The organism is Brevibacillus sp. AG (assembly GCF_028369215.1).
Taxonomy (GTDB): Bacteria; Bacillota; Bacilli; order Brevibacillales; family Brevibacillaceae; genus Brevibacillus; species Brevibacillus porteri.
This window is the reverse complement of sequence record NZ_JAQMYO010000014.1, coordinates 1-57,671: the sequence shown is the minus strand read 5'-3', so window position 1 is coordinate 57,671 and position 57,671 is coordinate 1. Positions and strand designations below refer to the sequence as shown.

General features: G+C 47.5%; 52 protein-coding genes and 2 riboswitches. Of the genes, 37 read left to right on the top strand and 15 right to left on the bottom strand.

All coding sequences use genetic code 11. From position 1 onward, the window contains the following. The first annotated feature begins 45 nt into the window (after positions 1-45). From POF51_RS27530 to POF51_RS27490, 9 genes are all read left to right on the top strand, one after another. Entirely contained in the window at positions 46-960 is a 915-nt protein-coding gene (locus POF51_RS27530) for a LysR family transcriptional regulator (RefSeq protein WP_026042949.1), read from the top strand. 97 nt (positions 961-1,057) lie between these two features. Then, on the top strand, positions 1,058-2,146 hold the full coding sequence (locus POF51_RS27525; RefSeq protein ID WP_244521830.1) for a DUF418 domain-containing protein: 1,089 nt from the start codon (positions 1,058-1,060) through the stop codon (positions 2,144-2,146). Between the two features lie 99 nt (positions 2,147-2,245). Beyond that, on the top strand, positions 2,246-3,349 hold the full coding sequence (locus POF51_RS27520) for a citrate synthase/methylcitrate synthase (RefSeq protein WP_069852010.1): 1,104 nt from the start codon (positions 2,246-2,248) through the stop codon (positions 3,347-3,349). Between the two features lie 652 nt (positions 3,350-4,001). Further along, positions 4,002-5,030 (top strand): NADH:flavin oxidoreductase/NADH oxidase, encoded by a 1,029-nt coding sequence (locus POF51_RS27515; RefSeq protein ID WP_069852012.1) that lies wholly within the window; start codon positions 4,002-4,004, stop codon positions 5,028-5,030. 147 nt (positions 5,031-5,177) lie between these two features. Next, on the top strand, positions 5,178-5,768 hold the full coding sequence (locus tag POF51_RS27510; RefSeq protein ID WP_271756504.1) for a TetR/AcrR family transcriptional regulator: 591 nt from the start codon (positions 5,178-5,180) through the stop codon (positions 5,766-5,768). Positions 5,769-5,842: 74 nt separating this feature from the next. Then, a complete protein-coding gene (locus POF51_RS27505; RefSeq protein ID WP_069852016.1) occupies positions 5,843-7,222 on the top strand; it encodes an MFS transporter in 1,380 nt (459 codons plus the stop codon). Between the two features lie 70 nt (positions 7,223-7,292). Further along, positions 7,293-8,678, top strand: a complete 1,386-nt coding sequence (gene pdxR, locus POF51_RS27500; RefSeq protein ID WP_069852018.1) for a MocR-like pyridoxine biosynthesis transcription factor PdxR — start codon at positions 7,293-7,295, stop codon at positions 8,676-8,678. Between the two features lie 103 nt (positions 8,679-8,781). Further along, the gene (locus tag POF51_RS27495; RefSeq protein ID WP_069852020.1) at positions 8,782-9,540 is read left to right on the top strand and encodes an HAD-IIB family hydrolase; all 759 of its coding nucleotides are present in this window, start codon (positions 8,782-8,784) and stop codon (positions 9,538-9,540) included. Between the two features lie 414 nt (positions 9,541-9,954). After that, entirely contained in the window at positions 9,955-10,647 is a 693-nt protein-coding gene (locus POF51_RS27490) for a M24 family metallopeptidase (RefSeq protein WP_069852167.1), read from the top strand. Positions 10,648-10,715: 68 nt separating this feature from the next. On the opposite strand, the gene POF51_RS27485 is transcribed toward POF51_RS27490, so the two are convergent. From POF51_RS27485 to POF51_RS27440, 10 genes are all read right to left on the bottom strand, one after another. After that, positions 10,716-11,531, bottom strand: coding sequence for an ABC transporter permease (locus POF51_RS27485; RefSeq protein WP_069852022.1), 816 nt, complete (start codon positions 11,529-11,531; stop codon positions 10,716-10,718). Next, positions 11,528-12,514, bottom strand: a complete 987-nt coding sequence (locus POF51_RS27480) for an ABC transporter ATP-binding protein (RefSeq protein ID WP_069852024.1) — start codon at positions 12,512-12,514, stop codon at positions 11,528-11,530. The genes POF51_RS27485 and POF51_RS27480 overlap by 4 nt, the downstream gene beginning before the upstream one ends. A 17-nt stretch (positions 12,515-12,531) precedes the next feature. Beyond that, positions 12,532-13,341 carry an ABC transporter permease gene (locus tag POF51_RS27475; RefSeq protein ID WP_017247239.1) on the bottom strand — a complete coding sequence of 270 codons (810 nt, stop codon included), beginning with the start codon at positions 13,339-13,341 and terminating at the stop codon, positions 12,532-12,534. A gap of 1 nt (position 13,342) precedes the next feature. Continuing rightward, the gene (locus tag POF51_RS27470) at positions 13,343-14,440 is read right to left on the bottom strand and encodes an ArsR/SmtB family transcription factor (protein ID WP_069852026.1); all 1,098 of its coding nucleotides are present in this window, start codon (positions 14,438-14,440) and stop codon (positions 13,343-13,345) included. 152 nt (positions 14,441-14,592) lie between these two features. Then, positions 14,593-15,921 (bottom strand): DUF4129 domain-containing protein, encoded by a 1,329-nt coding sequence (locus POF51_RS27465; RefSeq protein WP_271756500.1) that lies wholly within the window; start codon positions 15,919-15,921, stop codon positions 14,593-14,595. Further along, positions 15,918-17,108: a DUF58 domain-containing protein gene (locus POF51_RS27460; RefSeq protein WP_069852030.1), complete on the bottom strand. Its 1,191-nt coding sequence runs from the start codon at positions 17,106-17,108 to the stop codon at positions 15,918-15,920. The genes POF51_RS27465 and POF51_RS27460 overlap by 4 nt, the downstream gene beginning before the upstream one ends. A gap of 4 nt (positions 17,109-17,112) precedes the next feature. Next, positions 17,113-18,051, bottom strand: coding sequence for an AAA family ATPase (locus POF51_RS27455; protein WP_271756499.1), 939 nt, complete (start codon positions 18,049-18,051; stop codon positions 17,113-17,115). 48 nt (positions 18,052-18,099) lie between these two features. Then, positions 18,100-19,326: an MFS transporter gene (locus POF51_RS27450; protein ID WP_069852034.1), complete on the bottom strand. Its 1,227-nt coding sequence runs from the start codon at positions 19,324-19,326 to the stop codon at positions 18,100-18,102. Continuing rightward, positions 19,323-20,372, bottom strand: a complete 1,050-nt coding sequence (locus POF51_RS27445; protein WP_069852036.1) for an ArsR/SmtB family transcription factor — start codon at positions 20,370-20,372, stop codon at positions 19,323-19,325. The genes POF51_RS27450 and POF51_RS27445 overlap by 4 nt, the downstream gene beginning before the upstream one ends. A 155-nt stretch (positions 20,373-20,527) precedes the next feature. Next, on the bottom strand, positions 20,528-21,832 hold the full coding sequence (locus POF51_RS27440; RefSeq protein ID WP_069852038.1) for a homocysteine synthase: 1,305 nt from the start codon (positions 21,830-21,832) through the stop codon (positions 20,528-20,530). A gap of 89 nt (positions 21,833-21,921) precedes the next feature. Then, positions 21,922-22,028, bottom strand: a riboswitch (SAM riboswitch). 312 nt (positions 22,029-22,340) lie between these two features. Here POF51_RS27440 and POF51_RS27435 point away from each other — a divergent pair. Both POF51_RS27435 and POF51_RS27430 read left to right on the top strand, forming a co-directional pair. Further along, positions 22,341-22,652, top strand: a complete 312-nt coding sequence (locus POF51_RS27435) for a rhodanese-like domain-containing protein (RefSeq protein ID WP_069852040.1) — start codon at positions 22,341-22,343, stop codon at positions 22,650-22,652. Positions 22,653-22,733: 81 nt separating this feature from the next. Continuing rightward, the gene (locus tag POF51_RS27430) at positions 22,734-23,360 is read left to right on the top strand and encodes an SCO family protein (protein ID WP_244521832.1); all 627 of its coding nucleotides are present in this window, start codon (positions 22,734-22,736) and stop codon (positions 23,358-23,360) included. On the opposite strand, the gene POF51_RS27425 is transcribed toward POF51_RS27430, so the two are convergent. Then, positions 23,357-23,695 carry a YqzG/YhdC family protein gene (locus POF51_RS27425; protein ID WP_069852044.1) on the bottom strand — a complete coding sequence of 113 codons (339 nt, stop codon included), beginning with the start codon at positions 23,693-23,695 and terminating at the stop codon, positions 23,357-23,359. The two genes, POF51_RS27430 and POF51_RS27425, sit on opposite strands and share 4 nt — an antisense overlap. Before the next feature lie 103 nt (positions 23,696-23,798). On the opposite strand from POF51_RS27425, the gene POF51_RS27420 reads away from it, so the two are divergent. From POF51_RS27420 to POF51_RS27405, 4 genes are all read left to right on the top strand, one after another. Continuing rightward, a complete protein-coding gene (locus POF51_RS27420) occupies positions 23,799-24,569 on the top strand; it encodes a hypothetical protein (RefSeq protein ID WP_069852046.1) in 771 nt (256 codons plus the stop codon). A 98-nt stretch (positions 24,570-24,667) separates the two neighbouring features. After that, positions 24,668-26,338 (top strand): ribonuclease J1, encoded by a 1,671-nt coding sequence (gene rnjA / locus POF51_RS27415; RefSeq protein WP_069852048.1) that lies wholly within the window; start codon positions 24,668-24,670, stop codon positions 26,336-26,338. 80 nt (positions 26,339-26,418) lie between these two features. Beyond that, on the top strand, positions 26,419-26,847 hold the full coding sequence (locus POF51_RS27410; RefSeq protein WP_007721164.1) for a BrxA/BrxB family bacilliredoxin: 429 nt from the start codon (positions 26,419-26,421) through the stop codon (positions 26,845-26,847). A gap of 120 nt (positions 26,848-26,967) precedes the next feature. Further along, the gene (locus tag POF51_RS27405; protein WP_069852050.1) at positions 26,968-27,669 is read left to right on the top strand and encodes an SDR family oxidoreductase; all 702 of its coding nucleotides are present in this window, start codon (positions 26,968-26,970) and stop codon (positions 27,667-27,669) included. An 89-nt stretch (positions 27,670-27,758) separates the two neighbouring features. On the opposite strand, the gene POF51_RS27400 is transcribed toward POF51_RS27405, so the two are convergent. Further along, positions 27,759-29,009, bottom strand: a complete 1,251-nt coding sequence (locus POF51_RS27400; protein ID WP_069852169.1) for an MFS transporter — start codon at positions 29,007-29,009, stop codon at positions 27,759-27,761. A gap of 309 nt (positions 29,010-29,318) precedes the next feature. Here POF51_RS27400 and POF51_RS27395 point away from each other — a divergent pair, with 309 nt between their 5' ends. After that, positions 29,319-29,873 (top strand): RNA polymerase sigma factor, encoded by a 555-nt coding sequence (locus POF51_RS27395; protein WP_069852052.1) that lies wholly within the window; start codon positions 29,319-29,321, stop codon positions 29,871-29,873. Continuing rightward, the gene (locus tag POF51_RS27390; protein WP_271756498.1) at positions 29,870-31,576 is read left to right on the top strand and encodes a DUF4179 domain-containing protein; all 1,707 of its coding nucleotides are present in this window, start codon (positions 29,870-29,872) and stop codon (positions 31,574-31,576) included. Before POF51_RS27395 ends, POF51_RS27390 begins: the two co-directional genes overlap by 4 nt. Before the next feature lie 59 nt (positions 31,577-31,635). On the opposite strand, the gene POF51_RS27385 is transcribed toward POF51_RS27390, so the two are convergent. Then, positions 31,636-32,868 (bottom strand): MFS transporter, encoded by a 1,233-nt coding sequence (locus POF51_RS27385; RefSeq protein ID WP_271756497.1) that lies wholly within the window; start codon positions 32,866-32,868, stop codon positions 31,636-31,638. Between the two features lie 186 nt (positions 32,869-33,054). Here POF51_RS27385 and POF51_RS27380 point away from each other — a divergent pair, with 186 nt between their 5' ends. From POF51_RS27380 to POF51_RS27345, 8 genes are all read left to right on the top strand, one after another. Further along, a complete protein-coding gene (locus POF51_RS27380; protein ID WP_069852058.1) occupies positions 33,055-34,041 on the top strand; it encodes an LCP family protein in 987 nt (328 codons plus the stop codon). Positions 34,042-34,111: 70 nt separating this feature from the next. After that, on the top strand, positions 34,112-35,563 hold the full coding sequence (locus POF51_RS27375; protein WP_271756496.1) for a spore germination protein: 1,452 nt from the start codon (positions 34,112-34,114) through the stop codon (positions 35,561-35,563). An 11-nt stretch (positions 35,564-35,574) separates the two neighbouring features. Further along, positions 35,575-36,504, top strand: a complete 930-nt coding sequence (locus POF51_RS27370) for a GerAB/ArcD/ProY family transporter (RefSeq protein WP_271756495.1) — start codon at positions 35,575-35,577, stop codon at positions 36,502-36,504. A 193-nt stretch (positions 36,505-36,697) separates the two neighbouring features. Next, positions 36,698-37,858 (top strand): Ger(x)C family spore germination protein, encoded by a 1,161-nt coding sequence (locus POF51_RS27365; RefSeq protein ID WP_069852066.1) that lies wholly within the window; start codon positions 36,698-36,700, stop codon positions 37,856-37,858. A gap of 106 nt (positions 37,859-37,964) precedes the next feature. Beyond that, positions 37,965-38,081: riboswitch (SAM riboswitch) on the top strand. Positions 38,082-38,188: 107 nt separating this feature from the next. Next, on the top strand, positions 38,189-39,202 hold the full coding sequence (locus POF51_RS27360) for a methionine ABC transporter ATP-binding protein (RefSeq protein WP_069852068.1): 1,014 nt from the start codon (positions 38,189-38,191) through the stop codon (positions 39,200-39,202). After that, the gene (locus tag POF51_RS27355) at positions 39,203-39,868 is read left to right on the top strand and encodes a methionine ABC transporter permease (RefSeq protein ID WP_007721152.1); all 666 of its coding nucleotides are present in this window, start codon (positions 39,203-39,205) and stop codon (positions 39,866-39,868) included. A 59-nt stretch (positions 39,869-39,927) separates the two neighbouring features. Further along, on the top strand, positions 39,928-40,767 hold the full coding sequence (locus POF51_RS27350) for a MetQ/NlpA family ABC transporter substrate-binding protein (protein ID WP_106834823.1): 840 nt from the start codon (positions 39,928-39,930) through the stop codon (positions 40,765-40,767). Positions 40,768-40,955: 188 nt separating this feature from the next. Continuing rightward, the gene (locus POF51_RS27345) at positions 40,956-42,605 is read left to right on the top strand and encodes a peptide ABC transporter substrate-binding protein (RefSeq protein WP_069852072.1); all 1,650 of its coding nucleotides are present in this window, start codon (positions 40,956-40,958) and stop codon (positions 42,603-42,605) included. 57 nt (positions 42,606-42,662) lie between these two features. On the opposite strand, the gene POF51_RS27340 is transcribed toward POF51_RS27345, so the two are convergent. Next, positions 42,663-43,112 carry an SRPBCC family protein gene (locus tag POF51_RS27340; protein WP_069852074.1) on the bottom strand — a complete coding sequence of 150 codons (450 nt, stop codon included), beginning with the start codon at positions 43,110-43,112 and terminating at the stop codon, positions 42,663-42,665. A gap of 114 nt (positions 43,113-43,226) precedes the next feature. On the opposite strand from POF51_RS27340, the gene POF51_RS27335 reads away from it, so the two are divergent. The 8 genes from POF51_RS27335 (at position 43,227) to POF51_RS27300 (ending at position 53,009) form a co-directional block, all read left to right on the top strand. After that, positions 43,227-44,036 carry an AraC family transcriptional regulator gene (locus tag POF51_RS27335; protein ID WP_069852076.1) on the top strand — a complete coding sequence of 270 codons (810 nt, stop codon included), beginning with the start codon at positions 43,227-43,229 and terminating at the stop codon, positions 44,034-44,036. A 242-nt stretch (positions 44,037-44,278) separates the two neighbouring features. Continuing rightward, on the top strand, positions 44,279-45,904 hold the full coding sequence (locus POF51_RS27330) for a peptide ABC transporter substrate-binding protein (RefSeq protein WP_017247268.1): 1,626 nt from the start codon (positions 44,279-44,281) through the stop codon (positions 45,902-45,904). A gap of 424 nt (positions 45,905-46,328) precedes the next feature. Next, a complete protein-coding gene (locus POF51_RS27325; protein ID WP_069852078.1) occupies positions 46,329-47,981 on the top strand; it encodes a peptide ABC transporter substrate-binding protein in 1,653 nt (550 codons plus the stop codon). Positions 47,982-48,117: 136 nt separating this feature from the next. Continuing rightward, a complete protein-coding gene (locus POF51_RS27320; protein ID WP_069852080.1) occupies positions 48,118-49,713 on the top strand; it encodes a peptide ABC transporter substrate-binding protein in 1,596 nt (531 codons plus the stop codon). 129 nt (positions 49,714-49,842) lie between these two features. Further along, positions 49,843-50,100 carry a hypothetical protein gene (locus POF51_RS27315; protein WP_007721136.1) on the top strand — a complete coding sequence of 86 codons (258 nt, stop codon included), beginning with the start codon at positions 49,843-49,845 and terminating at the stop codon, positions 50,098-50,100. Positions 50,101-50,141: 41 nt separating this feature from the next. Next, complete coding sequence (locus POF51_RS27310) at positions 50,142-50,618, top strand: hypothetical protein (protein ID WP_069852082.1); 477 nt, start codon at positions 50,142-50,144, stop codon at positions 50,616-50,618. A 172-nt stretch (positions 50,619-50,790) separates the two neighbouring features. Further along, positions 50,791-52,446 (top strand): N-acetylmuramoyl-L-alanine amidase family protein, encoded by a 1,656-nt coding sequence (locus tag POF51_RS27305; protein ID WP_069852084.1) that lies wholly within the window; start codon positions 50,791-50,793, stop codon positions 52,444-52,446. A gap of 14 nt (positions 52,447-52,460) precedes the next feature. After that, positions 52,461-53,009 (top strand): GerMN domain-containing protein, encoded by a 549-nt coding sequence (locus tag POF51_RS27300; RefSeq protein ID WP_069852086.1) that lies wholly within the window; start codon positions 52,461-52,463, stop codon positions 53,007-53,009. A 596-nt stretch (positions 53,010-53,605) separates the two neighbouring features. Here POF51_RS27300 and POF51_RS27295 read toward each other — a convergent pair. After that, a complete protein-coding gene (locus POF51_RS27295; protein WP_017247274.1) occupies positions 53,606-53,806 on the bottom strand; it encodes a DUF378 domain-containing protein in 201 nt (66 codons plus the stop codon). 185 nt (positions 53,807-53,991) lie between these two features. Here POF51_RS27295 and POF51_RS27290 point away from each other — a divergent pair, with 185 nt between their 5' ends. The 4 genes from POF51_RS27290 (at position 53,992) to pstB (ending at position 57,642) form a co-directional block, all read left to right on the top strand. After that, positions 53,992-54,921 (top strand): phosphate ABC transporter substrate-binding protein, encoded by a 930-nt coding sequence (locus POF51_RS27290; protein ID WP_069852088.1) that lies wholly within the window; start codon positions 53,992-53,994, stop codon positions 54,919-54,921. An 89-nt stretch (positions 54,922-55,010) separates the two neighbouring features. Beyond that, a complete protein-coding gene (gene pstC, locus POF51_RS27285; RefSeq protein WP_017247276.1) occupies positions 55,011-55,958 on the top strand; it encodes a phosphate ABC transporter permease subunit PstC in 948 nt (315 codons plus the stop codon). Beyond that, positions 55,959-56,849 (top strand): phosphate ABC transporter permease PstA, encoded by an 891-nt coding sequence (gene pstA / locus POF51_RS27280; RefSeq protein ID WP_017247277.1) that lies wholly within the window; start codon positions 55,959-55,961, stop codon positions 56,847-56,849. Between the two features lie 19 nt (positions 56,850-56,868). After that, on the top strand, positions 56,869-57,642 hold the full coding sequence (pstB, locus tag POF51_RS27275; RefSeq protein ID WP_271756494.1) for a phosphate ABC transporter ATP-binding protein PstB: 774 nt from the start codon (positions 56,869-56,871) through the stop codon (positions 57,640-57,642). The last annotated feature ends 29 nt before the right edge of the window (positions 57,643-57,671 follow it).

Genomic DNA, 57,671 nt, shown 5'->3' with positions numbered 1-57,671 from the left:
TATGCATATAGAACAAAGAAAAAGCGACAGCAGGGGGGAGATCACGTGGATTTTCGCGTGCTGCAAACGTTTATGGTGGCGGCCACGACAGAAAATTTTCACCAGACAGCAGAAGCGTTGTTCATTGCGCAGCCTACTGTCAGCCAGCATATACGACAATTGGAAAAGGAATTGGGGATCAAGCTGTTTGAACGGGTTGGCAAACGCGTTCGGTTAACGGCTGCGGGCAAACGCTACCTGCCACATGCAAAAGGACTCCTTCAACAGTGGCATAACAGTATGGAAGATTTGCAGGCTTGGAGACAGGGCTATCGGGAAAAGCTGCAACTGGCTGTTTCACCGATTATTGCCCGTGCTCGTTTTTCCCATTTGCTGCACCGTTACACCAAGCTCTATCCCGATGTAGATATCTCGATTAAAATTGTCGACTCTGTGGAAATTGGCCCGCTGGTTCAAAATGGACAGGCTGATCTGGGCTTAACCCGGATGGTGCCGGGAGAATTCCAGTTGTCTACTTATCTTTTGTACGAAGATCCTGTCGTTTTTGCAGTCCCTCACAGTGGCGGAGATATGGAGGCGCCCTTGCCTGATTGGGAGCAAGAGGTGCAAGCGAACCGTCTGCTGACCCACAATCACCCGGGTTATTGGGATGAGGTGCTGTTGCTTTTGCGTCAGAGGGGGCTTTCTTTGCGTACGATGGCTGTTTCGCAGGTAGACATTACAAAGCGATTCATCGAGGATGGATTGGGCGTTTCCTTTTTGCCTCGGACGGCTGTCGATCGGGATTTGTTTGAAAACCGTTTTATTGAACTGCCTACACCTGGCCTTGTTTTGCCGAAGGTTGCTTCCTATTTGCTGGTACCCAAAGCAGGGATTAGCGAGCCAGCGCAGCATTTTATAGATATCTTGCAGTCTTTGTATCCACCGATGCCACTTGTTCAGTCGGGGGGACGGACATAATAGATAACAAGCCTGTAAGGTAGATGTAAGGTGAATCGATAGTTTTGACCAGTATATGTAACCTATACTGAACCCTGCTAGATGACAGCAGGGGGGAATGACGAATATGCAGGCTGAACCAATCGCACAGAAGGATCGGATTTATTCTATTGATATTGTAAGGGGATTGGCTTTGTTCGGGATTTTGCTGGTGAACTTGCCGGGCTTTATCATGTATTCGGAAGACGTTCGTATGCCAATAGAGGCAGGGATCGATGCATGGATTCGCTTAAGCTATGATTTATTCATTCAGACGAAATTTTTCGGGATCTTTTCGTTTCTATTTGGCTTAGGTTTTTACATTTTTATGTCACGGGCTGAACAGCGTGGACAAAAAGTATTTCGTCTCTTCAGCAGACGGTTGTTCGCGATGTTTTTCATTGGTGTGATTCACGTCATTTTGTGGTTTGGCGATATTTTGACGGTGTACGCACTCCTCGGCTTTTTACTGATGCCTTTTTATCGAAGAAAGTCTTCTACGATTCTAGCATGGGCAGCCAGTTTGGGAGGAGTGTACATGCTCACTCAAGGTGTGGCTCTCGTACAGACGCTCAATGGTCAAGAAGTCTATCCGTTTATCGCATCATTACAGTCGACAATGATACCGATTTTCGTGATGTTCCTGTTTGGTTTGTATGCGGGAAAACGCGGTTTGATTGCTCAAATTCGCGAGCATAAGCCGTTGTTGAAACGAATCGCTGCTACTACTCTTGGAATCAGTCTTCCGATCGCAGCAGGGATTGTTTGGGCTAGCGGTGTCGGCTTTGGTCCAAAGCTTGAACAGGCGAATAAAATATTGGTTGATCTGAGTACGTTGCCTATGGCGATGTGCTTGATAGCCAGCTTGTTTCTGTTGTTGGATCGTGAGCCGGTACGGAAGGTTCTCCAGCCATTTGCCTACACGGGACAAATGGGGTTAACGACTTATTTAGGTCAGACCGTCATCATGACCATTCTGATTCCTTTGTTCGGTATTACGGCAATGCCACTTTCTTCTTGGTTTTTGCTTGCGCTGCCGATCTATGCGTTTCAATTACTCGTAAGCTGGCTGTGGCTGAAGCGTTTTAACCGAGGGCCGATGGAAAAGCTATGGCGCTTCCTGACGTACGGACGTAAAAAGAAGTCGATTCCAGCTCCTGCTAACTGATTGTAAAACGTGATCAATACTACGGTTTTCTTCTATTTCCCTTCACGATTATGAATCGATTATACTGAAGAGAAAAGAGACGAAAATGGAGTGGTGATGATGACAAAACAACATCCTTTGGCTATCGGCTTGGATGGTATCGCCGTAGCAGAAACAGACCTTAGTTTGGTGGATGGGATTAATGGACTGCTGGTGTACCGCGGTCATTGGGCGCGTGATTTGGCTATCCACCACACATTTGAGGAAGTGGCACACCTGCTCTGGTTCGGACATTTGCCTAGCGAGCAGGAGTTGACTAATTTAAAAGATAAGCTCAAAGCAAACCGTGAGCTGCCGGAGCACGTAAAGGGAATCCTGAAGCTGATCCCGGCAGATGTAGATATGATGAGTGTACTGCGTACAGGTGTTTCGGCGCTGGGCAGTTCCTCGCACGGCTTCCCGCCGAGTATTGATGAAGTGATTTCGCTGGCTGCCAAGATGCCGACAATCGTTGCGTATCGCTTCGCTTGTCTGGAGGGCCGCGAGCCGTTGGCACCGAATCCGGAGCTGGATCATACAGCGAACTACTTGTATATGCTCAAGGGGGAAAAGCCAAAAGCGGCACACGTACGTGCCCTGGATGCGTACCTGATTTTGACGCAGGAGCATGGCATGAATGCATCCACATTCTCCGGTCGTGTCGTCAGCTCGACCGAATCCGATCTGATTTCTTCCATTACGGCAGCAATCGGAACCCTGAAAGGTCCTTTGCACGGCGGAGCGCCATCTGAGGTGACGGAGATGATCGAGGCTATCGGCACGAAGGAAAATGCAGAGCCGTGGCTGCGCAACAAGCTGGAGAGCGGCGGACGCTTGATGGGCTTCGGACACCGCGTCTATAAAACGGTTGATCCGCGAGCAACGGCTCTGCGCGTTGTTGCATCCGAGCTGTCGTCCAACGATCCGTGGTTCGATCTGGCGACACATGTAGAAAAAGTAGGCTTGCAGCTGCTGGAAGAGTACAAACCAGGCCGCAAGCTGAATACAAACGTAGAGTTTTTTGCCGCAGCTGTGATGCGTGCGGTGGGTTTGGACGACAATTTGTTTACACCAACATTTGCCGTGAGCCGTGTAGTTGGTTGGAGTGCGCATATTCTGGAGCAGGCAGGCAAAAACCGCATTATTCGCCCGCAATCCAATTACATTGGCACGATGCCAGAATAATTGAGAGGTTTATCATGAAAGCTATCCGTTATGCGGGTAGCTTTTTTTCGTGTTTATAAATGTGGCTGCGGTGGGGAGAAGAATATTTCCAGTCTAGGCTCCAGGCTCCGTCCTGCTGGGGGCTGAGACTGTCCGCTCCGAAGCGATTAGCGGGGAAACGCAAAAGTGGTAGCCGCTTCGTCGTAAGGGCACGTTGCGTTTCTGTTGCCCGCTAATCCCTTCTCCGCTCGGTAGGACTCCACAAGTCGCTACGTCTGGAAATATTCTTCTCTGTCGTTACTGATGAAATTCTTCATTCATTTAAGGATTTTTAACACGATGAACACTGACAGCTTGTAGAGGAAACAGGAGAAAAAAGCGAAGATCTTTGGTACACCGACCGAGACGGAATGCAAAAAGCGAAACACGCTCTTAAGCGTCCACCTCTGAAAAACATCCTGAAAGAACTACTTTGGACGAGGTTTCGCTTTTTGCATGGAGGCGGGCAGTGAATCCCTCAGCGGGTGGGACAAGAAGCTGAGCGTTTTCTCCTGTTTCCTCCCCACCACAACAGCAGGACAAAGCATTATATCGTCTTCACAAAGTGCAACTTGGGATTGCAGATGATGCTTACTTTTGGCATGATAATAAAAAAAAGTAAGGAGTGGAGCAAATGGCGTTGTTGTCTACCCCGTTTCAGTTTAAAGGACTTAGCTTGAAAAATCGGATTGTCATGCCACCGATGTGCCAATACTCTGTGGATGCACACGATGGAACACCAACGGACTGGCATTTTGTTCATTACGTTTCTCGTGCAGTAGGCGGAACAGGCCTGATTATCGTGGAAATGACCGATGTCGAGCCTGATGGCAGAATTTCCAACGGCGATTTGGGCTTGTGGTCCGACGAGCAGATTCCGGCATATGCGCGGATCGTCTCCGAGGTTCATAAGTATGGGGCCAAAATTGGCATTCAGATTGCTCATGCGGGCCGCAAAGCGGAAGACGCAGAAGTGCCTGTATCGGCGTCTGCGATTGCTTTCCCAGGGGCACGCTACAAAACGCCACGGGCGTTGACGACAGAAGAAGTCAAGCAAATGGTCGTCAAGTTCCAGGACTCAGCCAGACGTGCGGTGGAAGCCGGGTTTGACACCATTGAAATCCACGGTGCGCACGGATACTTGATTCACCAGTTCCACTCCCCTTTGACAAATCAGCGAGACGATGAGTACGGGCGGGATAAAGCGCTGTTTGGCGTGGAAATTATTCAGGCAATCAAAGAGGTCATGCCAGCTGACATGCCGCTGATCATGCGCGTCTCTGCCGTAGAGTACGTGGATGGTGGATATGAGCTGGATTACAGTACAGAGCTGTGCCGTCGTTACAAGGAAGCAGGCGTGGATATTTTCCATCTATCCAGTGGCGGGGAAGGACCAATTGGTTCAGCAGGTCGTCCAGGTGTTCATCCTGGTTATCAAGTACCATTGGCACGCGCAATTAAGCAGGCACTGGATGTACCAGTCATTGCTGTCGGCAACCTCGATGATCCAAAAGTGGCGGAAGCATCAATTGGCAATGGCGATACGGATTTGGTAGCAGTCGGTCGTGGTATGCTGCGTGATCCTTATTGGGCACTGCATGCGATTCATGAGCTGTCGGCGGATGAATTGCAGCCACCGAAGCAATATTCAAGAGCGTTTTAATCGAGTAAAAGAGCGAGGGGCTTTCCTTTCGACTGCATGAGTCGGAGGAGAGCCCTTTTTCACGGTGAGTCCTTGACACTTTTTGACAGTCCGTTTATTATAAATGTCAGTCAGTACTGACAATCACTTCCGGGAATGAGGATCGCAATGAGCAGCAGCAAAAGTCTTACAAGCAGCGAAAAACTGATGATAGCCGCAATCGATCTCATCGCGGAAAGAGGATACAACGGCGTAACCACGCAAGAAATTGCCACTACGGCAGGATTGAGCGAGAAGACGTTGTTTCGTCACTTCGGCAGCAAGCGGAATTTGATTGAGTGCGCCTTTGACCGTTTTCATTACACGGAAGGACTGACAAAGCTTTTCGCGGAGAAGCTTATGTGGGATTTGCGCGAGGATTTGCTTTTAATCAGCCGAACGTATCACGAAATGATGAACCGCAATCGAAAAATGATTTTGATTAGCATTAAGGATGAGGCCCATTTGCCCGGATTCCGCGAGCGGACCCAAAAGCACCCGAGACAGTTGATGGTACTGTTTACAGATTACTTCAAAGAGATGGGGAAAAAGGGCAAGATGATCCAAACGAATCCGGAGGCACAGGCGACTGCCTTTATGGTCATGAACTTCGGGGCGTTTTTGAACGATCTGGATGGCACTAGCAATTTTTCAGGGGTATCTCTGGAGGCATTTATCGAAGAGAGTGTAGAGGTTTTCGCTAGGGGTTTGACTCCCTAGTTTTTTTACCACCCAAATGTCAGTCAGTACTGACAGTCAAAATGCGAATAACAAAGTGAAGGAGAAGATGCGGCATGGAAGCGACAAAAACGCAGCAAAACAGGGAAATATTAATCCGGATTTTGATGTTTACCTTAGTCATTTCCTCCATGAGTGCTTTGGTGTTTAACATTGCACTCCCCGAAATTAGCAAGGAGTTTGGTTTGAGCATCGCGCAGGTGAGCTGGCTATCGACCGCATATGGATTGTTATACGCGATCGGAACCGTGACGTATGGCAAGCTGGCGGATCGATACAAGCTCAAGAATTTGTTGACGTTTGGACTCTTGGTGTTCACGGCGGGTTCGTTTTTCGGTTTGGTCTCCGATTCCTTTGCGATGGCTCTTTTCGGTAGATGCTTGCAGGCAGTAGGGGCGGCTGTCATTCCGGCTACTGCGATGCTCATTCCTTTGCGATACTTCCCGCCTGAGCGCAGGGGTTCTGTTTTAGGAAGAACGGCAGTAGGATTGGCTCTTGGCGGTGCACTCGGTCCTGTGGTCGCGGCGTTAATCGTCAGCTTTGCCCATTGGCGCTGGCTGTTTTCCATACCGCTCCTGATCTTGCTTACACTGCCGTTCTACCGCAAATATTTGGAGGATGAGGAGACAGCGGCTGGTGGGAAGTTTGATTGGGTGGGCGGCTCCTTACTTGCGATCAGCGTGACGTCATTGCTTTTGGGAGTAACGAATGGATCTTGGTGGTCTGCATTGGGCAGCTTGGTTACTTTGCTCCTGTTCGTTGTACGAATTCGTTCGGTGGCTGATCCATTTGTCCAGCCGAAGGTTTTTGCCAACAAGCAATATACAATCGGGATTCTGATGGCATTTCTCATAAATGGAATGGGGATATCGCTTTATTATCTCAGTCCGCTGCTCTTGGCTCAGGTGCAACAGCTATCGACGAGCTGGATCGGCTTTGTGATGGTTCCGGCGGCTATCGCTTCGGCATTGCTTGGACGCGTGGGAGGAAGGCTCGCGGACAGGCGGGGGAATGTTGTTCTGTATTTCGTTGCATCTAGCTTACTGATTGGCTGCTTTGGATTGCTGTCTACTTTCACGAACACCTCGGTTATCGGCATTGCGCTCTTCTTGATCCTAGGCAATGTGGGGCAGTCTTTTATGCAAATCTCGATGGCGAACTCGATCTCGAGGACGTTGACGAAGGAGCAGGCGGGAGTAGGTATGGGAATCTTTTCGATGCTGAGCTTCATTTCCATGGGGATCGCGTCTGCGGTATACAGCAAGGTTATCGATCTTGGCGCGACTACCAATTGGAACCCGGTAAATCCGTATACGAGCGGCTTCATTTACAGCAATATATATTTGATGATGGCCCTGATGCACGTGTGTCTTATGGTCTTCTACTACTTTCAGTTCGGTAGGGCCAAGAGACAGAGCCTTCTGGCGGATAGCTGACCTTTTGTTCATTCAGGCTTCATACAATATGTGGTAGACTAAAACAAAAAAGGAAGGGGGTTCCTGTTCGTTGCGAGAGCTTTCTTCCATTCGTTTTACAGAGGGAGAACCACTGTTCATCCAAATCTATCACTTTATCAAAGACGAAATATTGCGTAACCAAATCACACATGAAGAGTTTCTCCCCTCAATCAGAAGCTGTGCCCAATCACTTGCTGTCAGCAAAAACACGGTGGAAGTTGCCTATCAGCTACTAGTATCGGAAGGGTACATCAGCAGCATTCAGAAAAAAGGGTATCAGGTGACGTACAAAGCAGGACCTCCTTCTGGGCAGTACGCAGCGGAACGAGAAGACTCTCGTATACCGTCGATTCACTATGACTTTCGCTATGGCAACATCGAGCTCGGAGCGTTCCCTTTTCATCCATGGAATAAGCTGCGCAACAAGCTCATCTCCTATCATCAGCGCACGTATATGGTGGAGGGGCTGGCTCAAGGCGAATACGTATTGCGAAAGGAACTCTCGAAATTGCTGTATGAAACGAGAGGAGTCCTCGCCACGCCGGAGCAGATCATTATTGGAGCCACCCCACAACAGTTGGTATCGATTGTCGTCCAGCTTCTGGACAGAGAGAAGCATGTGATTGGCGTAGAAAATCCGGGCTATGATGGTGCGAGAAATACGTTTCTCAACGGTGGCTACCGTGTACATGGCATTTCCTTGGAGGCAGACGGTGTATCCATCGAAGAGCTGAAGAGAAGCGGGGCAAGCATCATGTACGTGAGTCCTTCTCAGCAATTCATTAACAAAATGACGATGCCTTTGGAGAAAAGAAACCAATTGACCCTGTGGGCGCAATCCTTATCGCATTCTTATCTGGTAGAGGATGACTACGAATGGGAGTTCAAATATCAAGAGAGCTACATCCCTTCGATCCAGAGCCTGTCTCCCCAAAAGGTTGTTTACATTGGGCGGCTCTCCAAAGCATTGCTGCCGCTCGTAAACGTCAGCTACGTCGTCCTTCCTTACGAGCTGTTATCGCGTTTTCACCAGCGCGTGCCTGAATACGATCAGCCTGTTTCCCGCTTGGACCAGTTGACGCTAGCGACGTATTTGTCCGATGGCTATTGGCATAGACACTTGCAGCACATGCGAAAAAACTACGTGGAAAAGCGAGAGGTATTTCTTCAGGCGGTCGCTCGTTACATGGATGGACGTGTGAAAATAGAAGGGAAGGATACGGGGCTGCATGTATTTTTGACTGTAAAAAGTCAGCGTACGGAAGCAGAACTCATGGAGCGTGCCTATCAAAAAGGCGTAAAAGTCTACGGAACTGCCCGATACTGGCTGCATGATACAAGGGAGCATCCGACGGTATTGCTAGGATACGGAGCATTGACCCCCGACGATATTCAGGAGGGCATTCGCTTGTTGGCTAGCGCCTGGTTTGAGTAACAGATCAGTTTTCTGTCCCACTCATCTTGAACGATCTGTCCCTTTGGCCCCAGACGGCTATCCATTACGATGGACAGGACAGCGATTAGAAAGGGTGGGAAAAATGAAGTTCATTTTTGATCTGGACGGGACGATCTGCTTCAAGGGTCAACCGATCTCAACAAACATTTTGGATAGCCTGCTTGCACTCGAACAAGCGGGACATACGGTGGGTTTCGCCTCCGCAAGACCGTGTCGTGACATGCTGCCTGTCCTCGATGAGCGGTTTGCCAACCATCTCCTCATTGGCGCGAATGGAGCGATGACGCATCACCAAGGGAGCTTGCAGGGCTGCGTGCCGATCCCGGATCGTTTGGCACATGAAATTATCAGCATTCTCGATGATTATCGGGCGCAGTATTTCATCGATGACTCGTGGAATTACGCACATAATTGTGTGTCGACCCATCCTTTTTTGAGCTATATCGATCCCAATCGGACAGCCAGCCGCGTGGACGTAGATCAATTGAATGCCGTGCTGAAAATCCTGATTTTATCGTGTGACCGTTATGAAGAATTGATGGCGAGAATCAAGGAACTCGACGTTACGCTGCATTTTCATTCGGCAGAAGGCATTCTCGACCTTACTTACCGGGGAGTGAATAAATGGGCGGCCCTGAATCGGTTCGATGTGGCAGGGGAGCCGTTCATCTGCTTTGGCAATGACATGAATGATTTGCCGCTGTTTGAAAAAGCGCATCATTCCGTATTGATTGGCGAATATGAGCCGCTGCTTTCACTGGCAAAAGAAAAAATCACCATGGATGATCATGTGGAGCAATCTATTATCGCAAAATTGCGAGAGCTGGGCGCGAACAACTGAATGATGAAAAACGTCCGAATGGTGGAGATCCGGACGCTTGTTTCCATCAACGATTATTGGATCATCTCAGCACAACACCAACCGCATACACTTTGCAGCCGATCAGGATCTTCCCAGCAACAGGCTCTGCATCTCATGCTTCTTTCTCTGGGAGGATTTTGTCTAGAATAAGGATCACGATCAGGATGACGAGGAGTAGAATACTGCACCAAACGACCATTTACTTTCTTGAATCCTTTGTTGCGGGATTTATTCCTTCTCAATGATGATCACTCCTTTTGATGGGATACGATAGGGTATGCTCAAAAATTTCTATGGAATAGACATGCATCACCGATTACAAAAAATGGATCAATCACTTGTACTTATAAATTCATCTGCGGGTTGCTACATTTTCTAGGAGGCTATGACATGATGCACCCATCATTGGAAAAGAGACATCAGGCACTGCGAGAAGCAGAGACCAAAGCGGAGTTTTTATTTGCCACAATCGAAGAGAAGGGCATTATTCGCAGCGGCGTGACGGAAAAGGATATCAACAAGGAGATTTACGAGCTGGCCTTTCAATTGTTCGGGATCAAAAAATACTGGCATAAGCGAATTGTGCGAGCGGGAAGAAACACGCTGTTTCCGTACCGAGAAAATCCACCGAACTTGACTGTCGCACCCGAAGATATTGTCTTTCTCGATTTCGGGCCCATTTTTGAGGACTGGGAGGCTGATCTCGGGCGGACGTATGTGCTTGGAAATGATCCGGTAAAACAAAAGCTGCGCGACGATATTGAAAAAGCGTGGGACGAGGGCAAGGCTTACTTTTTGTCCAAGCCGGATATTACGAGCAGCGAGCTGTTTGCCTACATGTGCGAGCGCGCCAAAGCATACGGCTGGGAGTACGGTGGTCCGCACGCAGGGCATCTCATCGGCGAATTCCCGCATGAAATAATACAGGGGGAGGATATCGTCAACTATATTCACCCTGACAATCACAAGCCAATGAGAGAGCCGGATCATAACGGACGCCCGCGCGATTGGATCCTGGAGGTTCATTTTATTGATCGGGAACGAGAAATTGGGGGATTTGTAGAGAAGCTGTTGACGGTGGAGTAAGAGGGAAATAAGAAGACGCCTTTTCCAATTAGGAAAGGGCGTTCTTTATTTACCTATTCTTTGCCTTACTAATACATCACCATGTTCCCAGTCTTTTTCATATGCTTCTCCGCTTGCTTCAACAACACGACGGTCGCTGTCACGAGCACCAGCAAGACGGTGGCTAGCAGTCCCATACTCGGCAGCATTGTTTGCAGCGATGCTCCCTCCATCAGCAGCTCACGAATCAACTGAAGCGCGTAGGTCAGGGGAAAGCAAAAGGAAATGACCTTGGCCCAAACCGGAAAGGCCATCGGGGGTAGACGGACACCGGAAAAGATCAGCATCGGCTCATCCAGCACGGTGTACAAAAAGCTCGAATCGCGTGAAAACAGAAAGAGTACACAGAGAAAGCCGCCCCAGACGATGGCCGATACCAGCAAAATGAGGAAGGCGAGTGGAGGTGCCCACCAGCCGCTCAGCTGAATGCCATCGACAAAAAACAAGGCTAACAGGACAAAGCAAAAGAACAGCCAGACTCCTTCGATCAGCGAGGAAAGCGAACGCCCGTATAGAAAAGCGAGCCGGTTGACCGGGCTGATGAAGATCATTTCCATGGTTCCTGCTTGTCGTTCAAAGCTCATTTGCCATGACGACTGTACCAGGCACCAATAAAAGATATAGCCTAAATAGCCAGTCAACAGGAACAACGGCAACTGCTCGTAGCTGATGAACCGGGCTAGAGGGGAATCAGCTCCCATCCGAAACGGGGCAAACGAATAATACGCGGTTACAAAATTGATGACGGGCCAGACCAAGAGTGAGAAGTAGATCATTTTGCTGTGAAACGAATGGCGATGCTCCTTGATGATTTCGGCCAAAAGCTGACTGCCTAGCTGTTTCATGCCCCCCTCCGATCTGCCATGTGCAGGATGACGTCCTCCAGAGATGGCTGTTGCGTGGAGAGACGCAAGACAGGGGATTGGTGGGCAGCCAAGAGGGAAAGTAATGGCGTCGTCATATCCGTTTTGCCTCGTAACGTCACTTCCCAGGTCTGCTCGTCTGTTTCCGCGATTTCCCGTGAGCCGCCATAATCCAGAGCCAGCTGGCGCAGATCGTAATCGAGCGAGTCGGAGAGAGAGGGGATCACTACCTGTAAGGCTGTATCTAGGTGGAGCGATTTGGTCAGGTGCTCCGGTGTATCATGCGCCACGAGCCTTCCTTTATCGATGATGTATACCTCGTCGCAAAGCTCTTCTACCTCATGAATGTAGTGGCTGGTCAGCAGAATGGCTTTTCCATGTTGAGAAGCGAGCTCACTCACATGCTTGCGAAGCTGCCGGGCAATGGGGGCGTCCAAGCCGAGAGTCGGTTCGTCAAGGAACAGGTAGTGCGGATCATTGATCAGGCCCCGGGCGATTTGTAGTCGCTGCTTCATGCCTTTGGAATAACGCTCGACTGGGGTGTTGGCCGCCTCATACAGGCCAACCTGCAAGAGTAATGAATCGATCCGATCGCGCAAGGCCTGCCCTTGCAAACCGTACAGACTACCGAAGTATTGCAGGTTTTCCCGCCCTGTCAGCCGCCAGTACAGCATGCGCTCGCCTCCTGCGATCATGTTGACCTTGGCTTTGACGAACCGATCGTCCTTTACCGCGTCGTACCCGTCTACCGTGATTGTGCCGCTGGTTGGGGTGAGCAGCGTGGAGCACATCTTGATCGTTGTTGTTTTTCCTGCCCCATTAATACCTAACAATCCAATGATTTTGCCGGGTACCATGCGAAAGGACAGATCAGCGACTGCCTCGACCTCTGTCCATCGCTGGCGAAACCAGCCTTTTTTCTCCTTCACCCGGTATACCTTCCGTACATTCTCTGCAATCAGCATGATCGTTGTCCTCCTTGTTATCCAAAAATCGATTCCATGACGCGTTTTTCCATCTTACGAATGCCCCACACTCCGATGACGAGATAGACGAGGGACAGGGCTGCCATATGAAACAGCTGTGGTGAAACAGCATGCAGCGGCGCTCCTTGAATCACACATTGCCGAAAAGCATCCAGCGCAGGCGCGAGCGGCATGATGAGACCGAGCGGTTGCAGCCATTCAGGCAAATATGGAATCGGAAACGTGACTCCACTGACAAAGGCCATCACGGCAAACAGCGTGTTTTGTGTGATGTACGTATCGCGGAACCAAAGCATGAGACTGCCCAATACGAGCGCTTGGCAAAAGAAAGCCCCTGTAGACAATATCCAGACAAGAACGGCGCTCCATACGTTCGTATGAGAGAGCGTGAGTCCAAACAACGCCCCTACAAGCACAATCACCGAAAATTCGAACAAAGTACGCATGAGTTGTTGGGCGACATTCCCCAAAAAGTACCCCCTGCGCAAGGAAGGGGTGAGCAAAACAGCCTCCAAGGTCCCTTCCCGAAGCTCCGTAATGAGTGAGCGGCTGACATTCATCAAGGTCGAGACGGCAAACGCATAAAAAGCTCCGCCGAGGATGGCGTACGACAAGTAATCGGACGAGCCGGTGAGATGTGCGAAATTCTCGTCCAACTGTCCGGCAAATACATAGTGATAGGCGAAGAAGGCGAACAGCACCGTATACACCCCGGAAAAAATGTGGCCGATGACAAACGACCACGGATAGGCACGAATCATAACGCGGGTATTGCGGATAAAGGTAGCTTTGGCGACATGAAACACGTTATTTCCTCCGTTCTGGGGGATGTGATGAAGTAGGTGGAGCGAGAATTCCGGGAACAGGCATATCGATGAACTCATGCAGATCGACGGCGAGTTGTTCCAGCCGTGATGCAATCGCGCGGTAAAACACATACCGTCCCCGCCGTTCACTCCAGATAAACCCTGTGTCTACCAACAGATTCAAGTGCTTGTTGACGGCAGGCTCACTGATGTTGTGCAGGTCAGCCAACTGCTGCGTGCAGTAAGGATGAGCCAATAACGATTTGAGAATCGCTGTCCGCGTCGGGTCACTGAACACCTTCATTTTGCTGATAAAGTCAGCGGGAATCACCGAGGTGGCTCTGGTGCCGGGAACGTCAACGGTTAAGCACACGGAGATATGGTCGTCGTAAATGCCTAGCAACAAATGCGGCGAGACAAACGTTGAGACACGCAAATGGATACGAGCCAGCTCCGAATAGCCAAATGTGTACGTTTTTGCCTTGTGAAATTGCAAGAAGTCTTCGTGCACCTTCAAGCGCGGGTGTACCTGCGACAAAAACGGAATCGGATCAAGCTTGATCTGCTCTTGTGCTTCATGTACGGCGCGGATGAGCCACGGTTCAATCCGCCGTTCTTCTGCCTGGAAAAAAGGCAGGTAGTCGTAGCAAAACTCCAGAAAACTGCGCTTGGTCGAGAGTGGATGGCGCAAAAGCTCCCGATGCTCCGGTTTCAGCTCATCAAAAATCTCGTCTGTACGTCCTTGCATCCAAGCGTGAAGTTGTCTGGGATGATAGACGGGACCGATCATGAGTTGGGCAAACTCGCCAGCATCCATCGCCTGTACACGCTCCAATGCGGCCTCAACAGAATGCTCAAAGCACTCCTCCCAAGGTGCCAGGAAGTCCATGGCATCGAGAAACTGATTGGACATGGAACTAAAATAGGAAAGCTTTTTCAAGAGTGGGGCAGGTAAAGCAGTGAGCAACGCCTCCGCCCAATGCAAGCGGGAGGTGTGATGCTCCGGCTTGGCAAGCACATGGAGACTTAAGAAAAACTCATAGCCAGGTATGTATGCGACATGAAGATGCTTACGCAGCCAGTCAGGTAAATCTTGCACCGAGCATCCTCCTTTCTCGTTCAATTAACCATTTGGTGAATTTAATTTGGGAGTGGGCAAAATTGAAGAAATTATGCCGGAGGGGCATCCCGATGTCAAGAGAAAAAGAAAACAACCACGGCTAACGGGTAGCACGTGGTTGTGGGACAGTATTACGTCGCAGAGAAACGAGAGCCGAGCGTCTGCACGGCTTGCTGCATCGCTGTCAAATCGGCTTCGGGAAGCGACTTTTCCTGGTAGCGATATTGCTGATAGTAACGTGTGATGCGAGCGACTGCATCCAGTTGACCTGCATCTAGCAAGGACTTTTCGCGCAGCCGATTGAAAAACTCTTGGGGTGTCTCGTGCAGCTCGATGGGCAGGCCTTGCTTCTCCATGAGGACGAGAAATTGATAGTAGGCGTACCTGGTGGGGTCATCCTCTGGACCAACAGGCTGTTTGAACCATTTGGCAGAGCCATCTTCTGTGCTTTCTTCACTGGAAGAGGGAGGAACAGTGGTCAATACGGTATTTTGTACAGCCGCCACTTCTTTTTCTAGCGTAATCGTCCCCTTGAAGCGCTTTTTCCATATGTACCGGCCGAGCAGGATCACACAGGCGAGGATGAAGGCAATGATTAAGTATGGCTGTAGAACAGAAAAGAGTGGTTCTCCGAGCTGTATCTGCACACTGGCGTTATCTGGTTTTTGTCCTGTATTTTCCGTTAATAACTGAATCGCTGCTTGTTTTTGGCTCGCCCTCTCGTACAAGCGTTCAAACAATTCCACAATGAAAATAAGCACAGGCTCAAAGAGCGTATACAGACCAGCGCTGACAGGTCCTTTAATCCAACTCCAGATCCAATAGATGAGACCGAGTACGATAGAACCGACAGCCAAATAACCTGCGATCAAAAGAAAACGAGTGCCAAGCACTTGACTGCAGAGTAGCATGCTAATGCGAACAGGCAGCCTCGTAGAAAGTGATCCTTCCCGCAGTACAAACGCCCCAATCGCCACCAAAATATAGCTGAGAGTAATGAGGACAAGCATGGAAAAAGAGGCTGCGAGCGAATAGGAACCCGGGTCAACGATGGAGGTGTAAAGTACCGCTAACACAAGCTGTATCAGGCCCGCCATCAGTGCCAGAACAAATCTGCGTTGCAGACTGTCATGTCGATAACCTTCCGATGCAGCACTTTGTACTCTCCAAAAATAAACAGCAGCCAATACAAGCGCGATGAGCCAGGAATCGTAGAAGTAGAAGCTGCCGATTCCTATGATAAACACAATGGGATACAGCAACAGATGAAGCATCAAGCGACCGCCACCAGCATGGTACAACCAGCTCCCAGCCATGAGCAGTGGCGCTGCGACTAGGCAAAACGAGAGAAGTTGACCAAAGCCTGCTGTCATATACCCAAACAAGATCAGGAAAACGCCCGTCAGCATGGCCTCCAGCCAAAAAGCGAACGTCCAGCGCCCCATCAAGGAGAGTGTCATCCCATCATCACGCTCCTTTTTTTCAAGCGAGCATGCTCAAAACGCTGGATGATGACAGGGTCAGAAGAAACATCCAGCACCGCAACCTGATGACCGCGTTGAACAAGGCGCTCCGCGGAGGCTTGTACGGATTGGTCCATTCGTGGTGTCACAATGAGAATGACTTCCTTCCCATGGGTTCCCTCTAACCGGCGAAGAACAGTCGTCAGTGGCGTTGTCACAAAATGATGCATTTGCGCCAGTTGAGTCATGACGTGCTGGTGGTGCGCCTTGCCACTTCCCGAAGGCAAATGAAAATGCTCACGTCCTCGTTGCTTCACGGTGAGGTACAGCTCGTATCCGACTGATTTTCTCCTGCACTGGCCAGCTAAAGCCGCAAGACAGGAGATCGTCCGTTCATTGGTGGTATCGTTATACTTTTGCATCATCGGTTCATAGGAGGGCAGGATATGCCCTACGATTCGCCAGTTCGGATGGGCTGTATACTCAAAAAGACGCGTCTCCAGTGAGCCTGTTTTGGCGGTTGCCTTCCAATGGATGTGCTTGAAACGGTCGCCTGGCATATACGACCGAACGCCACGCTGAAAAGTGACATCGTCTAGTTGGCGCTGACGAGAAATCCGATTCCCATCTGGTTCCGTTTCAGCAAGCACAACAGGAGAAAGAGCAAGAGGCAACGGATAGACCAGCAAGGAAAAGGAAATCGACAATGTCATAGCGGTAGGCTCCTCGCCCAATAACGGCAATGTCTCGGATTGCACATCCGTCAGCCAGACCGTGCCTCGCTTGTTCGGGATGAGAATCAAGGTGCGTGTAGCACTTTGTCGCATCGGCAAATCAAAGCGCAGGCGAACGCTCGTCCGATGATTGAGGAGTCGCACCTCGTCTGCACCTTCCACCGAGACATGCTCTGGCAATGTGAAGCGAAGCCAGGTAGCAGGCAAAGGCAGCCACGAACGATTGTGCAAGCGAACTGTAATGTGCACGGGTGTCCCTGACAGGACGCGCGTTTGATCACTGGACCATTCGAATGACACCCATTTGGACATGGATTTGACCCACCAGTCTTGTGCAGCGGGGAGAAAAAAGAAAAAGCCCCCAAACAGAAAGAAAAACCAGTGGCCGGAAAAAACGGCGAAGAGCAGCAAGACAAAACCGATTACGTGAAAGGTTTGCTTGGTGATCATAGAGCTACACGCTTTCTTCGACGGGAGCGGGGACGCTAGTCAAAATTTGCTCTACGACTTCCTGCTCCGTCACATGCAGCTCTGCTTCCATGGAGAGGCGAATGCGGTGAGCTGCCAGACTGGGGAACACCACTTTCACATCATCCGGCAAGACATAAGTACGACCAGAAACGAACGCGTAAGCCTGGGCGGATCGCAACAGGGCGAGCATGGCACGCGGACTGATGCCCACCTCGACAGAACGATGCTGGCGAGTCGCTTCCGTCAGATCGATGATATAGTCTTCCACCGATTGACTGACATGAACGGTCATGACCTCGCGTTGCAGAGCCACAATTTGCTCGACAGTGATGACCGGCTCGACGGCCTCTAATGGGGAGCCGCTGCGGAATCTCCGCAAAATTTCTTTGGCATCCTCTCGCGTACCATAGCCAAGAGACAGCTTGAAAAGGAAGCGGTCCAACTGTGCTTCTGGCAATGGATAGGTCCCTTCCGATTCAATCGGATTTTGGGTCGCAATGACCAGCATGGTCGATGGAAGTGGCAAGGTGACGCCTTCGATCGTGACCTGGCGTTCCTCCATGCATTCCAGCAAGCCGGATTGAGTCCTGGGAGTGGCTCGGTTTATTTCATCTGCGAGCAAGACATCTGCAAAAACAGGTCCCTTGCGCAGTTCGAATTCACTTGTTCGTTGATTGAATACGTGTAGACCGACGACATCAGATGGCAGTAGATCCGCAGTAAATTGCAGGCGGTTGTAAGAGCCGCCAATCGCTTGCGCCAATGTTTTAGCAAGCACGGTTTTTCCCATTCCGGGCAAGTCCTCCAGCAATACGTGACCACGGGCGAGCAAGGCCGTTACCAATAGGCGGATCTGACTTTCCTTGCCCACGATAACGCTGCTGATAACATGCTGAAGGTTATCCAATGTCGGATGAGTCATGAAAATTCTCCTTTTCCCATTCAAAATTTAGGAGCCATACGGTTTTTATTATATAGGGAATATCCTGTTATTTACAAATTTTCGAAATAATATTCCCCCCAGCGCGGCGAGCACGATGACGGCACCTACAGAGATGTAAAGAGGGCGAATCCCTACCTGATCGCTTAGCTGTCCGCCAAGCCAAATACCGACGGGCATCGTCGCACGCACGATGAGCAGGCGGACAGACAGTACACGCCCCATCAACTCGGAAGGAACGTGAAGCTGATACAAGCTTGTGCTATGTACTTGGAAAAAAGGAGCAAACAGACCAGCCAGTAGTTCGATGGTGATTGCCAGCCAGATGTCATGGGTAAAGCCTATCGCAACAAAGCTTAAGCCACCTAATACCAGTGATCCCAACATGATCAGGGGCTGACCAAGGCTGTTACGGAAGCGTGGCACGAGCAAGGAGCCGAAGAAATATCCCAACGGATAACCAGCCAAAAACAAGCCTACATGAAACGAGGTGCCTTGTAGCTCGCCGACTACAAAAGGCAGGTTTAGTACGAGTGTGACTCCGACAGCAAATTGGACGAGAGCTGAGTACAGGCCAAGCCAGAGTAGAAGGGGCTTCTGCCAAAAGATCGCAAGACCAGCCTTAAACATGACAAACCACGATTGCTTCTTGCTGGCGGTATCTGCTGGGGCGATTGGACAAAGAACCAGAAAGAAACCGCTGAGCGCATAGCTGATCGCGACCAATGCGAGTACTGACTCGCCGCCGATACTGGCTACGAGAATCCCAGCCAAAGGAGGACCTGTAATCAAGGCAATGCGCAGGACACTATCCAAATAGGCATTGGCTTGGAGGAGCTGCTCTCTTTTGACCAGAACAGGGAGGAGCGATTGGCTGGCTGGCACATATAGCGGTTGAACGAGACCGTTGATCAAGGCAGTGAAATACAACGGCCAGAGCGATTCTGTCCCGGAAGTAATGACCACAAAGGACAAACAAAACGCAGCAGCTCGCATCCATTGAGAAAAAAGCATGACACGCTTCTTGTCGAATCGGTCGATGTACGGTCCGGCTACCAACTGAATAGCGAGCGACGGTATGAAATACAGCAGCCACATCTGTCCGACCGCACCTTGTGAGCCTGTTGCCTGATAGATTAACCAGCTATTGGCGAGGGTACCGAGTGAGGTCCCGAGTTCGGAAATGAGCTGACCAAAAAGAATCCAACGATAAGAACGCTGCTGCCAGACAGAGGCTTGTACCGCAGTTTGGTTCATGGGGCGCTCCTGTCCAGGAATTCATCCCATATCAGGGGGAGCTTGTCCAGAGTATGACGGCGGAGTCTGTAACGGGAGCCGACTGTTTCAACGAGATGGGCAGACCGCAGCATGGACAGGTGATGGTGCACTGTCGATTTTGCCATAGAGAGTTGCTCTGTTATTTCTTGCAGACTCAGGTCCTTTTCCGCGAGCATTTTGACCATGCGCAGCCTGTGCTCATCTCCGAGTGCTTTTAAGGCTTGCACCAGTGAAGGGGGTGGCTGATTTGGATCTACAGCATCGTGCAAATTTTCGTCGGCAACAGGGTAATAAAAAATTTTCGTCCCGACAGCATCGGCCTGTACGGTCCACGGGCGATAGATCGCTTGTGGGATCAGTAGTACGCGTGTCACGGCAGGCTCAGGGAGGTAGCTCGATCCCGTCGCATACTCCACCAAGGCTTCCGGGGTGAGCTTCCCTAGCTTGTTTTGCTTTTGCGACCAATCCCGTTCTAGCATGCGAACGATTTCTTCCTCATGCGGCTTGATGTGGGTGCCATACCAGCCTTCCATCAATCGGAGAATATGACTCCTCAGCTCTTCTGCATCAACGGAAGTAATATGTCCGATATACGATTCAAAAAAGAGGTGCGCGCGGCACGCTTCCTGTAAAGCGGCGCAATCCTCCTTGCTTCCTTGTGCAGCCTTCCAACGTGCTTCTTGCATATTCTCACCTAGATAAGGGAGGGCCTCGTATCGGAGCTGTTCTGTTGAGAGCTCTCTGACATACGAGAGAAATGAATCCAGATCAGCGAAAGGGCAAAGATCGAGCAGTTGCAAAAGCGTCTTCCACGTGTTGTGCTCCTTCGCATAGTCGACCTCTTGCCGTACAGAAGGCGATAGCTCGTCCAACAGTTGACGCCAGTAGGCAGGAGGGTGTTCCATCGTGTGATGCAATTGATCGTAGGTAGCGGCAGCGATTCCCAAGGCAGCTTCGAATAAAGGAGAATACGAAATCTCCACGCGATACGTTGTCCGTTCACTTCCGATGTTCAAAACTTTCACGTCTATTCATCCTTCCAAAATTTGTACATAATTATGTATTTTATAAATAACGAATTTAAAATTCAACATTTTTCGAACATGAATAGAAAAGTAAAAGAAGAATCATAAATCTCTATCCAGAGAGATCATGATTCTTCTTTCTTTTGAAGGTATGGTTAACCTACCGTGGATAATTGCAACGCACGCTGCAATGCCTGCTCCAGATCAGAAATGATATCGTCGATCGATTCTGTACCGACGGAGAGGCGAATAAGTCCCGGAGTCACTCCGGCTGCTGCCTGCTCTTCTTGTGTCATCTGCTGATGTGTTGTGCTAGCTGGATGAATGATGAGTGACTTGGAGTCCCCGACATTTGCGAGATGGGAGAACAGCTTCACGGACTCGATCAACGTTTTTCCTGCCTCAACGCCACCGCGAATTCCAAAGGTCAGGATCGCGCCAGCACCTTTTGGCAAATATTTTTGTGCCAACTCACGCTGGGAGTCTGACTCGAGTCCTGGATAACTCACCCACTCTACGGCAGAGTGATTGGCGAGGAATTGGGCTACTGCCAAGGCGTTCTGGCTATGCCGTTCGATGCGCAGATGCAGTGTTTCTAATCCTTGCAGGAACAAGAAGGAATTGATCGGGGCGACGGCAGCACCAATATCGCGCTGGAGCTGGACGCGCGCCTTGATAATATAGGCGAGCGGACCGACTGCCTCTGTATAGACAACGCCATGGTAGCTTGGGTCTGGTGTAGTCAGACCAGGGAATTTTCCGTTGTTCCAGTCAAATTTTCCAGAGTCTACGATAATACCGCCAATTGCTGTTCCGTGGCCGCCGATGAATTTGGTGGTGGAGTGCACGACAATATCGGCCCCGTGCTCAAAAGGACGGCACAAAATCGGAGTCGCGAAGGTGTTGTCCACGATCAAAGGTACGCCATTTTCGTGGGCAATATTGGCGATCGCCTCAATATCAGCGACATCAATGCGTGGATTGCCGATCGTCTCGCAAAACACGGCTTTTGTCTTTTCGTTGATATAGGCACGGAAATTTTCCGGATTGGAATGATCAGCAAAATGAACTTTGATACCGAGGCGGGGGAGCGTGTGGGCGAACAGGTTGTAGGTACCGCCGTAGAGACTGCTGGAAGCGACGATCTCGTCTCCTGCATGCGCAATATTTAAGATGGCGAATGTAATGGCAGCTTGCCCGGATGCGGTCGCCAATGCACCAACACCACCTTCGAGCAGGGCAACACGCTTCTCAAATACATCCTGGGTCGGATTCATGATGCGTGTATAGATGTTCCCAAACTCTTTTAACCCAAACAGATTGGCTGCATGCTCCGTATCGCGGAAAACGTAGGAGGTCGTCTGATAGATCGGAACAGCACGTGAGCCTGTTACAGGGTCAACCTCTTGCCCACCGTGTACCGCAAGCGTTTCTGGCTTCCATTGTTGTTGATCGGACATGTTCATCTCTCCTTCTACTATGAAATCGACTAATAAAAAAACGGAGCATTCTCCTGAGAAGAAGAAGGCTCCGATCATGCACGGGCTTGTGTTCATCTCTCAGAATCACTGGATTCTGCAGGAATTGGCACCATGCAGCTAGTCTGCTGGTTGCCGGGCTTCGTAGGGCCTGTCCCTCCACCGCTCTTGATGAGAAAAGTTGTTGTCGTAATTGTATGAAAATAACACCTTGCTGTCAATGTAGAATATGTAGTTATCAGGGAGGTTTTTATGTATATATGGATGAAAGGTGTTTCACTCATGCCATTAATTTGTAACGCTTTTGCCTCAAGCTGTTCACATCCCGTGTGGCTACTGCCACAGCGAAATAGGAGATAATGGTAGAAAATAGGGAGCATAGATGCAGGGTAAAGCCAAGTGCTCTTCGCGTTAGAAAAGTAAAAAAGCGTGTGATATCATGGAGGTGGTTACAACTGATCTGATCGTACATATAGGAGGATAAATAGCGATGAGCCATGGAGTAAAGGAAATGACACCACAAGAGCTGTTGGAAAAGCTGGAAGCCAAAGAGGAGCTGCAAGTCATTGATGTGCGTGAGGTCGATGAGTGGAATGCAGGTCACATTAAAGAGGCGAAGCTGATCCCACTCGGCTTTTTGCCACATCGTATCGATGAGCTGGATAAGAACATTCCGATTGTGATGGTTTGCCGTAGTGGTGCCAGAAGCCATAATGCTACAGCGTATTTGAGTGCACAAGGATATGACGTGGCGAATATGGTTGGCGGCATGCTCGCATGGCCAGGTGAAGTAGAACAGTAAGAAGTGATAGAAACAGTGTGAATGCCTCCCGTGTGTAATCAGGAGGCATCACGCATGGGACAAGCAGGGAGGAAGCAACCCGTGAGTGAAGGAACACAATTGCAGCAGGAATCTGGGATGAAAAAACATTGGTTTCCTGTGTTAGCTGGTATTATCCTTTTGGCTATCGTCGGAGTATTTGGTTATAAGTACATGACACAAGAGAAGATCGAAGTATTGAAGCCCATCGCAGACTTCACCTTAGACAACAGTAACGGAACAACCTATACATTTAATGAAAGTGCTGGTAAGGTACGACTGGTTGAGTTTATGTTTACCAAATGCCCGGATATTTGTCCGGCTACCACGTACAACATGGCCAAGCTGCAAGATCAGTTGAAGGAAAAGGGACTGTTTGGAGACAAAGTAGAGTTTATCTCCATTTCCTTTGACCCTGATAACGATACGCCAGAAGTCTTGCAAGAGTACGCAGCCAAGTTCAAGGCAGATCAGAGTGGCTGGAAGTTCCTGCGCGGTGACGCTCAGGCTGTAGAGAAAGTGACGAAGGATTTTGGTCTGATGGTTATGAAGCAGCCAGATGGTTCTTATGCGCATACGGCTCGCATGTTCCTTGTGGATGGAGATGGAAACATGCGCCGCGCGTACGGGATGGCAGCTGACATGGACATGGAAGTCATGATGAAAGAGATGGAACAGCTCGCTGACTAGCGGGTCTCCTCATAGGAGATGTTGACGACTTCTTCTGTCTGATTCACAAATTCAATATGAACGAGTAACGCCCACCTGCGATTGCCTTCTTGAAGCAAGAGCTTAAACGTCTCTTCCGACGTGGTGGGTGTTTTTGGTGTTCGTCCAACGTGCAGGTAGTCCACAATTTGAGCGTTTGGATATCGCTTCATCGTTTCCTGCATCGCGAGCCTGCCCCATTTTGCATAGGGAGGCTGGGCATAGGTAGGAAACGTCTGAAATAGAAGCAGGAAAAGTACGGGACAGAGAAGGGGCATCATGTTCCGATAGCGAAATAGGCGACGAGCGGTTTGCATTTGCTTAACCCTCTCCTTTTCGAAATGGTTTTCCATGTATTTTGAAGACTTTTCGGAATATCATTCGTAGAAAATAATGACAATGAAGTGAGGGAGGTTTTCGATGCATTACTTGCTGATTCCCTTATTTGGCGTTCCTGTTTTGGTGGGGGTTCTTGCGGCAATATTCCAAAAGCCTCCTTTCTGGAAAAAATGGGGGCCCACGATTGCTTCAGCCATATTGATTTACGGAGGTTGCTTCGCTGCGAATGTACATTGGCAAATGAAGTATGGCATTCCGGTGTTACCTACGGCGGCCGACTTGGAGCTATTTTTATACTTTTGTATCCTGTTGGTGTTTGTTTGTATCCTCATGTATATTGGCTTCTTGATCACGATGAGAAAACAGTTTTGGAAAATGAACCTCGTTTTTCTATGCACAGCCTTTGGCATGTTTAGCTTTTTTGCTGCTGCCTTTTTAGGCATGGGACCCTTTTTGAAAAAAGCGGAGTATGTCACCGTCGTACAAAAAGCAAAAGACAAGTGGAAAGCGGCGAAGATGGACAATGAGAAGCCCATTGATCTCGCCATCGTATACAGCAGACAAGATTGTACCAAAAATTGTGCAGGGTATCCGTATACAAGTCTAATCCTCGTACGGAATCAGTCGGATCAGCCGGTGGAGATTGATTTGAAACTGCGACTGCAAAACAAAAGTGGCGCCGTAGTAAAAGAAATCGAAGCCGTACCACTAAAGCTCTCTTCAGGAGAAATTACGGAGGTATGGACGGGCGATTCCTATGCAAAGGACGACTTCTGGGCGAGAGCCAGTGTCGTTACCGATGAAAGAGTTGCTGATTTGGAGTATCAGTATTCAATTATTGACCGAAGATGAATGTGTGGAATAGACAAGACTGTGTGAAACGAACGTCATACGTTGTGATATAATAAGAATGGCATGCTTGGTTCGGATTCCCATAATCATGCACGACGATGTTAGGAGGAAAGAGTTTGAGCGACGTTAAGATTTTCGCGATGGGCGGCCTCGGCGAGATCGGAAAAAATATGTACTGCGTCGAGTATGAGGACGAAATCATCATCATTGACTGCGGGGTGAAATTCCCTGAAAATGAAATGTTTGGTATTGACCTGGTTATCCCGGATGTTTCCTATTTAGTGGATAACCAGCACAAGATTAAAGCACTTTTGTTAACGCACGGACATGAGGATCACATTGGTGCGATTCCTTATATTTTACGGCAAATCAAGGTGCCGATTTACGGTGGTCGTCTGACCCTGGGCTTGGTCAAGGCGAAGCTGGAAGAGCACCGTTTGCAAAATGAAGTGAAGCTGATTCCGATTTCGGAAGATACGGAAATTCCTTTTGCGAAGCTGAAGGCGACATTCTTCCGGACGAACCACAGTATCCCTGATTCTTTGGGAATTGTGCTCCATACACCAGAGGGAATGGTTATTCACACAGGTGACTTCAAGTTTGACATGACACCAGTCGGACAAACAACGGAGTACGGAAAAATTGCACGCTTTGGTGCGAGCGGTGACGTTTTGGCGCTTTTGTCTGATAGTACGAACAGTGAGCGTCCTGGATTTACGATGTCAGAGAGAGCGGTAGGGGAAGGGATTCTCGATGTGGTACGCAAAGCGCGTGGTCGCATCATTCTGGCTACCTTCGCTTCCAACGTACATCGCCTCCAACAGGTGGTAGATGCTGCGGAGCAGTGCAATCGGAAAGTGGCGGTTATTGGCCGCAGTATGGAAAAGGTTTTCTTGATTGGACAAGAACTGGGCTATATCCAGATGCCAGAGGGCATGCTGATTGATATTAAGCACATCGACAACTACGCAGACAACCAAGTGCTGATTATTTGCACAGGCAGCCAAGGTGAGCCGATGGCAGCGTTGACCCGGATTGCAGCCGGTTCGCATCGTACCGTTTCCATTTATCCGGAAGATACGGTGATCATTTCTGCATCTCCGATCCCAGGAAATACGATTAACGTAAGCCGCACGATAGACAAGCTGTTCCGTGCAGGTGCCAACGTAGTATTGAGTCACGAATTTGATATTCACGCATCGGGTCATGGAAGCAGCGAAGAGTTGAAGCTCATGCTCAACTTCATTCGTCCGAAATATTTCATCCCGATCCACGGGGAATACCGGATGCTCAAGACTCACTCCAAGCTGGCCCAACAGGTTGGGATCGAGGAGAGCAACATCTTTATTATGGACAACGGCGAAGTGCTGAATTGCAACCGCGAAAAAGCGTGGCTCAGTAAAGTACAAGCAGGGATTGTCCTCATTGATGGCAGTGGTATCGGCGACGTCGGCAATATCGTTCTGCGCGATCGCAAGCATTTGGCTGAGGATGGCTTGATGGTCGTGGTTGTCAGCCTCGATATGAAGAACTTCAAAATTTTGACGGGCCCAGATATCGTGAGCCGTGGCTTCGTATACGTACGAGGTTCGGAATCCTTGATTCAGGAAGCGACACAGCTCGTTCGTGGTCGTTTACAGGAAGCATTGGATAAGAAAATCAAAGAATGGTCTGAGCTGAAGTCACAGATTAATGAAGTGATTAAGCCGTTCATTTACGAAAAGACAGGCCGTAATCCAATGATTCTTACCATTTTGATGGAAGTGTAGCTCCTGCTTTCTCGGGTAGGTGTGATCGGGTTATAATAATAAGTAAGTTGAACTTCGTGATATAAAGGAGAGGTTGCCCAATGATGTCTTATGAAGCATATATGAGCCAAGTAATTCAACCGATGCGCGATGAGTTAACTCGCAACGGTTTCCAAGAGCTTCGCACTGCTGAAGAAGTAGAGCAAGCATTGCCAAATGCAAAAGGCCTGACACTAGTAGTCGTGAACTCGGTTTGTGGCTGCGCGGCAGGACTCGCTCGTCCAGCAGTTGTACATTCCTTGAATCACGCTACAAAGCCAGATAACATCTTCACTGTATTCGCAGGTCAAGACAAGGAAGCGACTGCAAAAGCACGTGAGTATTTCGAAGGCTATGCACCGTCCTCCCCATCCTTCGCGATCATGAAAGACGGCAAAATCATGACCATGGTTGAGCGTCATCAGATCGAGAACAACGAACTGGCAACAATCGCTGGCCTGTTGACCAATGCTTACGACACTTACAAATAAAAAAGCACGAAGCATCACCAGGCGCTCGGCAACGGGCGTCTTTTTTGTGCGCTGGGATTGATTTCCTTTCGTTACTATACTAAAATGTTTAATAAGTATAATAATGGAGGGGAAGAGAGAATGAGCAAGCTGGTAGTGATTACAGGCGTGACACGTGGTTTAGGCAGGGAAATGGTCGAGCGTTTTCACGAAGCAGGCTGGACGGTTGCAGGCTGCGGTCGTTCGGAAAAAGAGGTGCAAGGACTGCGTCAGCAATTCGGAGAACAGCATCATTTTTCTGTCGTCGACGTTTCGGTAATGGAGCAGGTGGAAAAGTGGGCAGAGGAAATCAAAGTCGAGGTGGGCGTTCCCGATTTGTTGATTAACAATGCCTCCATTATAAACCGGAATAGCCCTGTCATTGGGCTTGCGGCAAGTGAGTTTTCGAGAGTGATGGACATCAATGTAAATGGTGTTTTCTATGTCATTCGTGCCTTTTTACCGTTTATGGTTCAGCGCGCAAATGGCGGAGTCGTCGTAAATATCAGCTCGTACTGGGGAAGACACGGGGAAGCGTTTTTATCGCCGTACTGCGCATCGAAGTTCGCCATCGAAGGATTGACGCAATCATTGGCAGCCGAATTACCTGAGGGAATGGCAGCAGTGGCGCTTGATCCAGGAGGCAGTATCGATACCTCCATGCTCCAATCATGCTCGCCAGAAGAGGTGGACACTGCACCGAATCCGGCGGAGTGGAGCCGTGTAGCGGTACCGTACATTATCGGCCTTGGTCCGCAAGACAACGGAAAGTCACTTACCTGCCCACCAGTGAGAAACAACTGAATATCGTTGCCATTGTTTTACCACGCTGCCGAGAATCCCCCGGCAGCTTTTTTAATATGAAAAAATCTCCCGTCGATGGGAGACTTTATTCATGGAGACTCATTCAATGTAGGCTTTCCAGCTTGTATTAAAACCTTATTTTTTCCTAATAACATAGCCAGTATCAAGATGAGTAACCCCGTTACAACCAAAAGCCACTCAATTTTAACAACATCTGCGATCGGTCCAAAAATAAGCATACCCATTGGCATCATCGAAGTGGAAATCATGCCGAACACACCAAATATTCTTCCCAAATAGTTTTCATCCACTTTTTCTTGAACCAAGACCATTGTCGGGGTATTGAAAATGGGCATGGCTACGCCAAATAGAGCCATGAAGACTAGATAAATCCAAAAGTTCGGAATGATACCAAGGGCAAATGTGCAGGCGCCCATGATAAAGCTCGCGAATGTCATGGTGTGCACTCTGTTTGTAAAGCCTCCCCAAGAGGCAATAATTCCGCCACCAGCCATCATCCCGACTGAAAAAGCAATTTCGATTGCCGTTAACCGCCAAACCTCGTCGCCGAAGCTACGTGTAACCTGCAGTGGGGTTAAAAATGCAGCAGGCGCCATCAAGATAAAGAAGAATGCGAAGAATAAAAAGAATTTTTTTAGAAAATCATTGTTTTTAATGTAGACTAATCCTTCTTTAAAATCGCTGAAGTAGCTCGTTTTTTGTATTTCGGAAGCTTTTGCGTGTAAAGGAATCTTGAGAAAGACGAGCAGTGTACCAATAGCAAGCATTGCAGTTATGACATCAATAAAGAAGATCATTTCAATGGTAGACATAGTGAGTAAGGCAGCACTCACCATCGGGGATACGAACATAATAACAGCCTGTAAGCTTCCGTTTATGCCATTTATTCTGGTCAGTTGGTCGCTTGGTACGATTTGCGGCAAAATAGCTCCAACAGCAGGGGTTTGAATACCGGCTCCGACTGCACGGATAGCAGCCATGAGAAAGAGCAGCCAGGTCGCATTGTATCCCATTAAAAAGACGACTGCGAGTATAAGCGTTGCAAAGGCGATCATAGCATCCGCATAAATGATCAATAGTTTGCGATTGTAGCGGTCTGCCCAAACTCCGGCAACGGGGGATAAAAGAAAAGTCGGAATGAAACCGCAAATGATATATAACGTCATCATGATACCGGATTGCGTATTCAGCGTTATATACCACATCATCGCATATTGAACGAAAGATGATCCAAAAAGTGAAATCGCCTGACTGCTTAGAAAGAGAATAATGTTCTTTTTCCAATGTGGATTTGGCGCTACATGATCATTCGCTTCCATCACCTATGTTTACCCTCTCTTTCTCTCGTTCTCGAAAGACATTCCTATAGTAGCATAGGACGTCTGCAGTGATTTCTTCCGGATTGCTATTTAGGCTACCCGACTGCCGCAAAGAACTCTCAGGTAATACAAACCTCCACTGTCTTCTTCGACTTTTTAAACTTACATAAGTTTTTCAAAAAAGTTGCGATCTTTTTCCACCATTTTCCGTCGTACTAAAGTGTACAAGCAAAAAGGCGATAGCTGCGCAGCGTACCTTTTTGAACCTGTAGCCCTCGATACAGGTTTTTGATATGGGGAGGAAGACAGATGCAGGACGACAGGCTGATCATTGAGGAGGTCCTCCAAGGGAACAAGGAGGCGTATTCTCAGATCATACAAAAATATAACAAAAGGGTCAGATTGCTCATTCGCAAGATGATCGGGCAGCCGCATCTTGAGCAGGACATGGCTCAGGAGATCTTTATCAAGGTGTATTACCATTTGGGTGACTACAGCAAAAGTTACGAATTTGGTGCCTGGCTCTACAGGATCGCTACGAATTATTGCTTTGATGAACTGCGTAATCGGAAACGATCGATTCCGGTTGCAGAAGTAGAGATTGAACTGGCTACCAGTCATACACCCGAACTCGAATACCTTGCGAAAGAGCAGAAAGTCTTTTTACAAAATCGAATGATGACCCTGGAATCAAAATACCGCGTCGTCCTGGAACTGCGTTACCTCCAATTTTTGAGCTACGAAGAAATTAGCGAGGAGCTGGGTGTTCCCATCAGTACGGTGCGAACACGTCTTTCCAGAGGCAGGGCCAAGCTCAAAAATGCCATTACAAATTCGGGGAAAGGAGGGGATCTCTACCTATGACATGCTTGGATAAATTTATGCTAAACGCGTATCTGGAAGACAAGCTTTCTTTGCGAATGCAACAAAACATACAGCGTCATCTGGAAACATGCGGTTCGTGTCAGAGCAAGTTTGAACAATATTTGGATGAGCTGGATAACTCCGATGATGAAGCCGAAGATGTATGGCAGACGGGGGCAACCATCCAAAATGTCATGGACAAGCTCCCCGCTTACCCGATGAACGTGCTTAAACCCATACAAAAAAAACCAGTTCAAATAAATTGGAAAAAGCGGAGTGTGGATATTGTGAAGAAAACTACGATTGCAGTTGCAGGGTTGGCTATGGTGGTTACTTTCGGAACAGCAGTTTCTCCTACGTTTGCGAACTATATGAATGGAATTTATGCCTCGATCAATCCGAGCGAGGTAACGGTAACAAAAGGGCCATACAATGCGAAACAAGCAGTCAATCTGTTTGATAAAAAACAGACAGACATTGGCGTGAAGAAAGCGGCAGAAAACGGCTTTGTACAGCCGCTCGACATGAAGGTAACAGACCAAGGTCTGACAATGGAAATCAATGCGGTTGCAGCCGATCCGTTGCGAATCATGATTCTGGGCTCGGTGAAGGACTCGTCAGGCAAAAAGATTCCTTCGTTCTGGAAGGATCAGTTCACGATCATTACAGGCGACACTGTGAATGAATTCAGGGAGGTTCGACTGAAAGATAAAAATGGCAAAGTAATCACAAATTTAGATGATAAATCTGAATTGATGAGATGGCTGCCGCTGCCGAACGGTGAAAACTTCGCTTACGAAGCACGAATGAACGCATACTTTAATGAAGCGAATCCGATGCCGGACGAATTGATTTTGGAAATGCGCGTGAAGCGCCTCACAGATACGAAAGGCACGTGGAATTTCGATATCCCGATTGATATGCGACCAGCAAAAGCAGCCATGAAAACAGTAGCGTTGAACAAGGAGTTAAAAACTCCAACAGGGGCAACAGTAGAGCTAAAAGAAGCGCGCTTTGTTCCCACTGCTACGCAGCTAGAGTTCTCAAACAGCCATCCGAATGAGAAAGTAGTGGAGGGTTTTCGTTACGAGCTTATCGATGAAAAGGGTACTGTAGTGGGCAAATGGGATGATATGATTGACTCGGATGAATGGAATCACGATCTCAATATCATAAGCATGAGCCATGGCGCGTCGACTGACTTCACAGAGAAGTGGCAGCCAAGTACGAGGTTTGTCCATACGTACATGCCGTTGGACCCTGCAAAAAACTTGACAATGAAGCTCGATGCTGTCTATACAGGAGAAAAAGTCTCATATCAAACCAAGCTATCTCTTACTGAACCGGAGAAAAATCCGAAAAAAGTGGATATAGCTGGGAACCAAATCACATTTAAACCGATCATTATGGAAGAGGATGAGGAGAATACCTTATTCGATATTCCATTGGAAGCCATTCTGGCCAAAGATATAGTGGGACTTCCAGAGCGATGGACGGTGAAGGACGAGAACGGGAATGATGCCAGCATAGCATGGTTACGGGTTAACAAAAAAGAAAACCAAGATGGTACGATAAAACTCGAAGGGAAGCTAGATGTGCTCTTTGATAAAAAAGATGTGAAGGAAGTAACAGTTGTGCTTGATCATGTAATAAAAGAGAACAAAGTCGATTGGGAAGTGCCAATCAAGGGAGATAAGAAGTAGTGTAATGAACAAGCCGCTCGGTCCTGTAAAAGGATCGGGCGGCTTCTTTGCAGTTTAAATCAGTATTTAGCTTCAATCTCAGTTCGGTTTTCCCGATGAAAATAAGCATGTAACAGACAGAGCAGGACCGAACCCGCAGAGACAAGCGTTGCCAAGAACAGGGTTGGATTAATTCCACCTTGGTCGTACATGAACCCCATAGCCAAAGGCCCCAGCAGTCTCCCGCCAGTTGTGATCGCCCCTACGACTCCCAAATAAAACGGTGCATTCTCCCCAGTCTTTTCCGATATAAAAGTAGGAATAGTGGGCGAGATGAGCATTTCTCCAAATGTAGTGATAACCATTCCGACAACAAATGCGTAATAACTACCGTGGTAGGCGAGCATACACCCAAAACCGACAGCATACGCGATGGCACTGACGACGAGTTGGGCAGACAAGCTCTGATTCAACAGCCGCTTGATCCAGGATGTGATGGGCTGCCCGGCAAAAATGATAATCCCGTTGATGGTCCACAGCCAGCTATACGAAGAAAGAGGCATACCTTGTTCAGTAATATAAGGAGCGACGCCTGTGTTCCATACCGTATTGGAAAAGAAAATGAGTGCTGCGCCTAATGCCATAAACAAGTACAATTGGTAGCGCAATAACAGGGTAAAGTTGTTTTTCTCGCGGTGTTTTTGCTGTTCTTCCTGTTGCTCTCCGAACAGCTCTTGATGCGAAATATTCTTCATAAAAAGGAAGAAGAACAGGGCAAACAATAAGGTGCTCGTGCTGTTGAACCAAAAAGTAAGCTGGAAGGATAAAGTGGCAATGACTCCAGCCAACGCGGTACCGATTGCCATCCCTAGGTTGTTTCCGACATAGACGATGTTAAACAATTCTCGACGCTGTTCTTTCCAGCGAAAACCGATAAATGCCTGAATGGCAGGAAACGACAGGTTGAACGTAAAGCCAAGCCCCATCATGAGTATCAGGTAGACAGGCCAGCTCTGAACGAAAGGAATGGAAAATTGAATAAGTCCTTGAATAATCAATGCTCCGACAATAAGACGCTTGGCACCTAGTCGATGAAATAACGATCCGCCGATGAATTGGCCAAAGATTCCGGCCAGAGATTGGATCATCAAGACGAATCCAGCTTCTGTCATCGAGCGTTGCAAAATGGTATGTACGTATAAGGTAGTAAGTGGCCACATGAAGGCGCTCCCGGAGGAGTTAATGAAGCTGGCGATGAGGAAGAAAATGGCCTCACGTGGATAGCGATTGAGGAAAGCTGATGGTGATATCACGCGAATACACCCCTTACCATTAAGGATAAGAATAGTATAGCGAACATTCTAAACTTTGTAAATTAAAATGTATATAATGTCACAGGTACCCAAATAAAGGCTGCTCCACTTTTGTCGAATTCGAGTATACTAGACAAAGTGGAGAGATGACATTAACTGAGGATATAGAGAATAAAGGTGGACTTTATGAAAATATGGAAACGAGTGTTGCTTCTTTTGCTTGTCGTGATGGCTACGACAGCTGGATACTACGGATACTCTTTTTATCAATTTGCTCAAAATATTCAAGAGCCTAACATCGCACCGCCTAGTGGTGGGAATCCCACCAAAGCAGCAGAAATACCAGAGTGGGATGGCAAGGAACGTGTTAATATCCTGCTGATGGGAGTAGACCGCAGAGGAATGAAAAATAACGGGCTTCCTCGTTCTGACTCCATGATGCTGGTCAGCATCGATCCTACGGGGAAACGTTATGACATGTTTTCAATCCTGCGTGATACGTATGTAGATATTCCCGGAAGAGGTAGCTCGCGGATCAACTCTGCGATTGTAGAGGGTGGACCTGAGCTGGCAATGGAAACGGTTAGTCAGTTCACTGGAATTCCAGTAGATCGTTACGTGATTACTGACTTTGAAGGCTTTAAGGCTCTGATTGATGCAGTGGGCGGAGTCGAGATCGATGTAGAAAAAAATATGTATTATCATGACCCGACAGACAAAGGTGCGTACGATATTAATCTGAAAAAGGGTCTGCAAAAGCTGGATGGAGACAAAGCCTTGCAATATGTTCGTTTCCGTCATGATGCGACCTCCGATTATACACGGACAGAGCGTCAGCGGAAATTAATGACGGCAGTCGTCGATCAGATGAAGAATGGTACGACGCTGATGCAGCTTCCTACGATTTTGAAGGAAGTAACACCATATGTGCAAACCAATATTAGCTCAATGGACATGCTGAAGCTGTCTTCACTCGGATTAAAATTGAATACGTTAGAGCCAGGTAATTATCAATTGCCACCAATGGGGATGTTCCGTGAATCACACCGCGCAGGCTCCGTTCTGGTTCCGGATGTCGATCAGGTTCAGTCGTTTGTCCAAGAAAAAATCGCACCTCCTACAGAAGCAACAGATCAACCTGTGGGAGAAAAGAAAAGCAGCACGCCAAACTAAGCGTGCTGTTTTTTTGTGTATTTTAGGAAAGACTAACCATGATTTTCTACGTGCTGAGGTGACAGTGTCGATGGATCGGGAGAGTGCACGCAATTGGTTTACACATACGAGCGACTTGGTCACTGAACATATCGATGAGCCTGAAGACCGCGTGCGACTTTTCTATTTATCGACCATGGCGGATGCCAAGGTTGTTTACAGTGAGCTCATCCCGAAGCTACGTGAGATTTGTTTGGAAGAAAGCGGAGTGGAGGAAATTGCTCGGCACCTAGGAGCGTCTAGCAGTAACCGGGTTTTTGATGAAGGGGAAGCCATTGAACGTTTACTCAGCGGTCATATTGTCATTCAAGTGGAGGACTCGTCCTACGGCTTGTCGTTCCCTAGTGATGGCACAGTTGGCAGAAGCATTCAAGCGCCCGAAATCGAAACAGTTGTACTAGGCCCACAGATCGCCTTTGTAGAAGAACTGAACGTTAACATCTGCATCATTCGCAAATATATGTCTACCCCAAGATTGTTCCATGAACGATTGAGCGTGGGAAAAAGCATACCGATGAATGTATCGATACTGTATTTGAGCGGGACGGCCGATGAGGAAAATGTGAATACGGTGCGTCAACGGATTGATGATCTGGAATTGGACACCAGTCTGGATTCTACCATACTGGCTCAGCATATCGCAGACAATGAGAAATCATTATTTCCTACTCTTCAGCAAACAGAGCGTCCAGACCGTGTCATACACGGTTTGCGCCAAGGACAGATTGCCATACTCGTGGAGGGAAGCCCGTTCGCTTTGCTCGGGCCAACCACCCTCTTGCAATTTTTTCAGTCGCCAGATGACTATTACTTGCGTTGGAGTCTTGCTACCTTTAACAGGCTCATGCGCATCTTTGCCATGATTTTGTCCCTGATGCTGACACCGATTTATGTGGCAGCTCTGACCTATCATTACGAGATGATTCCGGCTGATCTGTTGCTTTCGCTCGCGCAATCGCGCTCTCGGGTACCTTTTCCACCACTGTGGGAGGCCATTTTGATGGAGCTGATCCTTGAGCTTTTGCGGGAAGCGGGAGCGAGGCTGCCGACCAAGGTCGGTCAGACGATTGGTATCGTGGGCGGTATTGTTATCGGACAAGCCATCGTTCAGGCTGGATTCACCAGCAATATCTTGATTATTATTGTTGCCCTCGGGGCTTTGTCATCCTTTATCGCGCCTAGCTATATGATCGGTTCTACAATCCGGGTGGTTCGTTTTCCGATGATTTTGCTGGCAGGTGTGCTGGGTGCATTAGGCATTGTGGTCGGTTTTAGCTTTCTAGCTAGCCATTTGCTACGTCAGACTAGCTTGGGGCGTCCGTATATGTACCCTATATATCCCGTCCGATTTTCAGATTGGAAGGATGGCTTTATACGCGCTCCCTTATCCTCCCTTTCGGAGCGCCTCAAGTTTTTTAATCCAAAACGAATATCGCGTTTTGACAGAGACAAAGCCAAAGAGAAGAAAGACATTGACGAGTAAGCGAGGCGGCTATGAAGATCAATTTGAATGTAACGAAGAGCAATACGATATCAGCATTTCTTGCCGGGGTTCTGGTGCATGGCACTCAAATTGGGATGGGTGTCCTGGGCTTTCAACGAATCATTGCCAAGGAAGCAGGGCATGATGCCTGGATTTCGGTCATACTTGCTGGCTTGATTACTCATGTAACGGTCTGGATCATTATCAAGACCTTACAAAAATACCCTTCAGCCGATCTGTACGGGATTCAAGAAGATGTGTTTGGAAGGTGGCTTGGAACAGGCATTAGCCTCCTTTATTTGACTTATTTTTTTATATCGGCGGGAGTTATTCTGCGCAACTACATCGAAGTGGTCCAAACATGGGTGTTTCCGAATTTGCCTACGTGGATTTTGTCAGGAATCATCTTGTTTCTCGTGTATTACACCATTGTGGGGGGGATTAGAGTAGTAGCCGGATATACGTTTTTTTCGATTGCGGTAACGATCTGGCTTTTATGTGATCTTTATTTTCCGCTGCAATACGCGCATTGGGAGTATTTGTTTCCGATCATGGACAGCAGTTTGGAGAACCTTTTCAAAGGAATGCTGGCCATGTCTTTGACCAGTGTTGGCTTTGAGGTGATCTACGTGGTTTACCCCTTTGTAGAAAATAAAGATAGGGTCAACAAAAGTACCCAGTGGGCGGTGCTGGTGACGTTTCTGGCCTATTTGCTTATCATGCTCGTGTCCCTGGTCTTCTTTAGTCAGGGTCAGCTTATGCGGACGATCTGGGCGACACTCAATCTGCACAAGATGGTGTACCTCCCCGTTCTGGAAAGGTTCGAGCTGGTTGTCATTTCTTTGTTCTCATCGTCATCTTGCCCAATATTATGTTGTATTTGTGGTGCTCTGCACGTGGACTCAAACGCCTCTTCGGATTCAACTTGCGAACATCGTTGAATTGGATTATGCCCCTGATCTATATTACTTCATTGACGGTGTTTACAAGGCTGGAGATGAATATGATCAATGATTGGTATGGGACAACGAGTATGTATGCTGCATTCCTGTACCCCTATTTTTTGTACATCATGGTTCTGCTAAAGCAGCGAACGCAACCGGCGAAATCGACGAGCAAAGGGGAAAGTACCTGATGCGACATGATCGAAAATACGCGATGCCCTTGTTGAAGCGGTTTTTGGCGCTGTGGTGTTCGGGCATCTTGATTGTAACAGGCTGCTCGGATCGGCAAATTTTCGATGAGACAGGACTTGCAACGGCTGTCGGCTATGATCTGTTGAAAGATGGCAAAATTCGCGGGACGTCTGTCATGCCTTCCATTAATCCAGAGGCAAGGCATAAGATACAGATCTTATCAGCCACAGGGGAAACCAGCAAAGGAATCCGGGATAAGATGAATTTGCAATCAGACAAAAGAGTATTGGGTGGGCAAATTCGTGTTGCCCTCTACAGTGAAAACTTTGCAAAGCAGGGACTTGGCAGCATCATTGACACGTTGTATCGGGACTCGTCCCTTTCTAGCAGGATTTATCTTTGTGTGTTTGCAGGCGAAACATATGATATGCTGACGTATCCTTATTCAGAACAAGGGAATATTGGAATCTACCTGTATCGTTTGATTGAGCAAAATATCCGTGGGGAAAAAATTCCTTCTTCGACCATGCATGAGTTTTTCCGGGCTTACTATGAAAAAGGGATCGACCCGGTCATGCCGTACATAGAAAGAAAGGGAAATGAACTGAAAATCAAAGGCATCGCCTTATTCAAAGGTGATCGTTATGTGTCATGGGTTACACCCAAGGAAGCCTTTCTACTCAAACTTATCCACGGAAAGTTCCGCATCGGCAGCTATGATACTTCTGTTCCTGTTGCTATTTTTGGGGAGTCACCCAAAAACCACAACAGCAAAAAAGACCAAGTGCAGCTCGTTTTCGATACAATTTCCAGCCATTCGAAAATCAAACTAAGCCAAGTATCCCCACCGATCTTCGATATTCATGTCGAGTTGCATGCTCGAATTTTGGAGTTAACCATCCCGCTAAAGCTAGAAAATGCCAAGCTGATGAAAATTATGGAACATGGCCTGGAGAAAGAGCTTGAAAAAGAATTGCATAAACTGATAAGCAAACTGAAGAGCCTCGGTGTTGACCCAACTGGCTTCGGCTCGATCTATCGTTCAGAGAAAAGAGGAATGGCCAACATGACGCAGGCTGAATGGCGAAAGATGTTTCAGGATGCAACGTTTCGCTTCCACGTAAAGTCAAAAATCATCCGCAACGGCGTCATGGATTAAAAAACTTTTCCTTCTATTACTATTGACGTGATATTTCCGAAAAGGATATAATCCGTTTTGTATCATCATGAAATAGAAAAGACGAACATAATATACGTAGATATCTTTCTTATCAAGAGAGGCGGAGGGACAGGCCCTATGAAGCCCGGCAGCCGGTTCATTTTCGGATGAACGTCGCGGTGCCAATTCCTACAAGATTGTTTGGATCTTGTATAGATGAGAAGGGTGGATGCGAACGTATAACATTGCGTTGCAGCCCCTTTTTCGTTTATGAAAAAGGGGTTTTCATGTTTTCATATTTATCAAGATTGTGGTCGGGAGGTGGATGCGTTGATCCAACTGCGTCATTTGCATAAAAGCTATCAAGTACAAGGGAAAACCATCCCAGCGTTAACGGGGATCGACCTTTCCATAGAGCAAGGAGAAATATACGGGATCATCGGACACTCTGGTGCAGGGAAAAGTACGTTGATCCGATGCATCAATTTGCTGGAGCGTCCAACTTCAGGGGAAGTGATTGTGGACGGCGTCGATTTGACAAAGCTGGATGAAGGGAAGCTGCAAGCAAAGCGCCGCGCAATTGGCATGATTTTTCAGCACTTCAACTTGCTGTCTTCTTCAACAGTCGGCGAAAATGTCGCTTTTCCGCTTAAGCTGGCAAAGCGTCCGAAGGCAGAAATTGATAAGAAAGTAAACGAGCTGCTGAAGCTGGTTGGCTTGGAGGCACATAAGGACAAATATCCGTCTCAACTGTCTGGCGGACAAAAGCAGCGTGTCGGAATCGCCCGTGCGCTCGCGAATGACCCAAAAGTGTTACTCTGTGACGAAGCTACATCGGCTCTCGATCCGCAGACGACGAACTCCATTTTGGCACTGCTCTTGGATATCAACCGTAAGCTGGGCTTGACCATTGTGTTGATTACCCACGAGATGCACGTTATTCGCTCCATTTGTGATCGTGTTGGCGTCATTGATGGAGGAAAGATCGTCGAATCGGGTAACGTACTGGATGTATTCCTTCGTCCGAAGCATCCAACGACACAAGAATTCGTGGAACAAGTAGCGGATTCTACAGAGCTGCGTGAAGCAGTCGCGCACGAAAAGGCCTCGGGGAACCGCACGATTGCTCGTGTCACCTTCCTCGGAGAAAAAACGTACCAGCCGATCCTGTTCCAAACGATGCAAGAGACCGGTACGGTATTCAGCATTTTGCAGGGAACCATTTCTCGCATGAAGGATACGCCGTATGGTCAGTTGGTGATCGAGCTGGAAGGCGATGTCGCACAGAATCAAAAGACCATTGAGACGCTGCGCCAACGTGGCTTGGAAGTAGAGGTGATATAAATGGACTGGACATTCGAAAATGTGGATTGGGCTGAAATCGGCGTAGGCACGATGGATACGCTCACGATGCTCGGTTTTTCCACTCTGTTTACTGTCCTGATTGGTTTGCCGCTGGGAATTATTCTATTTTTGACTTCACGCGGACAGCTTCTGCAAAACCGCACTTTTTATACGATCGCATCATTCGTTGTCAACGTATTGCGTTCGGTACCGTTTATCATTTTGATGATTTTGCTGATTCCTGTGACGAAAATGATCGTAGGAACCTCACTCGGCGTACTAGGTGCTATTCCGCCACTCGTATTTGGTGCCGCTCCGTTTTTCGCACGTTTGGTGGAAACCTCTCTACGTGAGATTGATAAAGGCGTGATTGAGGCCGCACAATCCATGGGGGCTTCCAATTGGCAGATCGTCTGGAATGTCCTTTTGCCAGAGTCTAGATCAGGCCTGATCGCGGGTATTACAATTACAACGGTTACGCTGGTATCCTACACTGCAATGTCTGGGGTAATTGGCGGTGGTGGTCTGGGTGACTTGGCGATCCGATACGGTTATCAACGTTTCCAAACCGATGTCATGATTGTGACTGTTGTTATTTTGCTGGTGATGGTACAGATCTTACAATCGCTGGGGGACCGTCTGGTTCTCAAGTTCAGCCGTAAGTAGGATTTTTCCATAAAAGTTATCAAAGAATAAGACAAATACATGCAAGGGGGAAATCATTCATGAAAAAGCTAGTCGTATCTGTACTTTCTACTGTGTTGGCATTTTCTTTGGCAGCTTGCGGAGGCAAAACCGAAACAGCACCTGCTCCAGCTGAAGGTGGCGCACAAGGCGGACAACAGGAAGTAACATTGAAGGTAGGCGCTTCTCCCGTTCCACATGCAGCAATCTTGAAATTCGTTCAACCAAAACTGAAAGAACAAGGCGTGAACCTGGAAATCAAAGAGTTCACCGATTACGTACAACCTAACGTTCAAGTGAACGAGAAACAACTCGACGCAAACTTCTTCCAGCACAAGCCTTACCTGGAAGACTTCAATAAAGGACAAAACATGAACCTGGAGCCAGTAGTGGCTGTACACATCGAGCCATTCGGCGCTTACAGCAAAAAAGTGAAATCTGTGGATGAATTAGCTGATGGCGCAACTATCGCGCTGCCAAACGATCCAACAAACAGCGGTCGCGCACTCGCACTCTTGGAGAAAAACGGCGTGATCAAGCTGAAAGAAGGCGCTGGCATCAGCGGTACAGTGAAAGACGTTGTTGAGAACAAGAAAAACCTGAAGTTCAAAGAAGTAGAAGCAGCAATGCTGCCACGCGTTCTGGAAGAAGTAGATCTGGCGTTGATCAACACCAACTATGCGTTGGAAGCAAAACTTGTTCCAACCAAAGACGCTCTGTTGATTGAAGATAAAGATTCTCCATACGCAAACTTCTTGGTAGCTCGTCCTGACAACAAGGATTCCGAAGCAATGCAAAAGCTGGTAAAAGAACTGAACTCACCTGAAGTGAAAAAGTTCATTGAAGATGAATACAAAGGCGCGATTATTCCAGCGTTCTAAATCAACAAATAATTGATCGATCAACGAAACCCAACTGGCCGAAAAGCTGGTTGGGTTTTACTTTTATTTATAATATAGTGAATTTTCATAAAATTTAATTAAATCTATACTAACCCCGTTTTCAACCCAATTCCCGTCGAGTATATTGTGTTTGAAATGTGAAAATAAAGATAAGGGGGAATTTTCAGATGAAGAGAAATCTCAAGTTGTTTCTTGGCGCGATGCTGGTCGCCGGAAGCGTGTTAGCTGGATGCTCCACGAGTACGCAGCCATCAACGACAACCCCTCCAGCTGAGGGAACCGCGGCGCCAGCTGAAAAGTCTGCAAATGCAAAGCCGCAATTATTTCGGGCGAACATTATGAGTGAGCCTGCGACAGCGGACCCTGGTCTTGCGAAGGATGCCACTGCGGGAGCGATCGTTCGTGCTACGTTTGATGGCTTGACTCGCTTTGATGCAAACGCAAAGCCAGTGAATTCAGTAGCATCCGATGTGAAAATCTCGGATGACAAACTGGTGTATACGTTCACGCTCCGCGACTCCAAATGGAGCAATGGTGATCCAGTCACTGCCCATGACTTCGTGTATGCATGGAAGCGTGCACTCGGCAAGACTTTTGGGGCTGAGTATGCTTATCAGCTGTACTACATTAAAAATGCGCAGCTGATTCACAAAGGCCAGGCGAAGCCCGACGAACTCGGTGCGAAGGCAATCGATGACAAAACACTGGAAGTCACACTTGAGAATCCAACGCCTTACTTCCTGGAGCTGACGGCTTTCTACACGTACTACCCGGTTAACCAAAAAGTAGTGGAGGCCAATCCAAAATGGGCAAACGAAGCGGCGACGCACGTAAGCAACGGTCCATTTAAGATGAAAGCGTGGGAGCACAAGAGCAAGATCGTGCTTGAAAAGAACGAGCACTACTGGGATAAAGACGTAGTGAAGCTCGATCGCATCGAGATCGCGATGATCGAGGACGATAATACAGCCCTGTCCATGTTCGAAAACGGTGAGCTGGATTGGGCAGGTCAGCCACTCGGTGGACTTCCCACCGATGCGATCCCGACACTGAGAGACGCGGGCAAACTCGTTGTTCATCCAAAAGCGACGATGTACTGGTACAAGTTGAATACGACAAAAGGGCCGCTCAGCAATGTGAAAATTCGTAAAGCCTTGGCATACTCGGTTGACCGTAAAACCATCGTGGATAACATCACACAAGTGGGCCAAGTGCCAACGATGGGGATGTTGCCGCAATCCATGATTATCAAAAAAGAAGGCTACTTCAAAGATAATGATGTAGAAACGGCCAAAAAGCTGTTGGAAGAAGGTATGAAGGAGCTTAACGTGACAACGCTGTCTCCGATCACCTTGACGTACAACCCAAGCGACAGACATAAGAAAATTGCCGAGGCGCTTCAGGACCAATGGAAACAAAAACTTGGCATTGAAGTAAAGCTCATGGTGAAGGAGGCCACTGTTCACATACAGGATATGCATCAACTTAATTACGAAATAGGCCGTATCGGCTGGAATGCAGACTTTAATGATCCAATGAATTACCTGGAAATGTTCCGGGATGGTAATACAGGCAACAACGACACGGGCTGGGAAGACACACGCTACCAAGAGCTTCTGAAACGGGCATCAGTAGAAATTGATCCAGAGAAGCGCAAGCAGCTGTTTGGAGAGGCTGAGCAAATCTTCATGGATGCTATGCCTTTGATCCCCATGTTCACGGATGTCGATGTCTGGGTACAAAGCGACAAGGTGAAAGGCGTTCAAGTGGACGGACTCGGATTTATTGACCTGAAGTGGGCAGAAATGACGGAGTAACGAAAATAACAAAAATCCCGAGGCCAACGAAATTGTTGGTCTCGGGATTCTTTTGTATTAGTAGCCAAAATCAAGTGTCTTGCCTGTCTCCGCATACGTCTTGATCGACGAGAGCATCATTGGCCAATTGTTGCTGGCACTTACGTGGGAGGGGTGGTTTTCTGTCCATTGATCCTGAATCAAAGTCAGCTTGGTGCAGCCGCCAACCGGTTCTAAGGTAATGGTGACACGAGACTGTAATTCCGCATGATTCTCGTAATAGGCAGGACCAGGATGTTCAGTGAAACTGAAAATATGATGAGGTTCGAGCCGTAAGATCTTCCCGTATACATGCACCGTGTCGTCACCGTCTTTTCCCGGACCAACGTAAGCCATCTCATCGCCTACTTGAAAAGTCGAACGAATTGTACAGCCAAAGAAAGTACTCTGTACGCCTTCATCGGAAGTAAGGACATGCCAGACTTGCTCTGGCGTAGCACCAATGTAGAAATCGAAGCGAAGATCCATCGTTTTACCCCCTGATTTTTCATTTAGGAATTGTAATCAAGTCTCCCAACTACTACTCTTACTATAAGAAGAATTCGGTAGTGTGTATTGTAAAAACACGACAGGAGGCGCACCTTGGAAAATCAGACTGCCAAGCTCCCAAAGGGTGTACTGCATGCCATGATTGGGCAGAAGAAATTTTCGCTGGACAGATACGAGCCATCTGCCGAAATGAGCTACTTCGTGCAGCACTACTGGGTCGTCAGGTGGGATTTGCGTACACAACTTCCTTACTCGCAAACCGTACTGGCTCATCCTAATGTGAATCTCGTGTTTGAAAAAGGAGCAACTGGCATTTTTGGTGTAGCCCGCACGACTTCCTCGCATCTTTTAGCGGGACAAGGCCAAGTGTTTGGAGTGAAATTCAGGCCAGGAGGTTTTTATCCGTTTCTGAATGCCCCGGTATCAAAGTTGAGTGGTACTTCTACGAGTCTGGAAGCCTTATTTGGTGTTGGTGTTTCAACCGAGCAGCTTGAGAAAGAAGTGCTAAGCCTGCCAGATGATGAGCAAATGATAAAAAGGGTAGAAGCCTTTCTATTCGAATATTTGCCGAAGCCTGACCCGAATGTAGCGCGCATCAGTGAAATTGTCAGGATGATCCAGGCAGATCGATCCGTACTCAAGGTCGAGGATGCGGTACAGTTGACCGGAATGAACATGCGGACGATGCAGCGTTTGTTTGATCGTTATGTAGGTGTCAGTCCGAAGTCGGTCATCCAACGATACAGACTGCATGAGGCAGCAGAGCAGATTGACCAGGGAACAGTCCAAGATTGGCTGGACCTGTCTACCTCTCTTGGCTACTACGATCACTCTCACTTCATTCGAGATTTTCGAGCAATCGTTGGTGTAGCGCCGAACGAGTATCGACGAGCCCAAATTTAATCATAGTGAACCCCTTCGCCTTCTGGCCGGAGGGGTTGTTTCATTCCTGCATAAATTTTTATATACGAGGCATACTTCATCATGATGAAAATACCAAATTTATTTCCTTTAATAGAATTTGATGTTTGAATAAAACATAATTAATTTTACTTAAAATGTCTTCAATATTACTAAAAATGCAGTATATTTGTGGAGTAGCTTTCAATGAAGTTTTACCGATAGAAAAATAGGGGGTCAACACCGTGAAAAAAAGCGTTTTTGCAGCAATGAGTTCTATCCTGGTTCTGAGTGCGGCGCTGGCAGGCTGTGGCGGCGGCGGTGAGAAAGCAGGCGAGCAAGGCAATGCTTCTAAGGAGCAAACAAGCGGTCCTAAAGAATTGAGAATGAACATGATGTCCGAGCCACCAACTGCTGACCCTGCATTGGCTGAGGATTCTACTTCCAGTGCGGTTCTGCGTGCAACATTTGATGGTCTCACTCGTATTGGCGAAGATGGCAAACCACATCCATCTGTAGCAGAAAAAATTGACGTATCCGAAGATGGTCTTACTTATACATTCACCCTGCGTGACAGCAAATGGAGCAATGGGGAGCCAGTTACTGCAAAGGATTTCGAATTCGCTTGGAAGCGAGCGCTCAATCCGAAAACAGCATCTAACTACTCCTACCAATTGTATTACCTGAAAAATGCAGAAGAATACAACAAGGGTAAAGCAAAAGCTGAAGATGTTGGCGTAAAAGCAAAAGACGATAAAACACTCGTCGTGACTTTGAAAAACCCAACACCATTCTTCTTGGAGCTGACTGCGTTCTATACGTACTACCCAGTTAACCAAAAAGTAGTGGAAAGCAGCGATAAATGGGCGGGCGAAGCAGCTACACACGTAGGTAACGGTCCATTCAAAATGGAAAAATGGGAACATAAGAGCAAATTGGTTCTCGTGAAGAGCGATACCTACTGGGATAAAGACGTTGTAAAACTCGACAAGCTCAACTTCTCCATGGTTGAAGATGCAAATACAGAGCTGTCCATGTTCGACAATGACGATTTGGATTGGTCCGGAGCACCTTTGAGCTCACTTCCTACCGATGCGATTCCTGCATTGAAAGAATCCGGCCAAATGCAAACACGCCCGATCGCGGGTACGTACCTGTACAAATTCAATACGGAAGTTCCGCCGTTCAACAACGCGAAAATCCGTAAGGCGTTTGCTTATGCAATCGATCGTAAATCTATCATCGACAACATCACGCAAGCAAACCAAGAACCAGCAATGGGTCTGATCCCGCCAACAATGGCAGTGGCAACAAGCCCGTACTTCAAAGACGGCGATGCAGAAGTAGCGAAAAAATTGCTGGAAGAAGGTATGAAGGAAGAAGGCATTACCAAAATGCCGACCCTTACTCTTTCCTTCAACACGTCTGAAGGTCACAAGAAAATTGCCGAAGCGATCCAAGACCAATGGAAGAAAGCACTCGGCGTAGACATTAAGCTGGAGAACAAAGAATGGAAAGTATTCTTGGAAGATGTAAACCAAGGTAAATTCCAAATCGCACGTTCCAGCTGGACTGGTGACTACAACGATCCATACACATTCTTGGACCTGTTCAAGGACAAAGATGGCGGAAACAACGACACGAAATGGGAAAATCCGAAGTACAAAGAGCTGCTGAACCAGTCTGCTTTGGAAAAAGACCCAGAAAAACGCAAACAAATCCTGGCACAAGCAGAAGCCATTTTCATGGACGAAATGCCAGCAATGCCAATCTACTACTACACTCATTCTTATGTGAAAAAAGACAAAGTAAAAGGTGTAGTACTCGACGGTCTCGGTTTCGTAGACTGGAAATGGGCAGACATTCAATAAGAAAAAGCGCATAATACGTTGTAACAAGAGAAGGGTGCTACGGCACTCTTCTTTTTTTATAAATCATTTATAAGAGAGAACAATCGAGCAGAGAATGGATAACGATGTTAGAAATTATAAAATTATAAATTAAATCACTATTTCGATTTTACTGAATGTAGATGAAGTTGGGTGAATGAAAAAAATATATCAACAAATGAAGTTTGGGTCCTCAACTCTGAAAAAACTTGATATTATGCGGTTTCACTTAGGAATTTCGAGATAGGGATGTTCTGGAAAATTTATTTATCGATCAATATATTTTATAATTCATTAATTTTCTTTATAAATAAATAAAAATTTATTAAATCATTCTAAAACATATTTAAAAAATATATAAAACCATGTATATTGATAAAAGATTTAGAAAAGGGGGATTACTTGTATGAAAAAGAATGTTTTCGTGGCAATGAGTTCTATCCTCGTTCTTGGTGCGGCACTCGCAGGATGCGGTGGCGGAAACCAGGCGGCACCAGCAGATAGCAATGCATCCGCAGGAAAGACAGAAAATTCTGCACCAGCAACTGGCCCTAAATTACTGAAACTGAACCTGCACTCCGAGCCACCAACAGCTGACCCAGGTATCGCGGAAGATACAACTTCCAGCACAATCATCACAGCTACCTTCGAAGGTCTGACTCGCGTTGGTAAAGACGGTAAATATGCTCCAGCAGCAGCAGAGAGCTATACTGTTTCTGAGGACGGTAAAAAATATACATTCAAAATCCGTGATAACAAATGGAGCAACGGCGATCCTGTATCGGCTAAAGATTTCGAATATGCTTGGAAACGCGCTCTTAATCCAAAAACAGCTTCCAACTATGCATACCAATTGTACTATGTGAAGGGCGCAGAAGCCTACAACAAAGGCAAGGGTAAAGTAGAAGACGTTGGCGTAAAAGCAGTTGACGATAAAACACTCGAAGTAGAATTGGCGAACCCAACTCCATTCTTCCTGGAGCTGGTTGCATTCAAAACATACTTCCCAGTTAATCCAAAAGTAGTAGATGGCAACGAGAAATGGGCTACCGATGCGAAAACAGTTATTGGTAACGGTCCATTCAAAATGGATTCTTGGGAGCATAAGAGCAAGCTCGTAGTTTCCAAAAACGACAACTACTGGGATAAAGACAATGTAAAATTGGACAAAATCGAATTCTCCATGGTAGAGGATGAGAATACTGAGCTGTCCATGTACGAAAACGGTGAACTGCACTGGGCAGGTGCTCCAACATCTGCGTTGCCAACAGACGCGATCCCGGCTTTGAAAGACTCCGGAAAAATGACAACTCAGCCAATCGCGGGTACTTACTTCTACCGTTTCAACACAGAAAAACCACCGTTTAACAACGTAAAAATCCGTAAAGCATTTGCTTATGCGATCGATCGTCAAAGCCTGATCGACAACATCCTGCAAGCTGGTCAATTGCCTGCAACAGGCTATGTACCACCAAGCATGGCACTGAACAAAGACGGTTTCTACAAGGATAATGACATCGAGACAGCGAAGAAATTGCTCGAAGAAGGATTGAAAGAAGAGGGTCTCAGCAAATTCCCGGCACTTACTCTTTCCTTCAACACTTCCGAAGGTCACAAAAAGATTGCTGAAGCAATCCAAGACCAATGGAAGAAAAATCTGGGCGTAGACGTGAAGCTCGAAAACAAAGAGTGGAAGGTATACCTGGATGACGTACACCAAGGTAAATACCAAGTGGCTCGTGCAGGCTGGTTGGGAGACTTCAACGATCCAATCAACTTCCTGGAAATGTTCAAGGAAAAAGACGGCGGAAACAACGATACTCGTTGGGAAAATCCGAAGTACAAAGAACTCCTGAACCAATCCGCTCTGGAGCTAGACCCAGAAAAACGTAAAGCAATCCTGGCACAAGCGGAGCAAATCCTGATGGATGAAATGCCAATTATGCCAATCTACTACTACACACAATCTTGGGTGAAAGACGACAAGGTTCAAGACGTAATCATCGATGGTCTGGGTGCTGTAGACTACAAATACGCAGATATCGCAGAAAAGAAATAATAGCTATGTATGTAAAAGAAGAGCGGTGTTATACTCACCTCTCTTCTTTTTTTATCTATTTAATATCCAAATTTTTACACTTTTCATGTATACTAATTTTTGGAAGATTTTCATTAAGAAAATAGGGGTGTGTATGATGAAAAAGAGTGTTTTTCTGGCTTTGAGTTCAGTCCTCGTTTTCGGTGGAATGATGACAGGGTACGAAGGCGCTATCCAAGCAGCTGAACCTAAAGTATTAAGAATGAATCTGCAAGGGGAGCCTCCTACAGCAGACCCAGGAATTGCGGAGGATACTACCTCTAGTACGATCATCACAGCTACATTCGAAGGTCTGACACGTCTCGGAACAGATGGAAAGCTGCACCCAGCCGCTGCCGAGAGCTTTACCGTTTCTGAGGATGGGAAGACTTATACATTCAAGATTCGTGAAGCAAAATGGAGCAACGGCGATCCAGTAACGGCATATGACTTCGAATATGCTTGGAAACGTGCTCTCGATCCAAAGACAGCTTCTAACTACGCCTACCAGTTGTATTATGTGAAAGGTGCAGAAGACTTCAACAAAGGGATTGGCAAGGCGGGAGACGTTGGCGTAAAGGCGATTGACGATAAGACGCTAAAAGTGGAACTGACAAACTCGACACCATTTTTCCCGGAGCTGGTTGCTTTTAAAACATACTTCCCAGTGAACAAGAAGGTAGTCGAAGGTAACAAAAAATGGGCTGAGGAGGCCAAGACGGTTGTTGGCAATGGACCATTCAAAATGGAAACATGGAAACACAATAGCAATCTGACTGTTGTGAAAAACGAGAAGTACTGGGATAAAGCCAATGTAAAATTGGATAAGATCGAATTCACCATGATAGAGGATGAGAATACGGAATTATCCATGTTTGATAACGACGAACTGGATTGGGCTGGTGCTCCAAACTCCTCGCTGCCAACCGATGCACTTCCGGTTTTGAGGGAAGCTGGCATCTTGAAGACACAGCCAATCGCCGGTGCCTATTTTTATCGTTTCAATACAGAGCAAGCACCGTTTACCAACGCAAAAATTCGTAAGGCGTTCGCGTATGCAATTAAACGTGAAAGCATCACCACCGATATCCTGAAAGCTGGTCAAGTACCGGCAACAGGCTATGTACCTCCGAGCATGGCGTTGAACAAAGACGGTTACTTCAAAGATAATGACCTTAAAGTTGCAAAGAAATTACTGGTAGAAGGTATGGAGGAAGAGGGTATCTCCAAACTCCCGCCAATCACACTCATCTACAACACATCCGAAGGTCATAAAAAGATCGCAAAAGAAATTCAGGCTCAATGGAAGAAAAACCTCGGTGTAGATATAAAGCTCGAAAATAAAGAATGGAAGGTATACTTAGAAGACGTTCACCAAGGTAAGTATCAAATCGCTCGGGGAGGCTGGTTGGGTGACTTCAATGATCCCATCAACTTCTTGGATATGTTCCAGGAAAAAGACGGAGGAAACAACGATACACGTTGGGAAAATCCAAAGTACAAGGAGCTCCTGAACCAATCCGCTCTGGAGCAAGACCTGGAGAAGCGCAAAGCAATTCTACTGCAGGCGGAGCAAATCCTGATGGACGAAATGCCAATCATGCCAATCTACTTCTATGCGAACTCTTGGGTGCAGAACGAAAATCTGAAAGATGTCGTGATGGATGGACTTGGGGATGTTGACTTCAAATATGCGGATATCACCAAAAAATAAGAATGCAGGAGAAGAGGGCTATTTTCGTGTCCCTCTTCTTTTTTTTAGTCTCATGGACAAATGACCAATCCATTACGCCCTTGGCTACATAGAGTAAAAAGGAACTAACTGCAACCAGGGGGGATATTGATGGATATTGGTTCTTTGCTCAACATTGTCAAATCAATTCCTAAGGAAAAGCTGAGGACAGATGCGGGAATCAAGGAAGTCATTCGTGAAATGGCCAGAAAGTCAGGGAAAAAATTGACCGAGCAAGAGGTAAACAGTTATGCTGCGCAGTTTCGTCAGATGCAGAAAACAGAAAATGTCGGAAGCCTGTTGAATAAGCTTTCGAAAAAAGGTGTCACTGCAAAGGATTTGGAAAATATAAAAAAACGTTTTAGATAAGGGGGTAGAGTGAGGAGGGAGGTGGGATTATCGTTGAAAAAATGAAAGCGAAAAAGAAGCAGGTTGTCCCCAGGGGCAATTTGCAAGAATCGATCAACAAACTAGCGGATGCACAGCATGCAAATAATGCCCAAATAATGAGAGAAATGAGTCAGGTGCGACAGGAGCTGCAGGATATGAAGAATACACTGGGGCGTCTCAAACAAGCACCTCCAAGAAGTACAGGAGAACGTCGAGGGCTGCTGTTTGGAGGACGACGGAATGCCGCTCAAGTGGAAGCTGTACCCCAACCACAAAAGCCTGCCATTTCTATCGAAGACTTACTACCGCTTTTACCGTATCTAGGCGACGCTATTCCCCAATTGAAAAACCCCAAGGTAGCCGACTCCATTAAGGTGCTGTCGAATCCAGCTGTGATTTCGCTGATCCAGCAATTTCTTGCCAACGGGGGCTTGAACATGATAAAAAAACCGGTTCAAGAAGTAAGTAGGCAAGAGAGAAGGGGATTTTTTCGATAACAAATGATTAGTTGCAAAGACTGTCTCGCGGGGCTTGCGGAGGCGGTCTTTTCATTTTGGTACCAAAAGACTATAAACTTTACAGATCATCTAGCGTCTAATAGAATGGTGAACGTTGCACATTGGCTGACGCCACATAACGAAGAAAACAGACATCACGGAGGAGGTCAGGATGAAGAGACGATTTTACCCTCTGCTTTTTGCATTGCTGGTCCTACTGCTAATCCCCGGTTGGGCGGTTGCAGCAAGCAGTGCTTCAGAGGAAGCTGTCAATCTCATGATTGGTGGACAAGCAGTGAATGCTGAAGTGCCGCCAGTCATCAAGAATGGACGCACGTTGGTTCCCGTCCGTGTCATCGCCGAAGGGCTAGGTGCAAAAGTGGAATGGAATGAAGCTACTCGAACAGCTGTCATTTCCAAAGGCACGCAGCAGCTCTCCCTTACACTTGACTCCAGTACGGCAATGTTGAACGGTAAACAAGTGAAGCTCGATACGCCACCTGTTATTTCACAAAAGCGTATGCTGCTGCCACTGCGTTTTGTCGGGGAGTCACTTGGTGTTACAGTCGGGTGGGACAACAGCACACGAACTGTCATTGCAAACGAAACACTACAGGTAAAGCTGAATGGCAAGGCACCAACCGAGCCGATCAAGCTGTATCAAGTGGAAGACACGATGTACGCGTCCGCACAGGCTGTAGCTGAGCAAGTGGGACAAAAAGGCTTTGCGTGGAAACGACCTGAGCGCGGGATGACGATTGATGATCAGTTGGTCCTCCCATTACGTCAATTGGAGGACGAGCTTGGCGGGTCATTTGCGTGGGACAAGAAAAATAATCAGGTTGAGATCGATCGCCTCAATGTTTTGAAAGATGTATCTAAGGATGGCGACCGTGTTCGTATTGAAACGACCATACCTGTAATTCCTCAGTCCTTTGTGATGACAGGTCCTCACCGGATCGTCTTGGATCTCCCACAAACAGCATTGGATGATGATTTAGTCGAAGATCTAAAACGTCAAGACGAAAAAAATGATAGTGTAGGCGAATCCGAGGAAATCGCCTACGCTGATGATGAAGACCAAGACAGAGATTCAGATTCTGATGAACAGAATCAGGCAGAACAAGCGAAAGAAGAACCTCTCATCGCTGACCTGCGTTACAGCCAATACAGTGCATCTCCTGACACGGTCCGCGTTGTTATTGAGCTGAACCAAAAGAGCACGTATGAGCTGGCTTACACGAAAGACGGTATCGAAGTAAAATTGACGCCAAAACCGAAGAAAACAGGCTACCTGATCGTTGTTGATGCCGGTCATGGAGGAAAAGACCCAGGCACGAAGGGCTCCGCTGGCAACAATGAAAAAGATTACAACTTGGCTGTCTCCAATAAGATTGTGGCTTTGCTGAAGCAATATCCAGAGTTTCAAGTCGTTCCCGTACGCACGACAGATGTGTTTTATGAACTGTCAGAGCGTGTCGCTTTTGCCAATGAGTTAGAAGCCGACATGTTCTTGTCTATTCATGCCAACGCATTCCCGAAACCGACGGCTGCAGGAACAGAAACTTTCTATTATAATGAAAACAGTAAAGACTTTGCCCAAGTGGTACATAAACATTTGCGTGGGGCAACGCAGTTCCCGGATCGAGGCGTCAAACAGAGTGGCTTTTATGTGATCAAAAACACGAAAATGCCTGCTGTGTTGACCGAGACAGGCTTCCTCTCCAATCCACAGGAGAACGCGCAGCTGACGAATCCGGCATTCCAAGATAAAATCGCGAAAGCCATTGTTGCGGCTATTCGTGAATACTACGAGTCTTATCAGTAAGGGGGCTTTTCACGATGAAAAAAAGTCGAGTGATCTGGATGGCAGCGTTAGTGATGCTGCTTTTGGCCGGATGTGGGCAAAACGCGACAGAAACACCACAGCCAACCACACCAGTAGAACAGCCATCTGGTTCAAACACTGATCCATCGACAACAGAGCCGACTCTGAAAAAGCAAATGGTCACCGTTTACTATTCGGATAATAATGTGATGGAGCTGCAAAAAGAAGAGCAAGAGATCACGTTTGCAGAAGATATCGAGAAGTACAAAAAGACACTTGCCCTGTTGGAGACACCTGTAAAGCCAGACGTACACATTCCACTGTGGAAAGACTTTAAGTACCATTCGATCACATTTGATAAAGGAACCCTGACGATTGATGCGGATAGCAAGAATCAGTTCAATATGGGTTCAAGTGGCGAGACGATGGCTTTGGATGCGTTGAAGAATACATTCTTTCAGTTCTCGGAAGTAAAGGAAATTGTCTTCTTAGAGGATGGCAAGAAAGTAGAAACGCTGATGGGGCACGTAGATCTCTCCGAGCCACTGAAACGAGACAATTAATTCATCACCATAAAGGCGGCCATCCTGTTAATCGGGATGTGCCGTCTTTTTTCATAATAAAGTGGTTCATGTATCGTGGCTGTCGTGAGGAGAAGAATATTTCCAGTCTAGGCTCCAGGCTCCGTCCTGCTGGGGGCTGAGACTGTCCGCTCCGAAGCGATTAGCGGGGAAACGCAAAAGTGGTAGCCGCTTCGTCGTATGGGCACGTTGCGTTTCTTTTGCCCGCTAATCGCTTCTCCGCTCGGTAGGACTCCACAAGTCGCTACGTCTGGAAATATTCTTCTCTGTCGTGACTGAGTACATTCTTCAATCTTTTTTTAAGGCTTTTAAAACCTCGAATAGCACGGAAAGCTCGTAGAGGAAACAGGAGAAATAAGCGAAGATCTTTGGTACACCGACCGAGGCGTAATGAAAAAAAGCGAAACAAGCTTTTAGCGTCCACCTCTGAGACACCTCTTGAATGGACCACTTTGGACGCGGGTTTCGCTTTTTTTCATGGAGGCGGGCAGTGAATCCCTCAGCGGGTGGGACAAGAAGCTGAGCGTTTTCTCCTGTTTCCTCCTCTCCCTAACAGCCGGACAGCGGGACATCATTTTTTATGTTGGTGTTTCTTCGCGATCCGTGAAAAGAAACTTGATGGCATACACCCCAAACAAGCCTACCATCGTATACACGATTCGACTTACGATAGATTCCGCTCCACCAAACAAGCTTGCGACTAAATCAAATTGAAATAACCCGATTAATCCCCAGTTCAGGGCACCAATGATCACAAAAAGTAAGGCCAGCCGTTCCACATGGACACCCCCACCAAAAGAATAGGGACAGTATTCCCATGCTTGCGCCGTTTTACAACAGGAACCCCTGCATCTTTAAGAAAGCTTTACATTCACAACATAATACGACAACATTCCCGCTGTATAGTTTGTACTTGTAAGAGAGAAAAAAACAAACCGAACCTTTTAAGGAGGATTTTCATCCAATGAAAAAACTCAGCAAAATGTTTATTGCGCTGACATGTGTAGGGGCATTACTCGCGGGGTGTGGAAGCGGCAACACGGCACAGACTCCAGCACCAGCGCAACAACCAGCTAAAGAGCAAAGCAACTCTGGTTCGACACCAAAAACTTCCGGTGAACCTGTAACAGCAGTGGGTTCTACCGCTTTACAGCCTCTGGTCGAGCAAGCGGCCAAAGACTTTATGGCAAAAAATGCAGGCGCACAAATCCAAGTACAAGGCGGAGGAAGCGGCACGGGCTTGAGCCAAGTAGCAAGCGGTGCAGCAACGATCGGTAACTCCGATATTTTCGCAGAAGAGAAAAAAGGCATTCCAGCAAACGAACTGGTAGACCATAAAGTAGCGGTTGTCGGTATGGCAGCAGCAGTAAGCCCGCAAGTAAAAGTAGACAACTTGACTAAGCAACAATTGATCGACATCTTCACTGGTAAAATCACCAACTGGAAAGACGTTGGCGGTGAAGACATGAAGATCACGCTGGTTAACCGTCCGAAATCTTCCGGAACTCGCGCGACATTCAGCAAATTCGCGTTGGATGGTAAAGAAGAAGCAGAAGGTATCACAGAGGATTCCTCCGGTACTGTTCGCAAAATCATTGCTGAAACACCAGGTGCAATTGGTTACTTGGCTCTGTCCTACTTCAATGACTCTGTAAAAGCTCTGAAATTGGATGGTGTGGAAGCAAACGCAGAAAACATTACATCGAACAAATATCCAGTATGGGCGTACGAGCATATGTACACCAAAGGTGAAGCAACTGGCGATGCAAAAGCGTTCCTGGACTTCATCCTGACTGACGAAGTACAAAAGAAAACTGTAACAGAATTGGGCTTCCTGCCAATCACAGATATGAAAGTGGAACGTGATGCAGAAGGCAAAGTAACACAAAAATAAGCGTTATCGTCAACAGCAAAATAGAGGGGTAGGGGGGCCTTCCCCTCATTTTGCTTGCGTACAGTCGTTTTCTTTCCAGGAGGGAGAACATGAGCCATCGTACTGAAGGGGTAAATACAGAGCGTAAATCGATGATTGCGCAAAAAATGCTGACAACGAACAAGCGTCAAAAGACAGAGAATATTACCGGCAAAACCATCGCGATGATTTGTGCGGGTTTGCTCGTTATTGTTGTTTTATCGATCACCTATTTTATTGCTTCAAAAGGGCTGTCGACGTTCTTTGTCGATGGAGTAAGCTTCAAAGAATTTTTAACGCATGACAAATGGGACCCAGAAGGTGAACCATCCGCATATGGTGTGTTGCCCTTTATCCTCGGTTCGTTTTTCGTAACGGCACTGGCTGCTTTGATTGCCGCGCCACTTGGAATCGGCGCCGCTATTTTTATGACAGAGATCTTTCCTGGCTTCGGGAAAAAAGTATTGAAGCCGGTTATCGAGCTGTTGGTTGGTATTCCATCAGTCGTTTACGGTTATGTTGGACTAACTTTGCTTGTTCCATTTATTCGCGAACAATTTGATGTTCTTGGCTTCAGCTTATTGGCAGGGGGACTTGTTCTTGCCCTGATGATTTTGCCTACCATTACGAGTGTGGCAGCAGATGCAATTGAGGCTGTTCCGCAAGATTTGCGCAACGCTTCACTCGCGCTGGGTGCTACTCGCTGGCAAACCATTTGGAATGTCGTGTTGCATTCCGCGCTTCCTGGCTGTTTAACGGCCATTGTTTTGGGGATGTCTCGCGCTTTTGGAGAAGCTTTGGCTGTGCAAATGGTTATCGGTAACACAACGAAGCTGCCAGGCGGTTTGTTCGAACCGATCAGTACGCTCACTAGCGGTATTACATTGAACATGGGGAATACGATTCAAGGAACTCCGTATAACAATGCTCTCTGGTCAATGGCTTTGCTGCTCTTGGCGATGTCTTTCATCTTTATCGTGATTTTGCGCCTGTTGGGCAGAAAGAGGTTGGCGAAATAGATGAAAGCGAGACTGATGGACCGCGCTGCTACTGTTGTTTTGACACTGATTGCCGTACTGATTATTGGTACCTTGGTGGGACTATTGGGCTTCATTCTCTCTCAAGGTTGGCATAAGCTGAATCTCGACTTTTTGACCTCTCCGCCGGATATCGTCAATGCGGGTGGCGGGATTGGACCACAGCTTTTCAACTCGTTGTACTTGCTGGTCCTGACCATGCTGATCGCGTTGCCACTCGGAATCGGAGCAGGCATTTATATGGCCGAATATGCGCCGGATAACAAGATTACACAGTTTATCCGCATGAGTATAGAAGTATTGTCTTCCCTTCCGTCTATCGTAGTTGGTTTGTTTGGATTACTCGTGTTCGTAAATATGACTGGCTGGGGCTATACCCTGTTTGGTGGAGCACTTGCGCTGACAGTATTTAACCTGCCACTCTTGGTTCGCGTAACAGAGGATGCACTGCGCAACGTACCTCGTAGTCAAAAGGAAGCGAGTCTCGCGCTTGGTATTACCAAATGGCGTACCATCGTGTCTGTCATCCTTCCAGCAGCGCTCCCAGGTATCATTACGGGTGCCATTCTGGCATCTGGCCGTGTATTTGGGGAAGCGGCTGCCTTGCTGTTTACAGCAGGGATGTCTTCACCGAATCTGGATTTCACCGACTTCTCATTGAATAGTACGACCTCACCGTTGAACCCGTTCCGTCCTGCCGAGACATTGGCCGTGCATATTTGGAAGGTAAACAGCGAGGGGCTGACACCGGATGCGCGTGATGTCGCAGATGGCGCGGCTGCTGTTCTGATTATTGCCGTCTTGCTCTTTAACCTTTCCGCTCGTTGGTTCGGGAATTGGGTTTACAAAAAGATGACGTCAGGATCAAACTAAGAAGAGGTAGGTGGCAGCCATGTCCGTACTGACCATGCAAGAAACGATCATTCAGACGAATAACGTGAATGTATACTACGGAGAGAAGCAAGCCGTAAAAAATATATCAATGGATATTGAACGCAACTCCGTGACGGCCTTTATCGGTCCGTCCGGATGTGGGAAATCGACGCTTCTACGGAGCTTGAACCGGATGAATGATCTGGTTCCTTCTTGTCATGTAGAGGGCTCCATTATTGTAGATGGTATCGACATTAACAGCTCGCAAGTAAACATCGAGAGCCTGCGCCAAGTGGTAGGAATGGTGTTCCAACGAGCGAATCCATTTTTCAAATCGATCTATGAAAACATCGCATTTGCACCGCGTTTCCACGGGATGACCAATAGACGTGATTTGGATGAATTGGTTGAGTCGAGCTTGCGAAAAGCAGCGCTTTGGGATGAGGTAAAGGATCGTCTTCGCGATTCAGCGCTCTCCCTTTCTGGTGGACAGCAGCAAAGGCTTTGTATCGCGCGTGCAATCGCGATGCAACCAACCATTTTGCTGTTGGACGAACCGGCTTCCGCACTCGATCCGATCTCTACCATGAAAATCGAAGAGCTGGTCATGCAGCTAAAAGATGAGTATACGATCGTGATCGTTACCCATAACCTCCATCAGGCAGCGCGAATTTCAGAGAAAACCGCCTTCTTCCTGATGGGTGAGCTGATCGAGATGGATGAGACGGGGAAAATCTTCACATCACCTGAGAACGAAAAAACCGAAGCGTATATTAGCGGACGTTTTGGTTAATAGAAAAGAAAAGCCCTCCCGAGCACATG

Coding starts and splice junctions, on each gene's coding strand:
- POF51_RS27525 (WP_244521830.1), top strand. CDS start 1,058: ATGACGAATATGCAGGCTGAACCAATCGCACAGAAGGATCGGATTTAT.
- POF51_RS27520 (WP_069852010.1), top strand. CDS start 2,246: ATGACAAAACAACATCCTTTGGCTATCGGCTTGGATGGTATCGCCGTA.
- POF51_RS27515 (WP_069852012.1), top strand. CDS start 4,002: ATGGCGTTGTTGTCTACCCCGTTTCAGTTTAAAGGACTTAGCTTGAAA.
- POF51_RS27510 (WP_271756504.1), top strand. CDS start 5,178: ATGAGCAGCAGCAAAAGTCTTACAAGCAGCGAAAAACTGATGATAGCC.
- POF51_RS27505 (WP_069852016.1), top strand. CDS start 5,843: ATGGAAGCGACAAAAACGCAGCAAAACAGGGAAATATTAATCCGGATT.
- POF51_RS27495 (WP_069852020.1), top strand. CDS start 8,782: ATGAAGTTCATTTTTGATCTGGACGGGACGATCTGCTTCAAGGGTCAA.
- POF51_RS27490 (WP_069852167.1), top strand. CDS start 9,955: ATGCACCCATCATTGGAAAAGAGACATCAGGCACTGCGAGAAGCAGAG.
- POF51_RS27485 (WP_069852022.1), bottom strand. CDS start 11,531: ATGAAACAGCTAGGCAGTCAGCTTTTGGCCGAAATCATCAAGGAGCAT.
- POF51_RS27480 (WP_069852024.1), bottom strand. CDS start 12,514: ATGCTGATTGCAGAGAATGTACGGAAGGTATACCGGGTGAAGGAGAAA.
- POF51_RS27465 (WP_271756500.1), bottom strand. CDS start 15,921: ATGACACTCTCCTTGATGGGGCGCTGGACGTTCGCTTTTTGGCTGGAG.
- POF51_RS27460 (WP_069852030.1), bottom strand. CDS start 17,108: ATGATCACCAAGCAAACCTTTCACGTAATCGGTTTTGTCTTGCTGCTC.
- POF51_RS27455 (WP_271756499.1), bottom strand. CDS start 18,051: ATGACTCATCCGACATTGGATAACCTTCAGCATGTTATCAGCAGCGTT.
- POF51_RS27450 (WP_069852034.1), bottom strand. CDS start 19,326: ATGAACCAAACTGCGGTACAAGCCTCTGTCTGGCAGCAGCGTTCTTAT.
- POF51_RS27440 (WP_069852038.1), bottom strand. CDS start 21,832: ATGTCCGATCAACAACAATGGAAGCCAGAAACGCTTGCGGTACACGGT.
- POF51_RS27435 (WP_069852040.1), top strand. CDS start 22,341: ATGAGCCATGGAGTAAAGGAAATGACACCACAAGAGCTGTTGGAAAAG.
- POF51_RS27425 (WP_069852044.1), bottom strand. CDS start 23,695: ATGCAAACCGCTCGTCGCCTATTTCGCTATCGGAACATGATGCCCCTT.
- POF51_RS27420 (WP_069852046.1), top strand. CDS start 23,799: ATGCATTACTTGCTGATTCCCTTATTTGGCGTTCCTGTTTTGGTGGGG.
- rnjA (WP_069852048.1), top strand. CDS start 24,668: ATGTTAGGAGGAAAGAGTTTGAGCGACGTTAAGATTTTCGCGATGGGC.
- POF51_RS27410 (WP_007721164.1), top strand. CDS start 26,419: ATGATGTCTTATGAAGCATATATGAGCCAAGTAATTCAACCGATGCGC.
- POF51_RS27405 (WP_069852050.1), top strand. CDS start 26,968: ATGAGCAAGCTGGTAGTGATTACAGGCGTGACACGTGGTTTAGGCAGG.
- POF51_RS27400 (WP_069852169.1), bottom strand. CDS start 29,009: ATGGAAGCGAATGATCATGTAGCGCCAAATCCACATTGGAAAAAGAAC.
- POF51_RS27395 (WP_069852052.1), top strand. CDS start 29,319: ATGCAGGACGACAGGCTGATCATTGAGGAGGTCCTCCAAGGGAACAAG.
- POF51_RS27390 (WP_271756498.1), top strand. CDS start 29,870: ATGACATGCTTGGATAAATTTATGCTAAACGCGTATCTGGAAGACAAG.
- POF51_RS27380 (WP_069852058.1), top strand. CDS start 33,055: ATGAAAATATGGAAACGAGTGTTGCTTCTTTTGCTTGTCGTGATGGCT.
- POF51_RS27375 (WP_271756496.1), top strand. CDS start 34,112: ATGGATCGGGAGAGTGCACGCAATTGGTTTACACATACGAGCGACTTG.
- POF51_RS27370 (WP_271756495.1), top strand. CDS start 35,575: ATGAAGATCAATTTGAATGTAACGAAGAGCAATACGATATCAGCATTT.
- POF51_RS27365 (WP_069852066.1), top strand. CDS start 36,698: ATGCGACATGATCGAAAATACGCGATGCCCTTGTTGAAGCGGTTTTTG.
- POF51_RS27355 (WP_007721152.1), top strand. CDS start 39,203: ATGGACTGGACATTCGAAAATGTGGATTGGGCTGAAATCGGCGTAGGC.
- POF51_RS27350 (WP_106834823.1), top strand. CDS start 39,928: ATGAAAAAGCTAGTCGTATCTGTACTTTCTACTGTGTTGGCATTTTCT.
- POF51_RS27345 (WP_069852072.1), top strand. CDS start 40,956: ATGAAGAGAAATCTCAAGTTGTTTCTTGGCGCGATGCTGGTCGCCGGA.
- POF51_RS27340 (WP_069852074.1), bottom strand. CDS start 43,112: ATGGATCTTCGCTTCGATTTCTACATTGGTGCTACGCCAGAGCAAGTC.
- POF51_RS27325 (WP_069852078.1), top strand. CDS start 46,329: ATGAAAAAGAATGTTTTCGTGGCAATGAGTTCTATCCTCGTTCTTGGT.
- POF51_RS27320 (WP_069852080.1), top strand. CDS start 48,118: ATGAAAAAGAGTGTTTTTCTGGCTTTGAGTTCAGTCCTCGTTTTCGGT.
- POF51_RS27315 (WP_007721136.1), top strand. CDS start 49,843: ATGGATATTGGTTCTTTGCTCAACATTGTCAAATCAATTCCTAAGGAA.
- POF51_RS27310 (WP_069852082.1), top strand. CDS start 50,142: ATGAAAGCGAAAAAGAAGCAGGTTGTCCCCAGGGGCAATTTGCAAGAA.
- POF51_RS27305 (WP_069852084.1), top strand. CDS start 50,791: ATGAAGAGACGATTTTACCCTCTGCTTTTTGCATTGCTGGTCCTACTG.
- POF51_RS27300 (WP_069852086.1), top strand. CDS start 52,461: ATGAAAAAAAGTCGAGTGATCTGGATGGCAGCGTTAGTGATGCTGCTT.
- POF51_RS27290 (WP_069852088.1), top strand. CDS start 53,992: ATGAAAAAACTCAGCAAAATGTTTATTGCGCTGACATGTGTAGGGGCA.
- pstC (WP_017247276.1), top strand. CDS start 55,011: ATGAGCCATCGTACTGAAGGGGTAAATACAGAGCGTAAATCGATGATT.
- pstA (WP_017247277.1), top strand. CDS start 55,959: ATGAAAGCGAGACTGATGGACCGCGCTGCTACTGTTGTTTTGACACTG.
- pstB (WP_271756494.1), top strand. CDS start 56,869: ATGTCCGTACTGACCATGCAAGAAACGATCATTCAGACGAATAACGTG.